This window comes from Plantactinospora sp. WMMB782 (genome assembly GCF_049179135.1).
Lineage (GTDB): Bacteria > Actinomycetota > Actinomycetes > Mycobacteriales > Micromonosporaceae > Plantactinospora.
This window is the reverse complement of sequence record NZ_JBMHMC010000007.1, coordinates 55590-113260: the sequence shown is the minus strand read 5'-3', so window position 1 is coordinate 113260 and position 57671 is coordinate 55590. Positions and strand designations below refer to the sequence as shown.

Annotated in this window: 43 protein-coding genes (2 of these 43 cut by a window edge); 22 read left to right on the top strand and 21 right to left on the bottom strand. The window is 72.6% G+C overall.

Features of this window, described 5'->3' with window-relative positions:
• Both ACN28A_RS02355 and ACN28A_RS02350 read left to right on the top strand, forming a co-directional pair.
• Nucleotides 1–19, top strand: the end of a protein-coding gene (locus ACN28A_RS02355) for a hypothetical protein (RefSeq protein WP_421391811.1). 134 nt of this gene lie to the left of the window's left edge; only the last 19 of its 153 coding nucleotides appear in the window; its start codon lies beyond the left edge, outside the window; the stop codon is at nucleotides 17–19.
• Nucleotides 20–406: 387 nt separating this feature from the next.
• Nucleotides 407–577, top strand: coding sequence for a hypothetical protein (locus ACN28A_RS02350; RefSeq protein WP_421391809.1), 171 nt, complete (start codon nucleotides 407–409; stop codon nucleotides 575–577).
• Nucleotides 578–706: 129 nt separating this feature from the next.
• Here the strand turns inward: ACN28A_RS02350 and ACN28A_RS02345 are convergent, their stop codons facing one another.
• Both ACN28A_RS02345 and ACN28A_RS02340 read right to left on the bottom strand, forming a co-directional pair.
• Nucleotides 707–2404: an amidase gene (locus tag ACN28A_RS02345; RefSeq protein ID WP_421391806.1), complete on the bottom strand. Its 1698-nt coding sequence runs from the start codon at nucleotides 2402–2404 to the stop codon at nucleotides 707–709.
• Between the two features lie 5 nt (nucleotides 2405–2409).
• Nucleotides 2410–2709 (bottom strand): hypothetical protein, encoded by a 300-nt coding sequence (locus ACN28A_RS02340; protein ID WP_421391804.1) that lies wholly within the window; start codon nucleotides 2707–2709, stop codon nucleotides 2410–2412.
• A 356-nt stretch (nucleotides 2710–3065) separates the two neighbouring features.
• Here ACN28A_RS02340 and pyk point away from each other — a divergent pair, with 356 nt between their 5' ends.
• The 4 genes from pyk to ACN28A_RS02320 all read left to right on the top strand — a co-directional run bounded on the left by pyk (nucleotide 3066) and on the right by ACN28A_RS02320 (nucleotide 7120).
• Nucleotides 3066–4514: a pyruvate kinase gene (gene pyk / locus ACN28A_RS02335; protein ID WP_421391803.1), complete on the top strand. Its 1449-nt coding sequence runs from the start codon at nucleotides 3066–3068 to the stop codon at nucleotides 4512–4514.
• A gap of 2 nt (nucleotides 4515–4516) precedes the next feature.
• Nucleotides 4517–5404, top strand: coding sequence for an acyl-CoA thioesterase (locus tag ACN28A_RS02330; protein WP_421404084.1), 888 nt, complete (start codon nucleotides 4517–4519; stop codon nucleotides 5402–5404).
• 22 nt (nucleotides 5405–5426) lie between these two features.
• Nucleotides 5427–6023, top strand: coding sequence for an RrF2 family transcriptional regulator (locus ACN28A_RS02325; protein ID WP_421391801.1), 597 nt, complete (start codon nucleotides 5427–5429; stop codon nucleotides 6021–6023).
• A 185-nt stretch (nucleotides 6024–6208) separates the two neighbouring features.
• Nucleotides 6209–7120, top strand: a complete 912-nt coding sequence (locus ACN28A_RS02320) for a MerR family transcriptional regulator (RefSeq protein WP_421391799.1) — start codon at nucleotides 6209–6211, stop codon at nucleotides 7118–7120.
• Between the two features lie 76 nt (nucleotides 7121–7196).
• Here ACN28A_RS02320 and ACN28A_RS02315 read toward each other — a convergent pair whose 3' ends face one another.
• The 4 genes from ACN28A_RS02315 to ACN28A_RS02300 all read right to left on the bottom strand — a co-directional run bounded on the left by ACN28A_RS02315 (nucleotide 7197) and on the right by ACN28A_RS02300 (nucleotide 14870).
• Nucleotides 7197–8678, bottom strand: a complete 1482-nt coding sequence (locus ACN28A_RS02315; protein WP_421391797.1) for a pyridoxal-dependent decarboxylase — start codon at nucleotides 8676–8678, stop codon at nucleotides 7197–7199.
• Nucleotides 8679–8902: 224 nt separating this feature from the next.
• Nucleotides 8903–9952: a LacI family DNA-binding transcriptional regulator gene (locus ACN28A_RS02310; protein WP_421404082.1), complete on the bottom strand. Its 1050-nt coding sequence runs from the start codon at nucleotides 9950–9952 to the stop codon at nucleotides 8903–8905.
• A gap of 74 nt (nucleotides 9953–10026) precedes the next feature.
• Nucleotides 10027–13119, bottom strand: coding sequence for a glycoside hydrolase family 3 C-terminal domain-containing protein (locus tag ACN28A_RS02305; RefSeq protein WP_421391796.1), 3093 nt, complete (start codon nucleotides 13117–13119; stop codon nucleotides 10027–10029).
• A 341-nt stretch (nucleotides 13120–13460) separates the two neighbouring features.
• Nucleotides 13461–14870: an ROK family protein gene (locus ACN28A_RS02300; protein WP_421391793.1), complete on the bottom strand. Its 1410-nt coding sequence runs from the start codon at nucleotides 14868–14870 to the stop codon at nucleotides 13461–13463.
• A gap of 273 nt (nucleotides 14871–15143) precedes the next feature.
• Here ACN28A_RS02300 and ACN28A_RS02295 point away from each other — a divergent pair, with 273 nt between their 5' ends.
• From ACN28A_RS02295 to ACN28A_RS02275, 5 genes are all read left to right on the top strand, one after another.
• Nucleotides 15144–16823: an extracellular solute-binding protein gene (locus ACN28A_RS02295; protein ID WP_421391791.1), complete on the top strand. Its 1680-nt coding sequence runs from the start codon at nucleotides 15144–15146 to the stop codon at nucleotides 16821–16823.
• Nucleotides 16820–17899 (top strand): ABC transporter permease, encoded by a 1080-nt coding sequence (locus ACN28A_RS02290; protein WP_421391789.1) that lies wholly within the window; start codon nucleotides 16820–16822, stop codon nucleotides 17897–17899. The genes ACN28A_RS02295 and ACN28A_RS02290 overlap by 4 nt, the downstream gene beginning before the upstream one ends.
• Nucleotides 17896–18828, top strand: coding sequence for a carbohydrate ABC transporter permease (locus tag ACN28A_RS02285; protein WP_421391788.1), 933 nt, complete (start codon nucleotides 17896–17898; stop codon nucleotides 18826–18828). The genes ACN28A_RS02290 and ACN28A_RS02285 overlap by 4 nt, the downstream gene beginning before the upstream one ends.
• A gap of 76 nt (nucleotides 18829–18904) precedes the next feature.
• The gene (locus ACN28A_RS02280; RefSeq protein ID WP_421391786.1) at nucleotides 18905–19393 is read left to right on the top strand and encodes a MarR family winged helix-turn-helix transcriptional regulator; all 489 of its coding nucleotides are present in this window, start codon (nucleotides 18905–18907) and stop codon (nucleotides 19391–19393) included.
• A 73-nt stretch (nucleotides 19394–19466) separates the two neighbouring features.
• Nucleotides 19467–21017, top strand: a complete 1551-nt coding sequence (locus ACN28A_RS02275; protein ID WP_421391784.1) for a DHA2 family efflux MFS transporter permease subunit — start codon at nucleotides 19467–19469, stop codon at nucleotides 21015–21017.
• A gap of 59 nt (nucleotides 21018–21076) precedes the next feature.
• Here ACN28A_RS02275 and ACN28A_RS02270 read toward each other — a convergent pair whose 3' ends face one another.
• Nucleotides 21077–23422, bottom strand: coding sequence for a TIM-barrel domain-containing protein (locus tag ACN28A_RS02270; RefSeq protein WP_421391782.1), 2346 nt, complete (start codon nucleotides 23420–23422; stop codon nucleotides 21077–21079).
• Nucleotides 23423–23644: 222 nt separating this feature from the next.
• Here ACN28A_RS02270 and ACN28A_RS02265 point away from each other — a divergent pair, with 222 nt between their 5' ends.
• On the top strand, nucleotides 23645–25714 hold the full coding sequence (locus ACN28A_RS02265; protein ID WP_421391779.1) for a beta-galactosidase: 2070 nt from the start codon (nucleotides 23645–23647) through the stop codon (nucleotides 25712–25714).
• A 6-nt stretch (nucleotides 25715–25720) separates the two neighbouring features.
• Here ACN28A_RS02265 and ACN28A_RS02260 read toward each other — a convergent pair whose 3' ends face one another.
• Nucleotides 25721–30856 carry a trypsin-like peptidase domain-containing protein gene (locus ACN28A_RS02260; protein ID WP_421391778.1) on the bottom strand — a complete coding sequence of 1712 codons (5136 nt, stop codon included), beginning with the start codon at nucleotides 30854–30856 and terminating at the stop codon, nucleotides 25721–25723.
• Between the two features lie 29 nt (nucleotides 30857–30885).
• A complete protein-coding gene (locus tag ACN28A_RS02255) occupies nucleotides 30886–31197 on the bottom strand; it encodes a trypco2 family protein (protein ID WP_421391777.1) in 312 nt (103 codons plus the stop codon).
• 329 nt (nucleotides 31198–31526) lie between these two features.
• Between ACN28A_RS02255 and ACN28A_RS02250 the strand changes: the two genes are divergently transcribed.
• Both ACN28A_RS02250 and ACN28A_RS02245 read left to right on the top strand, forming a co-directional pair.
• Complete coding sequence (locus ACN28A_RS02250) at nucleotides 31527–32000, top strand: hypothetical protein (RefSeq protein WP_421391775.1); 474 nt, start codon at nucleotides 31527–31529, stop codon at nucleotides 31998–32000.
• A 288-nt stretch (nucleotides 32001–32288) separates the two neighbouring features.
• Nucleotides 32289–33166 (top strand): IS5 family transposase gene (locus ACN28A_RS02245; protein WP_421404080.1). Its coding sequence is split into 2 segments (ribosomal slippage): nucleotides 32289–32678 and nucleotides 32681–33166, totalling 876 coding nucleotides; the frame shifts between segments, so codons are not numbered across the junction.
• Nucleotides 33167–33184: 18 nt separating this feature from the next.
• Here the strand turns inward: ACN28A_RS02245 and ACN28A_RS02240 are convergent.
• Together ACN28A_RS02240 and ACN28A_RS02235 are read right to left on the bottom strand one after the other, a co-directional pair.
• Nucleotides 33185–36643 (bottom strand): discoidin domain-containing protein, encoded by a 3459-nt coding sequence (locus tag ACN28A_RS02240; protein WP_421391773.1) that lies wholly within the window; start codon nucleotides 36641–36643, stop codon nucleotides 33185–33187.
• A 235-nt stretch (nucleotides 36644–36878) separates the two neighbouring features.
• Nucleotides 36879–38084 (bottom strand): GNAT family N-acetyltransferase, encoded by a 1206-nt coding sequence (locus ACN28A_RS02235; RefSeq protein WP_421391771.1) that lies wholly within the window; start codon nucleotides 38082–38084, stop codon nucleotides 36879–36881.
• A 325-nt stretch (nucleotides 38085–38409) separates the two neighbouring features.
• On the opposite strand from ACN28A_RS02235, the gene ACN28A_RS02230 reads away from it, so the two are divergent.
• A complete protein-coding gene (locus ACN28A_RS02230) occupies nucleotides 38410–40680 on the top strand; it encodes a cellulose binding domain-containing protein (RefSeq protein WP_421391769.1) in 2271 nt (756 codons plus the stop codon).
• 254 nt (nucleotides 40681–40934) lie between these two features.
• Here ACN28A_RS02230 and ACN28A_RS02225 read toward each other — a convergent pair whose 3' ends face one another.
• Nucleotides 40935–41945, bottom strand: a complete 1011-nt coding sequence (locus ACN28A_RS02225) for an LLM class flavin-dependent oxidoreductase (RefSeq protein ID WP_421391767.1) — start codon at nucleotides 41943–41945, stop codon at nucleotides 40935–40937.
• A 70-nt stretch (nucleotides 41946–42015) separates the two neighbouring features.
• Nucleotides 42016–42597 carry a helix-turn-helix domain-containing protein gene (locus ACN28A_RS02220; protein WP_421391765.1) on the bottom strand — a complete coding sequence of 194 codons (582 nt, stop codon included), beginning with the start codon at nucleotides 42595–42597 and terminating at the stop codon, nucleotides 42016–42018.
• Between the two features lie 75 nt (nucleotides 42598–42672).
• Between ACN28A_RS02220 and ACN28A_RS02215 the strand changes: the two genes are divergently transcribed.
• Complete coding sequence (locus ACN28A_RS02215) at nucleotides 42673–44271, top strand: FAD-dependent oxidoreductase (protein WP_421391763.1); 1599 nt, start codon at nucleotides 42673–42675, stop codon at nucleotides 44269–44271.
• A 25-nt stretch (nucleotides 44272–44296) separates the two neighbouring features.
• Here the strand turns inward: ACN28A_RS02215 and ACN28A_RS02210 are convergent, their stop codons facing one another.
• The 3 genes from ACN28A_RS02210 to ACN28A_RS02200 all read right to left on the bottom strand — a co-directional run bounded on the left by ACN28A_RS02210 (nucleotide 44297) and on the right by ACN28A_RS02200 (nucleotide 46265).
• Nucleotides 44297–45007: a DsbA family oxidoreductase gene (locus ACN28A_RS02210; RefSeq protein WP_421391760.1), complete on the bottom strand. Its 711-nt coding sequence runs from the start codon at nucleotides 45005–45007 to the stop codon at nucleotides 44297–44299.
• Entirely contained in the window at nucleotides 45004–45372 is a 369-nt protein-coding gene (locus ACN28A_RS02205; RefSeq protein WP_421391757.1) for an antibiotic biosynthesis monooxygenase, read from the bottom strand. Before ACN28A_RS02205 ends, ACN28A_RS02210 begins: the two co-directional genes overlap by 4 nt.
• Before the next feature lie 149 nt (nucleotides 45373–45521).
• Nucleotides 45522–46265 carry a GNAT family N-acetyltransferase gene (locus ACN28A_RS02200; protein ID WP_421391755.1) on the bottom strand — a complete coding sequence of 248 codons (744 nt, stop codon included), beginning with the start codon at nucleotides 46263–46265 and terminating at the stop codon, nucleotides 45522–45524.
• Nucleotides 46266–46295: 30 nt separating this feature from the next.
• On the opposite strand from ACN28A_RS02200, the gene ACN28A_RS02195 reads away from it, so the two are divergent.
• The gene (locus ACN28A_RS02195) at nucleotides 46296–46661 is read left to right on the top strand and encodes a nuclear transport factor 2 family protein (RefSeq protein WP_421391752.1); all 366 of its coding nucleotides are present in this window, start codon (nucleotides 46296–46298) and stop codon (nucleotides 46659–46661) included.
• A 118-nt stretch (nucleotides 46662–46779) separates the two neighbouring features.
• A complete protein-coding gene (locus tag ACN28A_RS02190) occupies nucleotides 46780–47379 on the top strand; it encodes a TetR/AcrR family transcriptional regulator (RefSeq protein WP_421391750.1) in 600 nt (199 codons plus the stop codon).
• Here ACN28A_RS02190 and ACN28A_RS02185 read toward each other — a convergent pair.
• Both ACN28A_RS02185 and ACN28A_RS02180 read right to left on the bottom strand, forming a co-directional pair.
• On the bottom strand, nucleotides 47368–49539 hold the full coding sequence (locus ACN28A_RS02185) for a BTAD domain-containing putative transcriptional regulator (protein WP_421391747.1): 2172 nt from the start codon (nucleotides 49537–49539) through the stop codon (nucleotides 47368–47370). The two genes, ACN28A_RS02190 and ACN28A_RS02185, sit on opposite strands and share 12 nt — an antisense overlap.
• Before the next feature lie 324 nt (nucleotides 49540–49863).
• Nucleotides 49864–50166, bottom strand: coding sequence for a cupin domain-containing protein (locus ACN28A_RS02180; protein WP_421391744.1), 303 nt, complete (start codon nucleotides 50164–50166; stop codon nucleotides 49864–49866).
• A gap of 70 nt (nucleotides 50167–50236) precedes the next feature.
• Between ACN28A_RS02180 and ACN28A_RS02175 the strand changes: the two genes are divergently transcribed.
• A complete protein-coding gene (locus ACN28A_RS02175; protein ID WP_421391742.1) occupies nucleotides 50237–51184 on the top strand; it encodes a helix-turn-helix domain-containing protein in 948 nt (315 codons plus the stop codon).
• A 66-nt stretch (nucleotides 51185–51250) separates the two neighbouring features.
• Here the strand turns inward: ACN28A_RS02175 and ACN28A_RS02170 are convergent, their stop codons facing one another.
• Both ACN28A_RS02170 and ACN28A_RS02165 read right to left on the bottom strand, forming a co-directional pair.
• Nucleotides 51251–53287 carry a glycogen debranching N-terminal domain-containing protein gene (locus ACN28A_RS02170; protein WP_421391740.1) on the bottom strand — a complete coding sequence of 679 codons (2037 nt, stop codon included), beginning with the start codon at nucleotides 53285–53287 and terminating at the stop codon, nucleotides 51251–51253.
• Nucleotides 53280–53654: an SCP2 sterol-binding domain-containing protein gene (locus ACN28A_RS02165; protein WP_421404078.1), complete on the bottom strand. Its 375-nt coding sequence runs from the start codon at nucleotides 53652–53654 to the stop codon at nucleotides 53280–53282. Before ACN28A_RS02165 ends, ACN28A_RS02170 begins: the two co-directional genes overlap by 8 nt.
• A 396-nt stretch (nucleotides 53655–54050) precedes the next feature.
• Here ACN28A_RS02165 and ACN28A_RS02160 point away from each other — a divergent pair, with 396 nt between their 5' ends.
• From ACN28A_RS02160 to ACN28A_RS02150, 3 genes are all read left to right on the top strand, one after another.
• Entirely contained in the window at nucleotides 54051–54986 is a 936-nt protein-coding gene (locus tag ACN28A_RS02160) for an alpha/beta hydrolase (RefSeq protein ID WP_421391737.1), read from the top strand.
• Between the two features lie 313 nt (nucleotides 54987–55299).
• On the top strand, nucleotides 55300–56151 hold the full coding sequence (locus tag ACN28A_RS02155) for an MBL fold metallo-hydrolase (protein WP_421391735.1): 852 nt from the start codon (nucleotides 55300–55302) through the stop codon (nucleotides 56149–56151).
• A gap of 415 nt (nucleotides 56152–56566) precedes the next feature.
• Nucleotides 56567–57079, top strand: coding sequence for an SRPBCC family protein (locus ACN28A_RS02150; protein ID WP_421391732.1), 513 nt, complete (start codon nucleotides 56567–56569; stop codon nucleotides 57077–57079).
• Between the two features lie 123 nt (nucleotides 57080–57202).
• On the opposite strand, the gene ACN28A_RS02145 is transcribed toward ACN28A_RS02150, so the two are convergent.
• Nucleotides 57203–57671 carry the 3' portion of an alpha/beta fold hydrolase gene (locus ACN28A_RS02145; protein WP_421391729.1) on the bottom strand. 314 nt of this gene lie beyond the right edge of the window, so only the last 469 of its 783 coding nucleotides appear in the window; the start codon falls outside the window, past its right edge; it ends in the stop codon at nucleotides 57203–57205.

Genomic DNA, 57671 nt, shown 5'->3' with positions numbered 1-57671 from the left:
GTCCTCGCCGCTGTGGTGACCACCGTCGCGGCCGTCGGGGCCGGGGTCGCGTTGTGGCCGTCCGGTGCGGACGACGGAGACAGCCGGATCCTCGCGATGTCCGCCGCCGAGCTGTCACCCGCCCTGCGGGACGCGGCCGAGCAGTGCCTGACCTGGAACCTCGACCAGCGGGCTCGGACCGACGTGGACGGGATCCCCCGGGCTGCGGAGGTCACGCTGGACAACCTGGCCGTGGCCACCCAGCACAGGCATCGCTCGGCCATGTTGTTCCTGACCGACGCCGGCTACTTCACCTGCGGAGCACGGTGCGGGGCGCACCACCACGGCCGGCATCGAGGGCGGGGCGTTCGGGCTGATAAGTACCGGCGGTGCGGTCCAGCAGGACGCGCGGCTGGTCGGTTACGACGTGGACGGCAACGAGCTCGGCCGGCTGCCGCTGTTCGAGGCCGCGGACCGGACCAGCGGCTGCTATGTCGACCCGGCCGGAAAGGTCGTCTACTCGCCGTCCCCCGGCGGAAGGGGATCGTCCGTGGTGGACCCGGCCGAATGCGTCCCTGCCGAACCCTGGGGGCGCTGACCGGACGGCGGTCCGGGTCGACCCTACCGTCGACCCGGACCGCCACATCCCTCGCCGTACCGATGACCCCAGGACCGTTTCAGCTCGGCCGTGGTCGTGACGGGATCGCCGGAAGATGTTGCCGGAGGTTCACTGGGTCAGTTCGGCCACCTGCTCGGCGGTCAGCCGGCCCCGCGACCCGTCCGGCTCGGGCGCCGTCAGGGTGCCCCGGGCGGCCCGGGGGTCCACCGCCACGGCCGGCGGGTCGGTCGGCCGGCGCCAGTGCCAGTCGGTCACCTCCTGGTACGCGGCCACCACCGACAACAGCCGTTCCTCCCCGTACGGCAGGCCGCCGAGGATGGTGCCGATCGGCACCCCGGCCGGGCTGAACCCGATCGGGAAGCCGATCTCCGGCAGGCCGAGGATGTCGAACGGCACCGGTCCGGTCTGCACCACCACGTCACAGACGTCGAAGATCTGGTCGAGTACCCGTTCCAGGAAGAGCAGCTTGGCCCGCTGCCCGGTGAGGAACTCGGTGCCGCCGAGCAGCGCCCCCTGCAACCAGCTGGTCACCGAGACCCCGAAGCCGCGCAGGTCGGTGCGGAGGTACGGCATGAAGGGCTCGCTGCGCTCCGGCAGCCGGATGTTGTTGAAGCTGCCGCCGGAGAGCAGGTTCCAGTCCGCCGGCAGCGGCACGTCGACAACTGTCGCGCCGGGAAGTTTCGCCAGCTCGGCCAGGAACGCCTGCCGGGCCAGCGCGGTCGCCGAGGTGCCGGAGGCGTAGCCGGGGGGTACCCCGATCCTCGTCTTCCAGCGCAGCTTGACCCGCCGGCCGGCGTACACCGGGGTGGCCGCCTCGATCAGCCGGGGGACCGGTGGCAGGCCCTGGCTGCGCGGGTCGGCAGGGTCCTCGCCGGCCATCGCGGTGAGCATGATCGCGGCGTCCCGGGCGTCCCGGGCCAGCGGTCCGGGATGGTCCCGGGTGTAGCTGAGCGGGATGATCCCGGTCAGCGGGACCCGGCCCATCGTCGGCTTGAGCCCGGTCAGGTTCTGCGCGTTCGACGGCGCGGTGATCGAGCCGCCGGTCTGGGTGCCGGTGCCGGCGGTGGCCAGCCGGCCGGCGACCGCCGTCGCGGTACCGGTGGACGACCCGCCGGGGTCGGTGCCCGGGTCGGTCGGCGTCCAGGCGTTGACCGTGGTGACGATCCCGGCCGGGGTGGTGGCCCGGGTGGTGGCCAGCGGGCCCATCTGGGTCTTGCCGAGCACGATCGCCCCGTTCGCCCGGAGCCGGGCCACCGCCGTGGCGTCGGACGGCGGCACGAAGTCCCGGAAGAGGTAGGAGTTGGCGGTCGTCGGTACCCCGGCGGTGTAGTAGTTGTCCTTGATCGCCAGCGGGATGCCGTGCAGCGCACCGCAGTGCCGTTCCCGTCCGGCGGCCCGGGCGGCGGCCAGCGCGGCGTCCGCGAGCACCAGGTTGAACGCCTGGTACGTCTCCTCGTACGCCCCGATCCGCGCCAGGTACGCCTCGACCAGTTCGGCCGGGCTGAGCCGGCGGGCCCGGATCAGCCAGGCCGCCTCGGCGACGGTCAGCTCGGTCGGGTCGGCCAGTGCCTCGGGCCGGGGCCGCCGGTACGCCTCCGGCCGGTCCAGCGCCGGATTCGGCCGGCCGGGGCCGCCGCCGTGCCCGGCCGGCCCGGTGCTGCCGGGGGCCAGGGTCCGCGGGGTCTGCGCGGTAGCCACCGCGGGCAGTGCGACGGTGCCGCCGGCCGCTCCGGCGGCGGCCAGCGCGGCGGCCCGGGCCAGGAAGGTCCGGCGGTCGACGGTCCGGTCCTGGGGTACGGAGTCCATCGTCCTCACCGCCGCCACTGCGTGCTGATCGAGGGGTAGAGCATCGGCGCGGCCTGCTGGGAGAGCGCCCTGGCCAGCTCCGGGTCGGTACCGGCCGGGGCCGGCAGCTGGTATGCGGCCAGCTCGGCCACGGTGCCCCGGACGAACGAGCGCAGCGAGGCGAGCACCGAGTCCTGGCCGGGGGAGCCGGTCTCCGGGTCGGCGGCGGCGCCCGGGGGCAGCTGGTCGAGGTCGATGCCCAGGCTGGCCAGCCGGGCCCGGATCATGGTGTTGAGTTCGGCGTCGGTGGGCGGGGTCGGTGCCATGGCGCTCCTCGCGACGGTCGGATCCACGGGATCTTGATCAACTGCACTGCGCCCTGACTGTCCGGCCGGACGGTGTCGGCGGAATAACGACAAGATCACGCCACGGTGAACTGGCGACCGGCGGCGTAGACTTCTCCTCTGGGCGCCGCTGGCCGCCCGCGTACGGACCCGGACCCACCCCGGCCGGGAGCACGACGCTGGCGCGGCGGGAGTAGGCTCGGCGCCGCGCGGTCGCTGACGCCCGCCACGACGTCCCGGTGTGACGACCCGCCGGTCACCCTGTAGCCGCGTGACGTTGGTCAAGACTTCGGCATCCCGAGGGTCCGGCGGGCCGATCCGAGAGAGAGACTAGCCTGATGGCCGTGACACGCCGCGCGAAGATCGTCTGCACCCTTGGTCCCGCGACCGCCTCACCGGAGCGCATCCGCGGACTCGTCGAGGCGGGCATGGACGTAGCCCGGCTCAACTTCAGCCACGGCAGCCATGCCGACCACGAGCAGGTCTACCACCTGGTCCGGGAGGCCGCCCGGACCACCGGTCGGGCAGTCGCCGTCCTCGCCGACCTCCAGGGTCCCAAGATCCGGCTCGGCCGGTTCGCCGACGGGCCGCACGAGTGGCGCACCGGCGACTCGGTCGTGATCACCGGAGACGCGGTCGTCGGTACCCGGGAGCGGGTCTCCTGCACCTACGACAAGCTGCCCTACGAGGTGAAGCCGGGCGACCGGCTGCTGATCGACGACGGCCGGGTCGCGGTCGAGGTCAGCGAGGTGGACGGCAACGACATCCGGGTGCTCGTCACCGAGGGCGGCGCCGTCTCCAACAACAAGGGCGTCTCGCTGCCCAACGTCGCGGTGAGCGTGCCGGCGATGTCGGACAAGGACACCGAGGACCTGCGCTTCGCGCTCGGGCTCGGCGTCGACATGGTGGCGATGTCCTTCGTCCGTTCGCCCGAGGACATCAAGCTGGCGCACCACATCATGCACGAGGTCGGGGTGCACCGGCCGGTGATGGCGAAGGTGGAGAAGCCCGAGGCGGTGACCCACCTGGAGTCGATCGTCAATGCCTTCGACGGGATCATGGTGGCCCGTGGTGACCTCGGCGTCGAGCTGCCGCTCGACCAGGTGCCGCTGGTGCAGAAGCGGGCCGTGCAGCTCTGCCGGGAGAACGCCAAGCCGGTCATCGTGGCCACCCAGATGCTCGACTCCATGATCGAGAACTCCCGGCCGACCCGCGCCGAGGCGTCCGACGTGGCGAACGCGGTGCTGGACGGCGCGGACGCGGTGATGCTCTCCGGCGAGACGAGCGTCGGAAAATATCCGGTGCTCACGGTCAGCACGATGGCCAAGATCGTCACGACCACCGAGTCCGGTTCGATCGGGGTGCCCCGGCTCCAGCACGACCCGCGTACCCACGGCGGGGCGCTCACCGTCGCCGCCTCGCAGATCGCCAAGGCGATCGGCGCCAAGGCGCTCGTCGCGTTCTCGCAGACCGGCGACACCGTGCGCCGACTCTCCCGGCTGCACTGCGACCTGCCGCTGCTCGCCTTCACCCCGGTCCCGGAGGTGCGCGACCAGCTCGCCCTCTCCTGGGGTGTGCAGACCTTCCTGATGCCCTTCGTGCAGCACACCGACGACATGTTCCGGCAGGTCGACCAGGCGCTGATCGGGCTCAGCCACGCCAACCCGGGCGACTACGTGGTGATCGTCGCCGGTACCCCGTCCGGTACCCCCGGCTCCACGAACACGCTGCGGGTGCACCAGCTCGGCTCGCTCGTCGACCCGGCGGTCGGCCGGTCGGGACAGTGAGCCTGGATCCTCCCGCCGAGACGGTCGTCGGGCAGGCGGCGGTCGACCTCCTGCTGGAGGTACTCGACCTCCGCCAGCTCGACGAGCACACCTTCCGGGGGATGAGCCCGCCGGTCGGCCCGCAACGGGTGTACGGCGGCCAGGTCGCCGGTCAGGCCCTGGTCGCCGCCGGCCGGACGGTCGACCCGGCCCGGTTCGTGCACTCCCTGCACGGCTACTTCGTCCGGCCCGGCGACCCGGCCGAGCCGATCGAATACCAGGTGGAGAACGTCCGGGACGGCCGCTCCTTCTCGGTACGCCGGTCCGTCGCGCTCCAGCACGACAAGCCGATCTTCTTCATGTCGGCCTCCTTCCACCGCGAGGAGGAGGGGCTCGACCACCACGCCCCGGTGCCGGCCGACGTGCCGCCGCCGGAGACCCTGCCGACCATGTCCGACCGGCTGGCCCGCTACCCGGAACGGCTCGGCATCTGGGCGATGATCCCGCGCCCGATCGACGTCCGGTACGTCGGCGAACCCGGCTGGGTACGCCCCGGCGACCGGCCCGCCGACCCGCACCAGCGGGTCTGGATGCGGATCGACGGCAAGTTGCCCGACGACCCGCTGCTGCACGCCTGCGCCCTCACCTTCGCCTCCGACATGACCCTGCTCGACTCGGTCCTCTCGGTGCACGGCGAGGTGTGGGGGCCCGGTGGCCTGGTCGGGGCCAGCCTCGACCACGCGCTCTGGTTCCACCGCCGGTTCCGGGCCGACGAGTGGTTCCTCTACGACTGCTGGAGCCCGTCCGCGTCGGGCGGGCGGGGGCTGGCCACCGGCCGGATGTTCACCGTCGACGGCCGGCAGATCGCCAGCGCGGTGCAGGAAGGGCTGCTCCGCCGGGTCGGGGCCTGACCGGGCCGGATAACCTTCCGGTATGCGTCTCTCCGCCCGGGTCGACTACGCGCTGCGTGCCGTTGCCGAGATCGCCGCACGCGCGGAGCAGGGCGGGCCCGACCCGCGGTCGGGTGCCGCCGGCCGGGGAGACACCGGTGGCCGGGGCCGATCCGCCGGCCAGGGCGCGGACGGCGAGGCTGCCGCGCCGGGCCGGCGTCCGGGGTCGCCGACCGGCGGGCCGAGCCGACGCCCGGTGCCGCTGACCGCCGAACAGATCGCCCGGACCCAGGACATCCCGCCGAAGTTCCTGGAGAGCATCCTGTTGCAACTGCGCCGGGGCGGGATCGTGCATGCCCAGCGTGGCCCCGAGGGCGGTTACTGGCTGGCCCGCCCGGCTACCGAGATCTCGCTGGCCGAGGTGATCCGGGTGATCGACGGCCCGCTGGCCAACATCCGGGGACAGCGCCCGGAGGAGCTCGGCTACTCCGGCGCGGCCCGCGCCCTCCAAGAGGTCTGGATCGCGCTGCGGGCCAGCGAGCGGGAGATCCTGGAGCTGGTCACCGTCGCCGACGTGGCCAACGGCAAGCTGCCGGACCGGGTCCGCGAACTCGTCGCCGATCCGGCCGCCTGGACCTGAGCCTCACGCCGGGCACCCGGCATCCGCCGCTCACTGGCGGGCATCCGGCATTCGGCGGTCACCGGCGGGCATCCGCTTGCCGGCGGCGGGCATCCGGCCGCCGTGGGGCATCCGACGGCCGGCGACCACCGGCGCGGAGATAATGGATTTGAGTCTCCAGCGGCTGGAAGGTTGATGCTCGTTCCGTGAACGACCGCACCGAGCTGTTCACGATCGGACAGCTCGCCCGACGTACCGGCCTGTCGGTCCGGACCATCCGGTTCTGGTCCGACGCCGACGTGATTCCGCCGACCGGCCGGTCCAGCGGCGGCTACCGCCTCTACGACACCGAGGCGGTGGCCCGGCTGGACCTGGTCCGGACACTGCGGGAACTCGGCCTGGACCTCGGGACGGTGCAGCGGATCCTGGCCCGGCAGAGCACGTTGGCCGAGGTGGCCCGGGCGCACGTACTCGCCCTGGACACCGAGATCCGCGCGCTCCAGTTGCGCCGGGCCGTGCTGCGGTCGGTCGCCCGACGGAACAGCACGACCGAGGAGATGAGAGTGATGAACAAGCTGGCCCGGCTCTCCGCGCAGGAACGGCAGCGGATGATCGACGACTTCGTGGACCGTACCTTTGCCGGGATCGAGCCGTACGAGCCCGGGGCGAGGATCGCCGAGGCGATGCGGCAGATGCCGGCCGAACTGCCCGACGACCCGAGCCCGGAACAGGTGGACGCCTGGCTGGAACTCGCCGAGCTGGTCGCCGACCCGGACTTCGGGCAGCGGGCCCGGCAGATGGCGGTGGCCGGCGGGCAGCCGACCGGCGAGCGGGGCGGGCCGTCGGCGTACGACCCGACGGCCGTGGTCGAGCAGGTCGGCCGGGCGATGGCGGACGGGATCGCCCCGGACTCGGCGCAGGGTCGGGCGGTGTTGGACCGGATCGTGGACCCGGGACTCTCCACCGAGGAGCGCGCCCGGCTCGCCGACGAGGTGGCGACCTTCACCGACCGCCGGGTCGAGCGGTACTGGGAACTGCTCGGCCTGCTCAACGGCCGCCCGCCGTTCCCGCCCCAGGTGCCGAAGTTCGAGTGGTTCATCGCCGCCCTGCGCGCCTGACGGATCCCGCAGGCCCCCGCCCGTCGCGTCGGTCGCGGCGGGGGCCCTGCCCGGCCTGGTCGGCTGCCCGGGTCGGTCAACGGCCCGGCCCGGTCGGGCGAGAGCGGTCCGGTGGACCGAGGGTGGCCGCGACCTCGGTGATCAGCTGCCAGGTCTGCGCCACGTGCTCCTGCCGGGTGTACGGCGACCCCGGCACCAGCCGCAGCGTGTAACGGCCGCCGACCCGGGTGTGCGTCAGGTACGCCCGGCCGGTCCCGTTCACCCGGGCCAGCAGTTCGGCGTTCGCCTCGTCGTCGGCGGCCCCGTCGCCGGTGCCGGCCAGCCGGAAGCAGACCAGCGCGAACGGGCCCGGCGCGACCACTTCGAAGCGCGGGTCGGCCCGGACCCGCTCGGCGAACCATCCGGCCAGCGCGATCGTCTCCCGGATGTGCGCGCGCAGCCCCTCGGCGCCGTACCAGCGGAGCACGAACCAGAGTTTCAGCGCCCGGAACCGCCGGCCGAGCGGTACCTGCCAGTCCCGGTAGTCGAGCACCGCCCCAGACTCGGTCGCCGCGTTGCGCAGGTACTCCGGCAGCACCGTCAGCGCCTCGACCAGCTCCGCCCGGTCCGCCACCCAGAACGCGTCGCAGTCGAAACCGGTGAGCAGCCACTTGTGCGGGTCGAAGCAGTACGAGTCGGCGTACTCCAGCCCGGCGTGGGTGTGCCGCAGTTCCGGGCAGACCGCGGCCGCCCCGGCGTACGCGGCGTCGACGTGCAACCACAGCCCGTACTCCCGGCACAGTTCGCCGATCGCCGGGATCGGGTCGACCGCGTTCGTGGAGGTGGTGCCGATCGTCGCCACCACCGCCGCGGGCACCAGCCCGGCCGCCAGGTCCGCCTCGACGGCCTGCCGCAGCGCCACCGGGTCCAGCGCCAGGTTCTGCGGGTCGACCCCGACGGTACGCAGTCCCGCGTCGCCGAGCCCGGCGATCCGGACCGCCTTCTCGATCGCCGAATGCCCCTGGGTCGACGTGTAGACCCGGTACGCCCGCCGCACCCCGTGCCCCCGCCACCGGCCGTCGCCGGCCCGGTGCAGCGCGGCCAGTACGGCGATCAGGATCGCCGAGGAGGCCGAGTCCTGGATCACCCCGCCGCCGGTGCCGGCCGACCGGAACCGGGCCGGCAGGTCGAGCAGTTCCGCCAGCCAGTCCAGCACCACCGTCTCGACCTCGGTGCAGGCCGGGCCGGTGGACCAGAGCATGCCCTGCACGCCGAGGCCGGCACAGACCAGGTCGCCGAGCACGCTCGGCCCGGAGGTGTTCGCCGGGAAGTAGCCGAAGAACCGCGGATGCTGCCAGTGGGTGAGGCCGGGCGCGATAACCGTGTCCAGGTCGGCGAGGAGCCGGTCGAACGGCTCGCCCCGCTCGGGAGGGCCGGCTGGCAGCCGGCCGGCGACGGTGCCGGGCGGGTCGGTGGCGGCGACCGGGCGCCGGTCGAGCGTGGCCCAGTAGTCGGCGATCCAGTCGACCAGCTGGTGACCGTGGCGACGGAACTCGTCCGGGGTCATGTGTCGGGCCATGGCCCTGAGTGGACCAGCCCGGCCGCCGCCGATCAAGAACCCGGGCGGCGGAGCCGGTGCGCTCGGCGGATCGGGCGGTGGCCGGGCGAGCGGGCGGCGGGGCCGGCGCGCGCGACGGGTCGGGTGGTCGGCCAGCGTGGTGCCGGCGTCCGGGGTGGTCAGCCGGGGGAGTGGCGGCGTCCGGCCGGGCTGCCGTGGGGTGGTGCCGGGTCGACGACCGGTGGTCAGCCGGCCGGGGCGGCGGTCGGTACGTTCGGCGAGCCGACCGCCGGCCGCGCCGCCGCGGTACTGGCCCGGACGGTGAGCCGGGGCGGCAGCAGGGTGCCCTCCGGGACGGGCTCCCGCTCCAGCTTCGCCATCAGCAGCGACACCGCCTGCCGGCCGACCTCCTCGGCCGGGATCAGCACCGAGGTCAGCGCCGGACTGGCCCGTTCGGCGACCTCGTCGGGGCAGATCGCCACCACCGAGACGTCCTGCGGGACCCGCCGGCCGAGCGCCGGCAGCGCCGCGAGCACCTGACCGACCGCCGCCTCGTTGTGCACCACCAGCGCCGACAGTTCCGGCTGGCGCTCCAGCAGCCCGGCAAGCTCCTGGGCGACCGCCTCGAGGTTCTCCTCGCAGGGCTGGGCGACCGCCGCGATCCCGTGCCGCCGCGCCGTCTCGGCGAAGCCGGCCCGGGTGCGGTGGGCGAAACCGGTGTCCCGGTCGTAGACCACCGCCGGGGCGCCGAGCAGCGCCACCGAGCGGTGGCCGAGCCCGGCCAGGTGCTCGACGCAGACCGCCCCGGCCCGATGGAAATCCAGGTCGACGCAGGTCAGCCCGGTGGGGTCGGCGGGGAATCCGATGAGCACACTGGGCCGTTCCAGGTCGCGCAGCACCGGTACCCGGTCGTCGTGCATCTCCACGTCCATCAGCACGATGCCGTCGACCATCGCGCTGGCGGCGATCCGGCGCAGCCCGGCCGGCCCCTCGTCGGCGGTCATCAGCAGCACGTCGTGGTCGAACTGCCGGGCGGTGGTCACCACGGCGGTGGCGAACTGCATGAGTACCGGCAGGTGCATGCCGGAGCGCAGCGGCAGCACCAGGGCGATCACGTTGGCCCGCCTGCTGGCCAGGGCCCGCGCCCCGGCGTTCGGGTGGTAGCCGAGGCTGCGCACGCTGGCCATCACCCGTTCCCGGGTCGAGGCCGAGATGGCACGCTTGCCGCTGAGCACGTACGACACGGTGCTGACCGCGACCCCGGCGTGCCGGGCCACGTCGGCGATGGTCACCATGTCCGCCCGCTTCGCGGGACCACCGGTGGACTGCCGGTGCGACTGTCGCGAGGTGGGGCCCGACGATTCGGACACTAGGCGCCTCCAGCTTCCACACCGGTGCGGTCCCCGTCGACTCCTGCCGTGAAGGTCAACCAACTCAGCGTAGCGCCGGGGGTGTCGAACAGCAGATACAGATCCCGTACCCCGGTCGCCTCGCCGTGCCACCGGCCGGTTGCGGTGGCGGTAGCCGGATCGACGTCGCCGGTGCCGGTCCCGCTCCCGGGGGTAGGGGCGTTGTCGACGGTGGGTGGGACGGGGATCGTGCCGGCGATCGGGCCCCGGACCGGGTCGTCGAACCGGAGCACCAGCTCGGCGCCGTGTGGCAGCGGGCGGTGGCCGCCGACCCGGGCCGCGACCCCGCGTACCCCGGTGCCGAAGTCCACCCGGGAGAACCGGATCCAGCCGCCGGCCTCCCGGGCCAGCACCGCCGCACCGTCCGGGCCGTCCGGCAGCGGCTCGATGCCGGCGTACTCGTCGTGGTCGGCCGCGCAGAGTGGACCGGCCAGCGCCGCGCGGGGGCGTACCGGCTCGCCGTGCACCGCCAGGGTGGCGGTCAGCAGCAGGTCGGCGCTGGACCGGCCGACCGCGACGGTGTGCCGGGCGTCCTCCACCACGTACCGGCCCCGGGCCACGTCCCAGTGCGCGAGCTCGGTCGCCCGCAGCCGGAGGCGTACCGTCGTCGAGGCGCCCGGCGCCAGGCTCACCCGGGTGAAGCCGCGAAGCTGGCGCAGCGGCTGCTTGACCCGGGAGCGCCGCTGCCGGGTGTAGAGCTGGACCACCTCGTCGCCCGGTCGGGAACCGACGTTGGTCACCCGCACGCTGACCTCGATCTCTCCGGCCGCGTCCACCTCGTCCGCGCTGAGCCGGAGGTCAGAGTAGGCGAATTCGGCGTAGCTCAGCCCGTGGCCGAACGGGTAGAGCGGGGTGCCCCGATGGTAGAGGTACGTGGTGTCGGTGGCTATCACGTCGTAGTCGAACAGGTCGGGCAGCTCCGCCGCGTCGCGGTACCAGGTCTGGGTCAACCGGCCACCCGGGTCGGCGTCCCCGGCGAGTACGGCGGCCAGCGCGGCACCGTACTCCTGGCCGCCGTGCGCCGACCAGACGATCGCCGGGAGGTGCTCGTCGGCCCAGTTCACCGCGTACGGATAACTGCTGCTGAGCACCAGCACGGTACGCGGGTTGGCCGCGTACACCGCCCGGAGCAGCGCCTCCTGTCCGGCCGGCAGGGCGAGGTCGGCGCGGTCCTCGGTCTCCCGGCCGCAGACCATCGGGTGGTTGCCGAGCACCACCACGGCGACGTCGGCCTCCCGGGCCAGCGCAGCCGCCTCGGCCGCACCGTCGGAGACCAGTTCGACGGTGAACCCGGTGGCCCCGGCCGGCTCCACCGCGTCGGCCCGGAGCATGCCGTCCGGGCCGACCCGGACGTACCGCCCGGTGGCCAGGTGGTGCAGTACCCGGTCGCCGCCCGGCCGGTCGACCAGCCGGAACGTCTCCCGGACGATCCAGCCACCGGGTCCGGGCCGGTCGTTGACCAGCAGTCCCTCGTCGTCGGCGCCGACGTGCCGGCCGTTCGCCAGGCTGCGCAGCGCGACGATGTCCTGTCCCCAGTCGAAGACCTCGAACCACCCGTCCGCCGGAACCGGCCCGGCCGCCCCGCCGACGCCCGTCCCGCCGACGCCCGTCCCGCCGACGCCCGTCCCGACGGTGGCGGTCCCGGCGACGTCGGTCCCGGCGGTGGTCGTGTCGTCGGAGGTGGCCGGGGCGTCGGCCACCGGGGCTGCCGGGCAGGTCCGGTCGAGCCGGAGCGCGGCGCCCTGCGGATCGTGGGCGGCCCGGACGTAGCCGTCGGCGGTGCGCAGCGCGATCAGGTCGGCGCCACAGTGGTAGGCCGTGCTGGCCGGGGCGAAGCGGGCGGCCAGGCCGTCCCGGGCGGTGATCGCGTACGGCAGGGTCCCGCTGTACCAGTCCTCGTGGAGCGTGTCGGCAAGCGGCCCGAGTACGGCCAGTCGGCCGGTCCGGCCCGGGTCGAGCGGCAACAGGGCCCCGGTGCCGGGCCGGGCGACGTTGCGCAGCAGCACCAGCGACTGCCGGGCGGCCTCCCGGGCCAGCTCCTGGTGCGCCGAGCAGTTGATCACGTCTGCGGTGATCGCCGTGTACGGGTTCCGCTCCGGCGGGTCGAAGTCGCCGAGCCGGAACCGGATGGTGAGGATCCGCCGTACCGCCGTGTCCAGGTCGGACTCGTCGAGCAGCCCGCGCCGGAGCGCCTCGGTCAGCCGCTCGATCGTCGGCCCGGAGTCCTCGCTGTCCTCGGTGAAGCTGTCGACGCCGGCCCGCAGCGCGGCGGCGTACCCGCTGGGGTGGTCGGGCAGGTAGCCCTGGGCGCCGGCGATGTTGGAGACCGCACTGGCGTCGCTGACCACCAGGATCTCGTCGCTGGTCCACCGGCGCAGCTCGGCCCCGATCAGCGGGCTCAGGTGCGCCGGCCGCCCGTTGACCAGGTTGTACGACGCCATCACCGCCACCGCCGAGCCGGTGGCGATCGGTGCCCGGAAGGCGGGCAGCTCGTACTCGTAGAGCACCCGGGGTGGCAGGTTGCTGGAGGTGGTGCACCTGTCGGTCTCGTTGTTGTAGCCGAGGAAGTGCTTCAGCGTCGGGGCGGTCTTCAGGTAGTCGGGGTGGTCACCGCGCAGGCCCCGGGCGTAGGCGGTGCCGAGCCAACTGGTCAGCCAGGGGTCCTCGGCGTAGCCCTCCTCGTTGCGTCCCCACCTGGGGTCGCGCAGCGGGTTCACCACCGGCGCCCAGACGTTCAGCCCGACCCGGGTCGGGTCCTTGTGGTGCAGCCCCCGGACCTCGTCGCCGACCGCCGCGCCGACCGCCCGGATCAGCTCCGGGTTCCAGGTGCTGCCGAGCCCGAGCGCCTGCGGAAAGACGGTCGCCGGGCCGAGCCAGGCGAGCCCGTGCAACGCCTCGGTGCCGGTACGGAACGCCGGCATTCCGAGCCGGGGCACCGGGGCCTGGTGCTGGTGCAGCAGCGCGACCTTCTCCGCCGGGGTGAGCCGGCCGAGCAGGTCGGCGACCCGTACGTCGAGCGGCTGGTCGGGGTCGCGGAACGTCGTGTCGGTCACGGTCGATCACCTTCCATGATTTTCGACCTGCGCTGCGGCGGTGCGACCGGTGGTGGTGGCGACTCAGTCGAAGCGCTTCGAAACAGGCGGGGGGGCGGGATGGCGCGGCGGGTGTCCCCGACCGACAGCCCGGGAAGCTCGAAGCGCTTCGACGGCCGAGGAAGAAACACTCCACCGTGGATAGCGGTTTCCCGCTGGTCACGAGGGAGCATTTCGAGGCTTCCACCAGTGGCCGTACCGGTCAAGGGGTTGCGTCGAACCGATTGGTCGGCATCTGTTTCCTCGGGCCCGCGAACCCGGTCGCGCGCGGCCGGCCGGCGCTCGGTGGCCTGTCCGGCCGGTCAGCTTCGGGTGGCCGGCTGACGGGTCGGGTCGGCGGACCCGGGTGCGGCGGATGTCGCCGCGTCGGCGGCGGCCGGCGCGGTGCCCGGCGCCGGTTCCGGATCGCCCGGTGTGGTGCTCGATCGGGTGGGGGTCTTTCCGGAGATCCGGGCGGCGGAGCCGGGGTCCCGGCCGGTGCTCCGGTCCGGGTCGCGCAGCGGCAACCGGCCGGCGTCGACGGTCTCCAGGGTCCGGGCCGCCCCGCCGGACGCCGCCGCCCCGGTGCCGAGAGCCGAGGCGAGCAGCCGGGCCCCACCGGCCTCCGGCGCCAGCGTGTTGGCGTGCAGTTCGGCCTCGGCAGCGGGAAGCAGCCACGGTGCCAGCGTCGAGTAGTAGCCGCCGAGCAGCACGACCTCGGGGTTTACCAGGTTGGCCAGCAGCGCGACCCCCCGGCCCAGGTGCCGGCCGATCTCGGCGAGCGCGTCGAGGGTGGGGCGGTCGCCCCGGCGGGCCCTGCTGCGGATCCGGTCCACCTCCGGCGCGAAGTCGGTGACCGGACCGTCCTCGGCCGCGTCCGGCAGCGCCCGGCGGATCAGCGCCGGGACGCCGGCCACCGCCTCCAGGCAGCCGCGCCGGCCGCAGGGACAGCCGGGACCGTCCGGGACCACGGGTACGTGACCCAGTTCGCCGGCGAAGCCGCGTCCGCCGCGCAGCAGCCGTCCGTCGGCCACCACACCCGCGCCGAGCCCGGCGCCGCCGGTCAGGTGCACCAGGTTGGCGGTCCCGGCGTACGGACCGTGCCGGTATTCGGCCAGCGCGGCGAGGTTGGCGTCGTTCTCCACCACCACCTCGTAGCCCGGACCGCGCAGCGCCCGGCGCAGGTCGGCGCCGAGCGGGAGATCGCGCCAGCCGAGCGTGCTGGCGAGCCGGACGGTGCCGCTGCCGTCCACCAGGCCGGGTACCGCGACGGTGAGGCCGAGCACCTCCCGTCCCTGCTGGCCGACCCGGTTGACGGCACGGTTCGCCAGCGCGGCGATGGCGCTGACGGCCCGGCCGGGGGAGGCGGACGAGCCGTCGAAGGCACGCCGCCAGGAGAGGAGTTCGGTGCCGGCGAGGTCGACGGCGACCACCGTCAGCTCGTCGATGCTCACCTCGATGCCGATCGCCGCGTACGGCGCGCCGTCGACCACCAGCATGGTCGCGGGGCGGCCGATCCGGTTCTCGGCCAGTCCGGTCTCCCGGACCAGGCGCCGGTCGAGCAACTCGGCGACCAGGCTGGAGACGGTCGCCTTGTTCAGCCCGGTCGAGGCGGCGATGTCGGCCCGGGAACAGGGCGCGTGTGCCCGGACGAAGCGCAGGACGACGGCGAGGTTGGTGGCCCGTACGTCGGCGAGATCGGCCGGTTGTGGCCCGGTCTGCGTCGTGAACAAGATAAGCCCCGCTCCCCGCGTCGGTCTCCGGGCCCGGTGTCGCGCCGGTTGCCGGCGGTGCGCCAATCATGCCGCACCGCCACGCGCCGGGTCACGTCCGCCCGTCGCGCCGTGGTTCCGGTGCTTGTGGCACCGGTCACCGTCGATTACTTTTGTTTAGTCAAACGACTAACTAACTCTACCCCATACCCGCCCAGCAACCGAACGGGTTGTTCTCCCGCGCGCCGCGCGGGTCACCGGCCCGTTGCGGCGATATCGAAGGGAGCGCACCCCGTGGAACCATCCGGCCCGGGCAGCGCCACCAACCGTCGGAACTTCCTGAGCCTGGTGGGCCTCTCGGCGGCGGCGACCGTCGGCAGTGGGCTGCTCGCCGGCTGCGGCGGCGAGGCGGCCTCCACCAGCGACGCGCAGAACCTCGACAAGCTCGCCGGCCTGCTGCCGAAGCAGAAGGAGCTGCCGGGCCTACCCAAGCCGGACGTGGTGGGCACCCGCCCGGTGCCCGACGGGTACACGCAGTTCCCGGCGGAGCTGTTCGACGCGGTCGCCGAGAAGCCCGGCCGCAGCGGCCAGCGGATCAACGGGATGACCCCGGCCTGGGGGCCGGCGCCGCCCAGCCTGGGCCAGAGCCAGTACCTGGCGGCGGTGAACGCCGAACTCGGCATCGACGTCAACTTCAGCGTCCAGGACGGCCTCAAGTACGCCGACAAGCTGAACGCGCTGCTCGGCGCCAGGGACGTGCCGGACCTGCTCTGCGTACCGGAGTGGGAGGTCGCCAAGCTGCCGCGCTTCGCCGACGCGGTGGCCGCGCTCTTCGAGGACCTCACCGACTATCTCTCCGGGGACCGGGTCGACGCGTACCCGATGCTTGCCACCTTCCCGGCCGGGGCCTGGCGGCAGGCGTTCTGGAACGAGCGGCTGATGTCCATCCCGAACCCGACCGACGGACCGTTCCCGTGGGCGCTCTTCGGCCGCAAGGACCTCATCGACGCGGCGGGGCTGGCCTATCCGAAGACGATGGACGAGCTGTTCGAGGTCGGCAAGCAGGTGACCGACCCGAACAAGGGCGTCTGGGCCTTCGACGACATCTTCTCGATGGTGCAGATGTTCTACAAGGTGCCCGGCACCGACGACGGTTGGCGGCTCAAGCCGGACGGCACCCCGGAGTTCAAGTACGAGACGCCGGAGTTCCGGCAGGCCGTCGAGTTCATGGCAAAGGTCTACCAGGCCGGGCTGGTCCACCCGGACCTGGTGGCGAGCAAGGGCGAAGACGCCAAGCAGTTGCTGCAGAGCGGCAAGATCCTGTTCAAGCAGGACGGGCCCGGCATGTGGCAGCCGATGCAGGCCGAGCAGCAGAAGGTGACCCCGGGCTTCAACCTCCAGCCGGTGCCGGTCTTCTCGGCCGGCGGCGGCGATCCGCTGGTCTGGGGCGACGACAAGCCGATCTCGTACACCTTCGTCAAGAAGGGGCTCGGCAAGGAGCGGGTGGAGGAACTCCTCCGGGTGATCAACTGGTGTTCCGCGCCGTTCGGCACCACGGAGTTCAACCTGCGCGAGTACGGCGTCGAGGGCAAGCACCACACCCGGACCACCGCGGGGCCGACCAAGACCGATCTCGGCTTCAAGGAGATCGCCAACCAGTACTTCTTCGTCAGCGGGCGCAGCCCGGTGATCCAGCCCTACCCGCAGACCCCGAACTACGTCCGGGACTATCTGAGCTACTCCAACGAGATGGTGAAGTTCCTGGAGAAGGACCCGTGGAACGGGCTCAAGCTGGAGATGCCGGCCAGGTACAAGGCGAGTCTGGTGCCGACCGAGGACAAGATCACGGACATCCTGCGCGGGCGCCGGCCGCTCACCGACCTGGACGCGGTGATCCAGGAGTGGCGGGGCAGCGGCGGTGGTGACGAGGCCCGGGAGTTCAGGGCCAAGGCCCTGGCCGACGCCGGGCGATGAGTACCCGGGAGGCGGCCCGGCCGGAGGGTCGGGCCGAGCCGGCCGGGTCGGAGCGGGCGGTGCCGGAGCGCTCCGACGGCTCCGGCCCGAGCGGCGGCGACCGCCCGCCCCGGCGGGGCCGGGGACGGCGGTCGGACCGGGGCCGCCGGCCGCCGCTGCGGGCCCGGCTGCGTCGGGACTGGCCGCTGCTGGTCATGGTCGCACCGGGGGCGCTGCTGCTGCTGGTCTTCCACTACGTGCCGACCCTGGGCAACGTGGTGGCGTTCCAGGACTACAACCCGTACGCCGGGGACAGTCCGCTGGACGCCTTCCTGTCCAGCACCTGGATCGGGTTCGGCAACTTCGAGGCGCTCTTCGGCGACCCGGCGTTCTGGGACGCGTTCTGGAACACCCTGTCGATCACCGGTTTCCAGCTGGTCTTCTACTTCCCGCTGCCGATCGTGCTGGCGATCACGCTGCACAGCATCCTCTCCAGCCGGCTGCGGGCGTTCGTGCAGAGCGTGGTCTACCTGCCGCACTTCTTCAGCTGGGTGCTGGTCGTCACGTTCTTCGTGCAGATGCTCGGCGGGGCCGGGCTGCTCGCCCAGCAGCTGCGTGACGTGGGCCTGCAACCCTGGGACATCATGTCCAATCCGGACACCTTCATCGTGCTGGTCACTGCCGAGGCGGTCTGGAAGGACGTCGGCTGGGGCACGATCGTCTTCCTCGCCGCGCTGGCCACGATCGACCCGCAGCTCTACGAGGCGTCCGCGGTGGACGGCGCGGGCCGGTGGCGCCGGCTCTGGCACGTCACCCTGCCCGGGCTGCGGCCGGTGATCGTGCTGCTGCTCATCCTCCGGCTCGGCGACGCGCTCTCGGTCGGCTTCGAGCAGTTCCTGCTGCAACGGGACGCGGTCGGTCGGCAGGCCGCCGAGGTGCTGGACACCTTCGTCTACCACCAGGGCATCACGACGGGTAACTACGGCTTCGGCGCCGCCGCCGGGCTGTTCAAGGCGGCGGTGGGGCTGGTGCTGATCCTGGCGGCCAACCGGTTCGCCCACGCCATCGGCGAGCGGGGGGTGTACTCGCGGACATGACGGTGACCGAACGCGTGGCCAGGCAGGTCCGGCAGGGCCGTCGTGGTGGCCGGCCGGCCTGGGAGGAACCGCCGAGCGTGGCCGGCCAGGCCGGCAAGGGTGTGGTACTCACCGCCGTGGTGCTGGCGGTGCTGATCCCGCTCTGGGTGGTGCTGGTGACCAGCCTCTCCTCCCGGGAGACCATAAACGCCGCCGGTGGGCTGGTGGTGGTGCCGAGAGGGATCGACTTCTCGGCGTACGTGACGATCTTCTCCGGCGGCCAGGTCACCCAGGCGCTCTGGGTCAGCGCCCTGGTGACCGTCGGAGGTACGGCGGTGAGCCTGGTGCTCACCGTGCTGGCCGCGTACGGGCTCTCCCGGCCGGGCTCGGTCGGCCACCGCTTCCTGCTGCTCTACTTCCTGGTGACCTTCCTGATCTATCCGGGGATGGTGCCGAGCTATCTGGTGGTGACCGGTCTCGGCCTCAAGGACAGCCTCTGGGCGTTGATCCTGCCGACCGCGATAAGCGTCTTCAACCTGGTGGTGCTGCGGGCGTTCTTCCAGAACATCCCGGGCGAGGTGCTGGACAGTGCCCGGATGGACGGTGCGGGGGAGTTCCGGATCCTGCTGCGGATCATGCTGCCGCTGTCCCGGGCGGTGATCGCGGTGGTCGGGCTCTTCTACGCCGTCGGCTACTGGAACGTCTGGTTCACCGCGCTGCTCTACATCGACGACAACACGAAGTTCCCGAGCCAGCGGGTGTTGCAGAGTTTCATCCTGGCCGGCCAGACCCCGCAGACCTCGGGTACCGCCGTCGGGGTCTCGATGCCGCCGACGCTGGCGATCAAGATGGCCGTGGTGGTGGTGACGATGGCTCCGATCATCGCGGTCTACCCGTTCCTGCAACGGCACTTCGTGAAGGGCGTGATCATCGGCGCGGTGAAGGGCTGAACCCGCAGGTGGTGGCCGGTCGGCCGGGACCGGAAACAGATGATCCGTTACGGATCGGCTGGGTAGCCTGGTCGGCATGACCGCGATGGCTCCGACCCGTACCGTTCCGGACGTCTCGTTCCTGCTGGACCGGACCAGCCACGTGCTGCGTACCCGGATGGCGGCGGCGCTGGCCGAGATCGGGCTCACCGCCCGGATGCACTGTGTCCTGGTGCACGCCGTCGCGGAGGAGCGCACCCAGGCCCAGCTCGCCGAGATCGGTGACATGGACAAGACCACCATGGTGGTCACGGTGGACGCGCTGGAGGCGGCCGGACTGGCGCACCGGCGGCCGTCGGGTACCGACCGGCGGGCCCGGGTGGTCGCGGTGACCGCCGAGGGTGCCCGGGTGGCCCGGCAGAGCCAGGCGATCGTGGACCGGGTGCACGCCGAGGTGCTGGCCAGCCTCGGCGAGCGGGATCGGCAGGTCTTCCTGCGGGTGATGGAGGCCCTGGTCACCGGTCACCTGGCCGAGCCGGTCGAGACCCCCGGGCCGGTACGCCGAGCGCGGCAGCGCGAGAGCTAGATCCCAAACAAATAGTCTGCAACAAAACTATCTGCTACGGTCCTTCCGTCGATGTCACCGACGGGAGGACGACATGTCCGAGCTATCCGAGCTATCCGAGCTGTCCAGTACCGCCGCACCGGCCACCTCCCGCGCCGCACCGGGCACCACCGGCGCCGCGTCGGCCGACCGGGCGCCCGGTGATGCTGCGGAGCGGCCGCCGGCCCAGCCGACCGGCGGCGGCGGTCCCGGATACCGGCGCCGGTGGGTGGCGCTCGGGGTGATCGCCTCGGGCACGTTGATGACCATCCTCGACGGCAGCATCGTGACCGTCGCGATGCCGGCCATCCAGCGGGACCTGGGCTTCTCCGCCGCCGGGCTGAGCTGGGTGGTGAACGCCTACCTGCTCGCCTTCGGCAGCCTGCTGCTGCTCGCCGGCCGGCTCGGTGACCTGTTCGGCCGCCGGCGGATGTTCCTGGCCGGCACCGCCGTCTTCACCGGCGCGTCGGTACTCGCCGGGCTGGCCGGCTCGCCCGGGATGCTGATCACCGCCCGCTTCCTCCAGGGGGTCGGCAGCGCGGCGGCCACCGCCGTCGCGCTGGGCATCCTGGTCACGCTCTTCACCGAGCCCGGCGAGCGGGGCAGGGCGATCGCCCTGTTCAGCTTCACCGGCGCCGCCGGTGCGACGCTCGGCCAGGTGCTCGGCGGGATACTCACCGACCTGCTCGGCTGGCACTGGATCTTCTTCATCAACCTGCCGATCGGAGTCGCGGCGCTGGCGGTCGCCCGCTCCGCGCTGCCGGCGGACCGGGGACTCGGCCGGGCGGCCGGGGCCGACGTGCTCGGCGCCCTGCTGGTCACCGCCGGGCTGGGACTGGGACTGCACACCGTGGTGAACGTCGGTGCACGCGGCTGGACCTCGCCGGCCACGCTCGGCTGGGGCGGCCTCGCCGTACTGCTGCTGGCCGCCTTCGTCGCCCGGCAGGCCACCGCCGCCAGCCCGCTCTTCCCGCTGCGGATCCTGCGCTCCCGCAACGTCGCCGGGGCCAACCTGGTGCAGGTGCTGATGGTCGCCGCACTCTTCGCCTTCCAGGTGCTTGTCGCGCTCTACCTCCAGCAGGTACTCGACTACGGCGCCGCCGCGACCGGGCTGGCGATGCTGCCGGCGGCGGTGACCATCGGTGCGGTCTCGCTCGGCGTCTCCGCCCGGCTCGCCGCCCGGTTCGGCGAGCGGAACGTGCTGCTGGCCGGCCTGGTGCTGCTGGTCGGGGTGCTCGGGCTGCTGACCCGGGTGCCGGTCCGGGCCGACTACCCCACCGACCTGCTGCCGGTGATGCTGCTGACCGCCGGCTTCGGCCTCGCCCTGCCGGCCCTGACCAGCCTCGGCATGTCCGGGGCGCGCTCCGACGACGCCGGGCTGGCCTCCGGGCTGTTCAACACCACCCAGCAGCTCGGCATGGCGGTCGGGATCGCGGTGCTCGCCACGCTCGCCGCCGGGCGTACCGAGGAACTGCTGGCCGCCGGCGCGAGCCAGCCGGCCGCGCTCACCGGCGGATTCCGGCTGGCCTTCGCGGTCGCCGTCGGGCTGCTCGTCGCCGCCTTCGCCGTGGCGGCCACGGTACTGCGCCAGCCCGCCCGGCAGTGATCCCCCGCTCGTCCGAAGAAGGGCGGGGCGCCCCCCACCTGGGCACCCCGCCCCGGCCTTCAACCCCGCACGGCGGGTAGTCCGGAAAGCGGTACCGCGCTGGTCGCGGCGCCGCCGAGCAGCAGCCGCCCGGGTGGCCGGGCGCCCTCGACCGGGGCGAGGGCCAGGCCGCTGACCGGCAGCGGTCCGTCCACCTCGACCCGGAACTCGTCGCCCGCCCGGCTGGCCCGGATCGTGGTGTCGCCGTCGACGTCGTGCACCACCGTTCCGGCGTCGACGGCACCGAAGCTCAACACGGTGACGTCGGCGAACGGGCCGTCGGCGATCCGGTCCACCGGCGGCAGCACCGGGATCAGCGCGCCGTACCGGACGAAGAGCGGGATCTGCTCCAGTGGCCGGTGCACCGCCAGGTGCCGGCCACCGGCGTGCACCTGACCGGTCCAGAAGTCCACCCAGTCGCCGGCCGGCAGGTAGAGGTGCCGGCGGTTGTCCGGGCCGAGCATCGGCGCCACCAGCAGGTCCGGGCCGAGCCGGTACTCCAGCTCCGCCGTCCAGGCGGCCGGGTCGTCGGGGGAGTCCACCAGCAGGGCCCGCATCATCGGCGTACCGGTCCGGGCCGAGGTCACCGCCGCCGAGAAGAGGTACGGCATCAGCCGGTAGCGCAGCCGCAGCGCCTCGACCGCCAGCCGTTCCGCCTCGGCCGGAAAGTCCCAGGGCAGCCGGCTGGTGGTGCCGTGGAACCGGACCAGCGGGGAGAACGCCCCGAACTGCGCCCAGCGTACGTAGAGGTCCGGGGTCGGGGTGCCGTGGAACCCGCCGCTGTCGTGGCTCCAGAACGGCACCCCGGACAGCCCGTGGCTCAGCCCGCCGCGCAGCGTACTGGCCAGTGCCGGGTATGTGGCGTTCACGTCGCCGCTCCACTGCGCCGCGTGCCGCTGCCCGCCCAGGTACGACGACCGGGCCCAGACCGTGGAGTGCCCGGCCACCTCCCGGGTCACCTTCACCACCACGTCGTTGAAGAGCAGCGAGTAGACGTTGTGCAGCTCGACCCCGGTCATCCCGTTGTGTGCCACCGCGTCGGACGGAACTCCCTCGGCGAAGTCCGTCTTGAAGACGCTGACGCCCTGTTCGAGCAGTGGCCGGAGCAGCCCGGTGAACCAGTCGACCGCGGCCGGGTTGGTGAAGTCGACGATCCCGCCGGCCGGGTGGCTGCCGTGCCAGGTGTCGGCGACGTAGACCGAGCCGTCGGCGCGGTGCAGGAAGTAGCCGGCCTCGGCGGCCTCGGCGTAGCGCGGGCTGCCGGTCATCACGTACGGGTTCATCCAGAGGCTGACCCGGAAGCCCTGCTCGGCCAGGGTGGCCAGCATGCCGGCCGGGTCCGGGAACTGCTCGGCGTCCCAGCACAGGTCCGACCAGGCCCCGGCGACCTGCCAGTAGCAGTCCAGGTGCAGCACGTCGCAGGGGATGCCGCCGTCCCGGATCCGCCGGGCCCGCTCCAACACCCGCTGCTGGCTGTCCCGGAAGAAGCCGGACGACATCCAGGCGCCGAACGCCCACTTCGGCGGCAGCGCCGGCCGGCTGGTCAGCCGGTCGTACCGGTCCAGGATCTCTGCCGGGGTCGGGCCGGCGATCAGGTAGTAGTCGATCAGGTCGTCCGGCACCAGGATCTGCACGCAGCTGTGCGTGGACTGGCACATGTCGAACTCGACGGGCATGCCGCTGTCGACCAGCACCCCGTAGCCGCGGTTCGACAGGTAGAGCGGGACGTTCTTGTGCGAGCGGTCGGACTCGCTGCCGAAGGCGTCGAAGTTCCACATCAGGGCGCGCTGGCCGCGCTTGTCCAGCGGGGTGAACTTCTCGCCGAGCCCGACGAACCGCTCGTCTCCGGGGGTCACGAAGCTCTCGTGGTAGGCCGCGACCGCGCCGTCCACAAGCGACCGACCGAACGGGAGGGTGCGCAGCCGTCCGCTGATGTCCTGCTCGCCCCGGCTCTGGCTGACCAGTTCCGCGCCGGTCGGGTCGACGAAGCGCAGGTGCCACGGGTCGAGGGTCAGCTCGGCGACGACCGCGCCGGCGTCGACGCGTACCCGGTCGCCGTCGACGTGCACGCCGGCCTGGTGGGGCTGCGGGTGCACCAGCCGCAGGGCGCGGCTGGCCCGCCCCTTCGCCAGCGGGTCCTCGCTGAGGCGTACCCGGATGACGCCCTCGGCGGCGGCGGTGATCCGCACCGCGAGCGAACCGCCGTCCGTGGTGGCCGCCTTGAGGGTGACGCCCTGGCCGTCCGTGCCCAGCACCTCGGCCCTGGCCAGCGCGGAGAGCCCGTGCTCGCCCGGGGCCCGGACCGGCAGTTCGGGCGGGTCGGCGACGAACGTCTCGTGCGGCACCAGGGGCGGGCGGTACGGCATGCGGTCTCCTCGGCTCCCGGAACGCGGAATCCGGCGCGTTGCCGACGCTGCCGGCCCGGCGCGGTGTACTCCGATTAGTTTCTTTGGTAACCCAACAAACTGTCAACGGCCGGCTGTGCGGTGGCTGCGTTGACACCGGAGATCCCGGCCGCCTACTTTGACGGCAGCCCAAACAAAGGTCGGCGGTGACGGCAGCGGTGACGCCGGGGAAGGCGGGGGCGGGTGCGCTGGCCGAAGGGGTTGACCGGGCTCTGCTACGGCGGCGACTACAACCCCGAGCAGTGGCCGGCCGAGGTCTGGAGAACCGACGTCGAGCTGATGCGCCGGGCCCGGGTCAACCTGGTCACCGTCGGCGTCTTCGCCTGGTCCCGACTCGAGCCGCAGCCCGGCAGGTACGACTTCGACTGGCTGGACCGGGTGCTCGACCTGCTGCACGACGGCGGCATCCGGGTGGCGCTGGCCACCCCGACCGCCTCCCCGCCGCCGTGGTTCTCGCTGCGGCACCCGGACGCGCTGCCGGTCACCGCCGACGGGGTACGCCTCGGCCACGGCAGCCGGGACACCTACTGCGCCAGCGCCCCGGCGTACCGGACGGCGGCCCGCCGGATCGCCGCCGCGCTCGCCGACCGCTACCGGGACCATCCGGCGCTGGCGCTCTGGCACGTGCACAACGAGTACGGCACCAGCTGCTACTGCGAGCACGTCGCGGTCGCGTTCCGGGCCTGGCTGCGGGCCCGGCACGGCGACCTCGACCGGCTGAACGAGGCGTGGACCGGCAGCTTCTGGAGCCAGCACTACTCGGACTGGGCACAGGTGTGCCCGCCCCGGGCCACCCAGTACCTCGGCAACCCGAGCCAGCTGCTCGACTTCCGCCGGTTCGTCTCCGACGAACTGCTGGCCGCGTACGTCGAGCAGCGGGACCTGCTCCGGGCGGCCACCCCGGACGTACCGGTGACCACCAACTACGTCCTCGGCGGCTGGGTACCGGTCGACCACGCCCGCTGGTCCGCCGAGGTGGACCTGGTGGCGGTCGACCACTACCCGACGGAGGCTGGGCCGGGCGCCGAGGAGCAGACCGCGTTCGCCGCCGACCTGGCCCGCTGCTGGGCCCGCCGCACCGCTCGGTCCGGTGCAAGGAAGGGCCCCTTCCTATCGGATTCTGTAGCAGCGGGCGCCCTTCCTAACATGCCGGGCGGGCCGGCCTGGCTGCTGATGGAGAGCGCGCCGAACCTGCTCCTCACCCCGGGCCGGATGCACGCCAAGGAGCCGGGCCGGATGACCCGGCACAGCCTGGCACACGTCGCCCGGGGCTCCCGGGGGGCGATGTTCTTCCAGTGGCGGGCGTCCCGGGGCGGCGCCGAGGTCTTCGGATCCGCTCTGGTCCCGCACGCCGGCCCGGACAGCCGGGCGTTCCGCGAGGCCGTCTCGCTCGGCGCCGCGCTGGACCGGCTCTCCGAAGTGGACGCCGGGACCGTGCGGGCACCGGTGGCGGTCGCCTGGGACGCCGAGTCGTGGTGGGCGACGCAGGCCACCGTGCTGCCCTCGGCACGGATCGATTACGCCGCCGAGGTGTCGGCCGCACACCGGGCGTTGTTCCGGGCCGGCCACACCTGCGACCTCGTCGTCGACGGCGACGACCTCTCCGGGTACGCCCTGCTGGTGCTGCCGGCCCACTACCTGCTCTCCGACCGGTACGCCGCCCGGATCCGGAACTACCTGGCGGCCGGCGGTCACCTGCTGGTCGGCTACCTCAGCGGGATCGCCGACGAACACGCCAGGGTCCGGGTCGGTGGCTATCCGGGAGCGCTGCGCGACCTGCTCGGTGTGCGGGTGGAGGAGTTCCACCCGCTCGACCCGGCGACCCGGCTGCCGCTCTCGGACGGCAACACCGGCCGGGACTGGGCCGAGACGGTACGCCTCACCGGCGCCACCCCGGCGGTCACGTACACCGGCGGGCTCCTCGACGGCCAGCCGGCGCTGACCCGGCACCGGTACGGCGACGGCCTGGCCTGGTACCTCTCCACCCGGCTCGACGACGACCCGTACCGCGACCTGCTGGCCGGGCTGGCGGCGGCGGCCGGCGCGACACCGACCTGCCCGGCGGCACCGGCCGGGGTGGAGGCGGTCCGCCGGTCCACCGCCGGGACGAGCTGGCTGTTCCTGCTCAACCACACCGACGCGACGCAGACCGTACCGGTCTCCGGAGAGAACCTGCTCACCGGCGAGTACGCCGACCCGGTGGTCCTGCCGGCCGGCGGCTGCGCGGTACTCCGGGAGACCGCTGCCGGGTGACGGCGGCTAGCTCGCTCCGGGCCCGCCCGCCGGGAGGTACGTCGACGCCACCTTCGTGGCCAGTTCGGCGATCGCGACCAGGGCGGTCGGATCGGTCTCGACCAGCACCCGCAGCGGTGCGGCCCAGCTACCCACGCTGAGGGCGAGCGCGAGCAGCCGCCGTCCGGTGTCCACGGCGTGCGGATCGGATCCGGACCGGGCCAGTGCCGCCCTGGCCAGGTCGGTGAGGGCCTCCGCGCGTTGCCCTCGATCCGTGATGTCGTGGGCCAGCGCCTCCGCCTGGGCCTGCACCTTGGACGCCTCGGTGGGCTCGTCGACGGCGTGCAGCGCCCGAGCCAACTCGCCGAGGTACATCGACCGGAGGTTCGCGCCCACGTGCTCCGGGCACACCGCGTCCGCGCTCCGGACGAGTCGGCCGGCCCACTCCGTCCGACCCTGCTGGGCGGCGGCCCGAGCCACCCGGAGCAGTGCGGTCGCCCGCCTGGTGGGGTCGATGATGCCGGCCACGGTCTCCCGGGCCCGTTCGTCGTCGCCGAGCGCCACCTGTCGGAGGGCGAACCGGGCCCGCACGATTGCCTGCCAGTGCTCGTCGCGGATGCCGGACGTGACCTCCGCGGCCCGTTCCAGCTCGTCCGCGGCGACCAACGCCTTTGCCAGCTGGGCCCGGTCCACCCACCCGAACTCGCCCGACTCGGCAGTGCCGATCAGCCGGTCCGCCTTGGCGAAGAGTGCGTCGGCCCGCGGCCTGTCCCGCCGGTCGAGAGCTGCCGAGGCCAGACCGGCCAGGGCCCGCAACCGCAGGCCCGGCGCGCCGATGTCGTCGGCGATCCGCTCCGCCCGGTCGGGAGCGTGGTCCGCGACGCCCAGCGCGAGGTCGTGCAGGGCCTGGTGCTGCGACGGCTCGTCGCGGATCGTCCGGGCGAGATCCTCTGCCAGCTCGTGGTCCGGGCCGCGGGCGAGGACCGCGACCACCTCCGCGATCACCTGTGGCTGCCGCACCGGATCGGCGACCTGTCGCGCCGCCGAGACGGCGACGTCGGCCCGGCCCGCCCGGGCCAGGGCGAGAGCGATCCTGGACAGCAGAGTCGACTGCGTCTGTAGGTCGGTGGGCCCCCGGCTGACCGCCTCGGCGGTGCCGACAAGCGCCGACGCCGTGTCGAGCTGGCCCGCTTCGGCGAGGGCGTCGGCGAGGTCGAGCAGGGTGATCGCCTGCCGGTGCGGGTCGTAGAGGTTGCGGGCGGACTCTTCCGCGGCGTTGGCCAGCCGACTCGCCCGCTCGTGCTCACCGGTGTCGGCCAACGCCCGAGCCACCCCGGTCAGTCTGCCGGCCCGCTCCCGGCGATCCGCTATGCCGCTCGCGATCCGCTCCGCACTCGCGAAAAGCTCGGCCCCGTCCCCGGCCCCCCGGCTGGCCGTCACCGCCCCGGCCAGCTCCGCGAGGATCGCGGCGCGTCGCCCCGGATCGTCGACGCACCAGGTGAGCGTCTCCGCCCGAGCCGTCTCCCCGACGGCGATCATCGCCCCGGCCAGGTCGTCGAGCATCGGCGTCTGTCTCAGCGCGAAATAGGTTTCCCTGGCGATCCCGAGTGCCCGGGTGTGGTCGCCGGTCCCGGCCGCCACCCGGGCCAGCCGGGCCACCATCGCGGCCTGGGTGGGCACGTCCCGCTCCCGCCGGGCGAGGACGAGCGCCGCGTCGATGCTCTGCCACACTGCGGCGTGGTTGCCCGCGACGACCTGCGCCCGGGCCACCTCGGCCAGTGCCGACGAGCGGCCGGCCGGGTCGGCTATCCGTTCCGCGAGTGCGGTGGCCCGGTCGAGGTCACCGGCATCCGCCGCCGCCCGGACCAGTGCCACAGGGCCTTCCGACACGGTGTCCGGGACAGTCACCGGCGTCTCCGTACCCGCTGCCGGCGGCTGTGCCGGCGCCGCCGGCCGGTCCCCGGCCGGCGGCCCGGTCCGGTCGCCGGCCTCGACGAGCCGGCGCGCCCGGTCCAGGTCCGCGAACACGAACTCCCGGGTACGGGAGTCGGCCGTCGCGCGTACCGTCGCTTCCGCCCGGTCCGCGAGCACCCCTGACCAGGCGCTGTCGCCGGCCCGGGCGGCGGCCAGGGCAAGTTTGGCCAGCGTCACCGCCCGGCGCCTCGGTTCGCCGACCCGGTCGGCGATCTCGTCGGCGGCGGCGTAGTCGCCCCGGGTGGCGAACGCGAGACCGAGCCGGGCGAACGCCATGCTCCGCCAGATGTCGCCGTCGATCGCGTTCGCCACCAGCTCGGCCCGAGCGCGCTGCCCGACCGCTGCCAGGGCGAGGGCCAGGTCGCCGAGCACCTCCCACGGGACGAGCCAGGGACGCCGCTCCGCGATCCCGCCGGCGCGCTCCAGCAACTCCCTGGCCCGGGTCGGGTGCGCCGCCGCCACGGCGCGGGACACGGCCAGCCGGGCCCGCACCTGGTCGGCCGGATCGGTGAGGCTCTCCAGGATCGCCTCGGTCCACGCGTAGTCCGTGTCGGCCGCCTCGACCGCCATCTCGGTCAACCTCGGCGGCGACGACAGCGCGTTGCTGCGAGCCGCGCTCTCGGCGTCCACGACGAGCGCCCGCGCCCGCTGCCGGTCACCGGTCAGCGCCGCCGCACGGCCGAGCTGGGCCAGGGCCTGCACCCGGAGATCGGGATCGGCGATCCGTCCGGCCGCGACGCCCGCCTGGTCGATCGCGTCCACCACCCCGGACCGGTCGCCGCCCTGCGCCCGAGCGTGGGCCAGTCGGCACAGCATCAGCGCACGGCGGTCGCCGGAGGCGATCTGCCCGGTGGTGGCCGAGGCGATGTCGGCGCAGCCATCCGCCTCCGCCGGGCGGCCACCGGCGTACCAGACGGTGGCCAGTTCGACGGCGGTGCCGGCGCGGAGGTCGGGATCGCCGACCGTCCGCAGCGCCGCCGCCGCCCGGGTCGCGTCGCCGACCGCCGCGAAGGCCCGGGCGGCGTGGGCGGTCGCCAGCTCCTGCTGGCGCGGATCGGCGATCGTCTCGGCGATCGTCTGCACAGCGTCGGTCAGCGCGGCGGCGCGGTCCAGGTCGCCCTGACCGGCCAGCGTCACCGCCAGCTCTGAGAGTGCTTCGACCTGCCGATCCGCCTGGTCGATGCCGTAGGCGAGTGCCTCGGCCCTGGCCGGCTGTCCCAGGGCGGCCCAGAGCGCGGGCAGCTGGACGGGGAGGTCGGCGTTGCGTGCGAGCAGGTCCTCGCGGCGCATGGCCAACCGCGCCATCGCGGTCAGGTCGAGCCGGGACTGCGCCAACGTCAGGTCCTGGGCGGTCTTGATCTCGGCGAGCGCGGCGGCGTCGCCACCGGTCAGGTCGAGCATCCGGTCGTGCCGGTCCGGGTCGACGGCGAGCGCGAGCAGCCGGGGCCAGTCGGCCGTCTCGTGCACCAACCGCGGATAACCACGCAACAGGTAGGGCGGCGTCTCCGGCGGCCAGCCCAGGGACTGGTAGCGCTCCGCCCACCGGTGGATGCGGTCACGGTACCCGCCGAGCCGCTGCGGACCGATCCGGTCCAGCGCCTTTGTCCGGAGCGTCTCGTGCGCGAACAGGAAGGCCCGTTTCGGTTCCAGAGTGGTGTGGTCCAGGCGTGCCGCGATCGTCCGGCCGAAGACGCCGCTGAGCATCCCCTCGATCACGTACCGGGGCTGGTCGCAGAGCTCCTCCAGCTCGGGCAGGCTCAGCCCGCCTCCGCTGGCGGCGACCAGGCCGATGACGTCGCGATGGGTCTGCCCGCCGTTGAGCAACTCGTCGAGCTCGCGCTGGGCGAGCCGGGCCGTCTCGGTGGCGTACGGCGAGACCTCCAGCATCCGACGGGCGCAGGACCGCAGCGGATGGTCGGCCGGTACGTCCGACGGGATCTCCGGGCTGGGCCTGCTGGAGACGACGACCCGTAACCCGTCCTCGACGAACTTCGGCAGCAGCGACGCGATGCTGGCCAGTCCCGATCCGGGTACGCTGCCCCGGTCCTCGTCCAGCCCGTCGACCACGAGTACCAGTCGCCGGCCTGCCGCCGCGCAGCGGGCGGCCGCCTCTCGCAGCAGCGCCCGGCGGTGCGCGTCCCGGGCGCTCAGCGTCGTCATCGCGGCTGGCAGGGCCTCACCCAGCAGCGCGGACAGCTGGTCGAGGACCGCGTCGACGAAGGCGGAGCTGTCCGACTGGGCGGCCAGGCGTGCGGTGACGAAGAAGGAGACGACGTCCACTCCGGCCGGCGGGTCGAGCACGAAGGTGGACATCAGCGCTGTCTTGCCCGCCCAGGGCCCCGCCTGCCAGTGCACGTACGCGTCGTCGCCGGCACAGAACGCCGCGAGCTCCGCGAGTTCCGCGGTCCGCTCGTAGAGCCCGGCCACCGGTGCGATGTCCCGGACCTGGTCCAGATAGCCGGACCGGGCACGCCAGCCGGCCGGTGCCGGTGTGACGTCGGCCAGGTCGAGCGGGTCGGCGATGCCGAGCAGCCGGCAGAGTTCGTCCCGCCGGGTGCCGTCGGCCCGACCGAGGCACCTGTCGAGGCGTGTCGCGGTGAGCCGGCCCGCGCCCTCGGGCAGGTGGTGCTCGACCACGACGCCGACCAGATGCCTGCCGGCCCAGACGGCGGCCCCGGACATGCCCTGCCAGGGTGACGACGCGCGGTCGGCCGGCTCGGCGGGTGGCGCGACGGTGATCTCCGCAGTGCCGTCCCGACGGTTGGAGAGCACCGCCAGTCGGCCGACCGCGTCGTGCAAATCGCGGTAGCGGGTACCGGATCGACCGGTCCGGCGCTTCCAGAGCGGGAACCCGGCGGTGTGTACGTCCACGACGGCGCTGGTGTCCCGGACGAACCCACCGTAGCTGACCGTAGCCGTGCCCGGGGCCTCCTCGGGCGGGGTGAAGCGGAGTATCGCGACGTCCGACTCCGGATCGCACCAGGCGGGCTCGGCGTCGGCCGTCCACTGGGTCTGCTGGCCGGCGTCGAAGCGGAGGACGATCCGGTGCGCGTCCGCGACGGCGTGCGCGGCGGTCAACAATGCCGTCGCCGTCACCCGGTAGCCGGAAGCGCGCCATTGGCCGCCGTCGGCCCGGGTGACGATCACCTCTGCGATAGCGGCCGGATCGCAGCCCTGCCCGGCGACCATGAAATCCCCGCCAATCGTCGACGGATCCGCTAGTCCTCACCCGGCAGCGACCGGCCGGTGACGATGGCGGGCTGGTCGGGCGCGTCCGGGTGCACCGGTTGCAGGCGCAGCGTCAGCCGTTGTGTCGCGGTGTGTGCCCGCTGCCGACCGGCGGCGACGTCGAGCACGAAGAACCTGATCCCGACCCGGGGGTCGGTGGACCTCTCGACGCCCACGGTCAGTTCCAACTCGACGGACTCGGCCCGGAAGCGAAGATCGGAATGTTCCCCGGACCACATCGCCCTACTCAGTTCCGAGCGGAGTTGGAAGATCATGTCGGCCAATTCGATCTGGCTGTCCACCCGCCCGGTCCTCCTCTTGCCCTCGCGTCACCGCATCCATCATCCCCGAAGGGTGCAATGGGCAATATGGCCGAACAGGCATGTCCCGGCCGGAGCTTCGTGGCCGGCGGCGGACGACCTGCGCTCCGCAAGGGACATCCAGGTCGCGACACCGACCGGCGGACCGAGGCACCGGTACGCCTCGGGGCCGGCCGGTCCGGCGCGGGCCGAGGGTACGGGGTGTCCGACGGGCCGGCGCGGGTCGATGCCAGTGGCCCGAACCGGGTGGCCGGTCCGGCGCGGGGCCGCCCGGGGCGGGAGTGCCGGGCGGGCTGTGCCACGATGCGTCGATGGCATACCCCTCGGTCCCACCCCCGGGCATGGCGCTGGCCGCCTGTCCGCACCCGGTTCCGCTGCCACCGGGCTGGGGCGCACTCGTCGTCTCGGCCAACCGGGGTCCCTACCTGGTGCCGGCGCCCACCACCTGCAAACTGAAGATCGACGGGCGCGAGGTCTCCGGCATGGCCGAGGGCACCTTCCACATCGCGGTGCCGGCCGGCGAGCACGACGTGCGGTTCACCGACCTGTTCGGCATCCCGGTGATGACCACGCGGGTGATGGTGCAGCCGGGGGCCGGGCACCAGTTGTCCTTCCGGTTCGGCGGCTGGCGCAACCGGGTGCACGACGGCCGGGGCACGGACGTGACGAAGTTCGGCATGTGGTCGAACTACAGCGTCCTGCTGATCACGCTCGTGGTGGTCGGCGTGATCTGCTGCGGCGGGCTGGCGCTGATCCCGCTGCTGACCGGCTCCGGCGCCAACTGAACCGACGCCCCGCGCGCCGCCCGGTTCCGCCGAGCTGCCCGGTTTCGCCGGGCCGGGCGGCTGGTGCACCGCCCGGCCCGGCGGGCCGGACCACGATCTCCGGATCCGGCGGTTTCCACGACGTCCGTGGACAGGACCACTAGGGCCTGTGTCGAAGTCGGTGCCAGGGCTTGAGCTGTTGGGTGAGGATCTTCGCGTGTTGGTGTTCGAGGTGTAGCGAGGTCTCCGGTATCTGGTTCAGCGACCAAGCAGAACCCGAAGACCGGAGACCTCGTGGACACCCTAGCGGTGGCGAGGCGGCACGACCTGACCGACGCAGAGTGGGTGGCGCTGGAGCCGCTGCTGCCTGCGGGGCGTAGGCCAGGTCGGCCGTCGAAATGGACGAAACGGCAGCTCATTGATGGGATCAGGTGGCGGACACGGGTCGGTGCTCCGTGGCGGGATGTTCCGGAGTGCTACGGATCCTGGGCCGCGGCGTACGGGCTGTTCCGGCGTTGGCAGCGTGATGGGACCTGGGCGAAGATCTTGACCGTGTTGCAGTCCCTTGCTGACTCGGCCGGACGTGTGGTCTGGGACGTGTCGGTGGACTCGACGGTCGCCCGGGCGCATCAGCACGCTGCCGGGGCGCGTAAAAGGGGGATCTGCAGGCCGAGCCGCCGGGCGGGGTCATGGTCGAGCCGACCGATCACGCGCTCGGCCGGTCGCGGGGCGGGCTGACCACGAAGCTGCACTTGGCCTGTGAGCAGGGGCAGAAGCCGTTGTCGATCGTGTTGACCGCCGGGCAGCGCGGTGACAGCCCGCAGTTCATCGCGGTGCTCGACGGGATCCGAGTGCCCCGTCTCGGCGCCGGCCGACCCCGGACCCGCCCGGACCGGGTCCTGGCCGACAAGGCGTACACGTCGAAGGCCAACCGCCGCTACCTGCGCCGACGCGGCATCGCCGCGACTATCCCCTCGAAAGCCGACCAGGACGCCAACCGGCGCAAGCTGGGGTCCAAGGGCGGCCGACCCCCGGCCTTCGACCCCGAACGGTACAAGCAGCGTCATGCCGTGGAGTGCGGCATCAACCGGCTCAAGGGCAACCGGGCCGTCGCCACCCGCTTCGACAAACTCGCCGTCCGCTACGAAGCCACCGTGCACATCGCCGCGATCAACGAGTGGCTGTAACCGACTTCGACACAGGCCCTAACCGAGCGGCTCGACCCAGATGTTCCGGTAGTAGAGGTTGGGGCCCGGGTCGCCGTGGTCCTGGAGACGGATCGGGCCCACCGATGGTCCCTCCGCCGCCCCGCCGCCGGTCGGCCCGGTGATCTCGGCATTGTCGTGCACGGTGACGCCGTTCCAGACGACCGTGACGCGGGCGTTCTCCGTCTTGGCCCCCGAGGCGTCGAACCGGGCGGCCCGGAACGTCACGTCGTACGTCTGCCAGGTCTGCGGCGCGGTCGCCGCGTTCACCCTCGGGGCCAGCTTCTCGTAGATGGCGCCGCACTCGTTGCTGGCCGGGGTGGTGTCGCCGTACGAGTCGAGCACCTGTAGCTCGTACCGGTCCTGGAGGTAGATTCCGCTGTTCGCCCGGGCCTGCCCGGTCACGTCGGCCGGCAGGTTCGGCAGCCAGAACTCGACGTGCAGCCTGAAGTCGCCGAAGCTCTGCCGGCTGCGGATGTCGCCGCCGAGCACCTCCACCCCGCCGTTGCCCAGCGGCCAGGTCGGGTTGGCCCCGTTGGGCTGCTGGAAGTTGTCCATGTTGGTTCCGTCGAAGAGTGTGATCCGGCCGGGGGCGACGGCGGGTCCGTACACCTCGAACTCGTAGATCCGGGCCGCGTTGTCGGTGTTGCCGGTCGGCGCGCTGACGGCCAGCCGCACGTACCTGGCCTGGGTGGCCGTGATGTCGTGGGTGGTGACGTTGGCGGTGTTGCCGGTGACGGTGGCGGCGGTGCTCCAGGCGGTGCCGTTGGTGCTGACCTGGATGGTGAAGTCCCGGGTGTTCCAGGCGGTGTTCTCGCCGCCGGCACCGGCGTGCCGGACCACGAACCGGTGCACGCTGCGGACGGCGCCGAGATCGACCTGCAACCACTTGGTGGCGCCGAGCGAGCACCACTTGTCGCTGTTGCCGCCGGTCACGCTGCCGTTCACCGCCTGCGCCGGCCCCTCGGTGCCGGAGCAGGAGCTGTCCGCGGTCGCCGGGCGGCCGAGGGCGAGGTTGGCCGTCGCCGGGGCGGTACCGCCGTAGACCTCGAACTCGTAGATCCGGGCCGCGTTGTCGCCGTTGCCGCTCGGTGTGCTGACGGCGAGGCGGAGGTATCTGGCCTGGGTGGCCGCGAAGGTGTGCGTGGTGGTGTTGGCGGTGTTGCCGGTGACGGTGGCGACCGTGCTCCAGGCGGTGCCGTTGCCGCTGGCCTGGATGGTGAAGTCCCGGGTGTTCCAGGCGGTGTTCTCGCCGCCGGCACCGGCGTGTGCGACGACGACCCGGTTGACGCTCTGCGTCGAGCCGAGGTCGACCTGCAACCAGCGGTTGGTGCCGGTCGAGCACCACTTGTCCAGGTTGCCGGATGTGGTGGTGCCGTTGACGGCCTTTGCCGGGTTCTCGGTCGCGGAGCAGGAGCTGTCGGCGGTGGCCGGTCTGCCCAGCGCGAGGTTGACCGGCGGCACCTGGCCGGGGATCGCGTTGAGGGTGTACCAGACCTCGGTGCTCCACAGTGGCTGGCCGTCGGTCGCGCTGAACGGCCGGGGTGAGCGGACGTGCACCACCCGCCCGGCCTTGAGCCCGTTGACGACCAGGGTGACCTTCTTTCCGTCGGCCGAGAGCGTCGCCGAGGAGACCGACAGCGTCTCCTCGTCCACCTTCGGCCCGCCGTAGGCGGCGGTCGGCACGTACCGCCACTGCTTCACCCGGTACTTCGAGGCCAGCGCCGTCGCGGTCGCCGTCGAGAGCGGCTTGGTGTACTCGATCTCGAAGCCGTTCGACCGGGCCCGCATCGCCAGCATGTCGAAGTTGGTGCTGCCGTTCGTGGCGATCTTCTGTAGGCCGTGGCTGAGCTTCCCCTCCTGGCCCCAGTTCCCGCCGCCGTGCAGGCCGCCGGTGTAGAGGGCGCCGTCCGGGCCGACGCTGACCTCGGAGACACCGGCTTCGAGTCCCTGGGTCATCCGGAACAGCGCGCCCTGGTACTCCCCGTTGACCTTCTCCAGGTACGCCCGCTGGAGGCCGCCGTAGGTGACGTCGCCGATCGCCATCTGCCCGGCGAAGACACCCTGGGTGATCATCACCGGGGTACTCGGCGAGTTGCCGATCTCGTTCTGCGGGAACCAGAGGACCGGCTGGCTGACCGGCCTGTTGTCGAACGGCCCGGCCGGGTTGAGGTAGTGGTTGAAGAACCGGTCCTGCTTGATGTGCAGCAGCTTGGACGCCGGCTGGTAGCCGCCCTGGTTGTCGGTGACGAAGAGCCCGCCCTCCGGTCCCCAGCCGATGCCGTGCGGGGTACGCAGCCCGCCGGCGAGGTAGGAGACCGCGCCGGTGGACCGGTTGACCCTGATGGTGGTGCCGCGGTTGCCCGCCGGCTGCGGGTCGGTGGTGGCACCGCCGTAGTTGATCGACACCGAGAGGTTCAGGTAGAAGAACCCGTCGGCGTAGAGGAGCCCGAAGGCGAACTCGTGGAAGTTCTGGCCGAACGGCCAGGTGGCCACGGTGCGGTAGTTGTCGGTGACCCCGTCGCCGTTGGTGTCGTTCAGTTCCGTCAGGCGGTGCTTCTCCGAGACGTACAGCTTGCCGTCGACCACCTTGATGCCCATCGGCTCCCGGAGCCCGCTGGCGATCCGGGTCCGGGTCACCTGGGCCGGGCTGGTGCTGCCGGTGACGTTGCCGAGCAGCCAGACCTCGCCGGCGGTGTTCAGCGAACCGCCCCAGGTGAGCACCGCGAGGCGCCCGTCCGGAAGCCAGTCGAAGCCGGTGACCGCCGGCTCGAACCCGCTGGGCCGCAGGTTGCTGAGCGTGTAGTCGGGATGTACGGCGGTAAGCGGCAGCCCGTCACCGGGCGAGTCACCGCTGGCCTCGCACTCCTTCCTGCCCGGTGCGGTCACCCGGACGACACCGGCGTCGGTGCTCAGCACCGAGTTGGGCACGGTCACGAACGACGTCGAGCCGGGAGTGCGCCACTGCAACGTCAACTGTTGGCCGCCGTCGCGTTCGAAGTGGTCGATCCGCAGCGGGTGGTAGCCGGTCGTGAGTTCGACCGTGCCGTCCTTGGGGTCCGGCCCGTGCAGCCCGTCGTGGTCGACGACGACGGCGTCGTCGATCAGGAGTCGGGAGCCGTCGTCGCTGATCAGCCGGAAGGTGTAGCTGCCGGCCTGGGAGATGTTGATGTTGCCCAGGGCCTGTGCGAGGAAGTAGTTCTCGAAACCGAAGTCGGCCGCGCTCGTCCAGTCGACCACCGGCATCAGCTTGTCCACGTTGGGCGTCTGCGCGGCCTTGAGGGTGCAGAGGCTGTTCAGTGGCACCTGGAGGTCGAAGACCCGCAGTGTCACACCGGGTTCCTGTGGCGGGGGTGCGGCGGTGGCGCCGCCGGCCGGCAGCTGCACGGCCGTGAGGGCCAGCGCGGTGGCGACCGCGCCGAGGATCGGCGTACGCGCTCGTCGGGATGGTCGGAACACGTTTCCTCCCAGGGGGTGAGCGGACCGACATCGCACCGTCACGGGCGCGGCGGACAACTCGGCGACGCGCCGTGGCGACCGACGGGACGACGTCGTTACGTCCGGTGGGTGGCCCGGCACGCCGCTGCCTGGCAAGGCAGACCCTACGATTGTTACGTTTGAATGTCTAGATGTTTCGTCGTGGAAGCACGAACTTTTGACTTCCTCAGCAAAAGGAAGATGTCCTGTCGACGGATCAGAAGTAGTCGAGCAGGTCGGCCCGGCCACCGGCGGCCAGCAGGTCGAGTCCGTCCGGGTCGGTGCCGGCGGGGCAGTGCAGCAGTCCGGCCTCGGCCACCGCGGGTCCGTCGGCGGCGCCGGTGTAGAGCAGGGCGAAGCCGCGTACCGAGAGCTTCGGGGCCGGGGCGTCGTCCGGCAGCCGGTGCAGTTCGGCACCGCCGCCGTCGACCTCCAGCCGCCAGGTGCCGGAGTTCCACGGTGCCAGCTCGTCGGCCAGGGCGAAGTCGACCTGGCCGCGTACGTGCGCCGGCCAGCCCCGGTCGGTGACCGCCCGGACCACGTCGACCGGCCGGTGCATCCAGAGCCGCTCCTCGTGCAACCGTGCCTGTTCCAGCGGCAGTTGGGCGGCGACCGCGTCGTGGGCCAGTGGCCAGAGCCGGATCGTCGGCGTCACGCTCTGCCAACTGGCGAGCACCCCGACCAGCTCCCGGGCCGCCTCGGCGGTCTCGGCCAGTGCGTCCCGCACGGTGAGCACGGCGTGCTTGTCGTAGCCGCGACCGCGCTGCCAGCTGGCGTACCCGACCAGCCGGCCGTCCCGCTCGACCAGGGTGAGCCCGTCCACCCCGTCCGGCAGCGCCGTCGGCGGCCGGTGCCAGTCGAAGACGCCGCCCCGGCGGGTGAGCAGGCCGCGGCGGTGCCGGGCGAGCCGCTGGTAGAGGTCGGTCGTCGCGTCGAGGTCGGCGGGACCGCCGGGCCGGACCGTCAACCCGGGTGCCGGCCGGTGCCGGGGCAGCGACACGGCCGGCAGGTCGACCGCGCGCAGGGCGCCGGCCACCTCCCAGCCGGCCCGCCGGTACGGGCCGGTGACCGTCGGGTAGAGGGCGCTGATCGCGGCACCCCGCTCCCTGGCCCCGGCCAGCAGGTCGCGCAGCAGCGCCAGGGCGACGCCCCGGCCGCGCGCCTCGGGCAGCACCGCGACCCCGGCGACGTCGGCCGCCGCCACCCGACGACCGGTCCACCACTGCTCGTGGTGCAGGTCGACCGCCTTGCCGACGAGCCGGCCCTCGGGGTCGAACGCGCCGTACCCGGTGACGCCCGGGCGGGGATCCCGGGACGGCGGCGTGCTGGACGGTGGCGAGCCGAAGGCGAGTCGGCTCAGTTCGTAGGCCCCGGCCAGGTCGTCGGCGTCGAGGCGGCGGATCAGCGGGACCGTCGGTCGCATCCAGCGGAGCCTAGTCAGCGGGCCGCCGGCCTGACCAGTTCGACGGGTCCGCCGGCGGGTCGAAAGGGGATGGTGGGGAAGGTCGAGGAAACCATCTGCTGCGGCTTCCGCGATGTTGTGGACCGGAAAGCGCTTGCCCTAGCATTCAGGTGCGCAGGAGTCGTACCCCATTGTCGGGCTGCCGGTTGAACTGTTCCGAGCCGGCCGCCCACCCGCGAACCGGATCCACGCCTACCCGCCGGGCAGGGTCGGCACGGCACCTCCGGTCCTTCGGGCCGGCGGACGCCGATCCGGTGTTCGCGCCCCGCCTCCAATGGAGTTGATCATGCGCAGTGCACGACGACGCCACACCCTGCTCGCCGGCACCGCTGCCGCCGCGCTCGCCGCCACCGTCACCTGCACGGTGGTCGCCTCGGCCGCCGCCGCCGGTTGTCGGGTCGACTACCAGGTGACGAACGAGTGGCAGGGCGGCTTCGGCGCCAGCGTCAGTCTCACCAACCTCGGCGACCCGGTCACCGGCTGGAACCTGACCTGGTCGTACGGCGCCGGGCAGCAGGTCACCCAGGCCTGGAACGCCACGGTCAGCCAGAGCGGCGGCCAGGTCACCGCCAGCAACGTCAGCTACAACGGGGCCCTGGCCACCGGCGCCAGCGCCAGCTTCGGCTTCAACGGCTCGTGGACCGGCAGCAACCCGGTGCCGGCGAGCTTCGCGATGAACGGCACCACCTGCACCGGTTCGGTGGCACCGACCACGACCACCCCGGGCGGGCCACCGACCGGCACCCCGCCGGCGACGACCCCACCGGTCACCCCGCCGGTGACCACCTCGCCGCCGACCAACCCGCCGGCCGGGGCCAAGCAGGTGGAGAACCTGGACCGGGGGCTGGTAAGCGTCCGGTCCGGCAGCGGCAACCTGGTCTCCTGGCGGCTGCTCGGCACCGAGACATCCGGAGTGTCGTTCAACCTCTACCGCGGCTCCACCCGGGTCAACCCGACCCCGATCACCGGCGCCACCAACTACCTCGACCCGGGCGCCGCCGCCGGGACGGCGTACACGGTGCGGGCGGTGGTGAACGGGACCGAACAGGGCGACTCGGCGCCGGCCCTCCAGTTCGGCAACGGCTATCTGGACGTACGACTCCAGGTGCCGCCCGGCGGCACGACACCGGCCGGCGAGTCGTACAGCTACGCGGCGAACGACGCCTCGGTCGGCGACCTGGACGGCGACGGCCGGTACGAGATCGTCCTCAAGTGGGACCCGAGCAACGCCAAGGACAACTCGCAGTCCGGCTACACCGGCAACGTCTACGTCGACGCGTACACCCTGACCGGCACCCGGCTCTGGCGCATCGACCTCGGTCGCAACATCCGGGCCGGCGCGCACTACACCCAGTTCCAGGTCTACGACTACGACGGCGACGGCCGTGCCGAGGTGGCGATGAAGACCGCCGACGGCAGCCGCTCCGGCACCGGCCAGGTGATCGGCTCCGCTTCGGCGGACCACCGCAACTCCAGCGGCTACGTGCTCGCCGGACCGGAATACCTGACCATGTTCGACGGACGGACCGGCGCGGTCCGCTCGACCGTCAACTACGAGCCGGCCCGGGGCAATGTCTCGTCCTGGGGCGACAACTACGGCAACCGGGTGGACCGGTTCCTCGCCGGCACGGCGTACCTGGACGGGCAGCGGCCCTCGCTGATCATGGCGCGCGGCTACTACACCCGCAGCGTCATCGTCGCCTGGGACTTCCGCAACGGCTCGCTGACCCGGCGCTGGACCTTCGACTCCAACTCGGCCGGCTCGCAGTACGCCGGCCAGGGCAACCACGCGCTCACCGTCGGCGACGTCGACGCCGACGGCCGGGACGAGATCCTCTACGGGGCGATGGCGGTGAACGACAACGGCTCCCCGCTGTGGAACACCGGGCACGGGCACGGCGACGCCGCCCACCTCGGCGACCTCGACCCGAGCCGCTCCGGGCTGGAGTACTTCAAGGTCAGCGAGGACTCGTCGAAACCGTCGTCCTGGTTCGCCAACGCGCGTACCGGGCAGGTCTACTGGTCGACGGCGCCCGGCGGGGACAACGGCCGGGGGGTGGCCGGGGACATCCACGCCGGCAGCGCCGGTGCGGAGTCCTGGTCGGCGGCGGTCGACGGGCTGCGCAGCCCGAGCGGCGCGAACGTCGGCCGCAAGCCCTCCTCGTCGAACTTCCTGGTCTGGTGGGACGGCGACCCGGTCCGGGAACTGCTCGACCAGACCTGGATCGACAAGTACGGCACCGGCTCGGACACCCGGCTGCTCACCGGTAGCGGGGTGGCGTCGAACAACGGCACCAAGGCCACCCCGGCGCTCTCGGCGGACATCCTCGGCGACTGGCGCGAGGAGGTGGTCTGGCGGACCAGCGACAACAGCGCGCTGCGGATCTACAGCACCCCGACCCAGACCGGCACCCGGATACACACCCTGATGCACGACCCGATGTACCGGGTGGCGATCGCCTGGCAGAACACCGCCTACAACCAGCCGCCGCACCCGAGCTTCTTCATCGGCAACGGGATGTCGACCCCGCCGACCCCGTCGGTCTACCTCCGGTAGGGGCCGACGGCCGGCAGGCGCCGGAAACGCGAAGCCGCACCGGCCCGCGGGGTCGCTCATCTCCCCGCGCGCCGGTGCGGCACACACCGCGACATCACGCGACCCGTCCCGATCGCGCTTGTCGAACCACCACCGGTAAGAACATTAGGCGGCTTCCGGTGCGCGTCGATGACAGCACGGTGAAGAGTGTGTTTCGCGACATCCGGAGGGCGTGACGCCGGTCACCACCACCGTGGCGGCTCAGCCCTGGCGGCTCAACCCTGGCGGCGCAGTCCGCCGGCGACCTTCTCCGCGATCAGCTCGTACGAGCGCACCCGGTCGGCGATGTCGTAGACCAGGGTGGTGAGCATCAGCTCGTCGGCCTCGGTCCGGGCCAGCAGGTCGGTGAGCTGCCGCCGCACCGTCTCGGGGGAGCCGAGCGCCTGCCCCTCCCGCCGTTGCAGCACGAACTGCCGCTCCGGCTCGGTGTACGGGTACGCCGCCGCCTCGTCCGGGGTGGCCAGCGGGGCGGGCCGGCCGGTACGCAGCCGCAGGAAGGAGAGCGCGGCCGGGCCGGAGAGCCACTCCGCCCGCTCGTCGTCCTCGGCGCAGACCGCGTTCACCGCCACCATCGCGTACGGCCGGTCCAGCCAGCGCGACGGCCGGAAGCTCTGCCGGTAGAGCGCCAGCGCCGGCAGGGTGTTCGCCGCGCTGAAGTGGTGCGCGAAGCTGAACGGCAGGCCGAGCAGCCCGGCGAGCTGGGCGCTGAACCCGCTGGAGCCGAGCAGCCAGATCGCCGGCCGGTCCCCGTGGCCCGGGGTGGCGGTGATCGGCCCCGGCCGCTCCCCGGTGAAGTAGTTGACCAGGTCGTCCAGTTCCTCCGGGAAGTTCTCCGCCGACAGCCCGGCCATGGTGCGGCGCAGGGCCAGCGCGGTCGGCTGGTCGGTGCCGGGCGCCCGCCCGATGCCCAGGTCGATCCGGCCCGGGTGCAACGCCTCCAGCGTGCCGAACTGCTCGGCCACCACCAGCGGCGCGTGGTTGGGCAGCATCACCCCGCCGGAACCGACCCGGATGGTCGAGGTGGCCGCCGCCACGTGGGCGATCAGCACCGCCGGAGCGGAGCTGGCGATGGCTGGCATGTTGTGGTGCTCGGCCACCCAGAACCGGTGGTAACCCAGCTCCTCGGTGCGCCGGGCGAGTTCGGTGGTGTGCCGCAGGGCCGCGCCGGCGGTGGTGCCGGCGGCGACCGGTGCGAGGTCGAGGACAGACAGCGGTACGTCGATCACACAACCCGGCAACCGGCGGCGGCCCCGATTTCTTCCGGGAATCCGCTCCGCGCGTCGTGATTCCGGCCGGTCAGCGCTGCTTCGGCCGGGCCCGGACGTGCAGCCGCTCGCCCTGCGGCCCGAAGAGGGAGAGCACCTCGGTGGGTCCGGGGCCCGGGTTGGAGATGAGGTGCGGAACCCGGGTGTCGAACTCGGCGACCTCGCCGGGGGCGAGCATCAGGTCGTGCTCGCCGAGCCGCAGCCGCAGCCGTCCGGAGAGCACGTAGAGCCACTCGTACCCCTCGTGGGTCTGCTGTTCCGGCTCGCCCTTCGGGAAGCCCGGCGGAAGGATCTGCTTGAACGCCTGTAGACCGCCCGGCCGGCGGGTGAGCGGGAGGAACGTGATGCCGTGCCGGACGATCGGCCGGGGGTGCACCCGGGGGTCCGCCGTGGCGGGCGCGTCGACCAGCTCGTCGAGCGAGACCTGGAAGGCCCGGGCGAGCGGCAGCAACAGCTCCAGGGTCGGCTTGCGGCCGCCTGACTCCAGCCGGGAGAGGGTACTCACCGAGATGCCGGTGACCTCGGCGAGCTGGGTGAGGGTGCTGCCGCGTTGCTGGCGTAGCTCCCGCAGCCGGGGACCGACCGAGGTCAACGCGAACTCCTCGTTTGCCATAGTGGCAAGGATACTTGCCGACCTCTCGGATCGGGCGCACCGTGTACGGGTATCTGGCGACAAGGAGAGTGCGGCGTGCTGGAGACGGGCTTGGACATGACATACGACGTGGTGGTGGTCGGCGGCGGGGCCGCCGGGCTGGCCGGAGCATCGGCACTGGCCCGGGCCCGGCGCTCGGTGCTGGTGGTGGACGCCGGCGAGCCGCGCAACGCACCGGCCGACGGGGTGCACAACTACCTCGGCCGGGAGGGGACGCCGCCGGCCGAGCTGATGGCCGACGGGCGGGCCGAGCTGGCCCGGTACGGCGGCGAGGTCCGCACCGGCCGGGTCGGGTCGGTGCTGCGGGACGGCGGCGGGTTCCGGCTCGCCCTGGACGACGGGACCGAGCTGCGGTCCCGCCGGCTGCTGGTGGCGACCGGGCTGGTCGACGAGTTGCCCGAGCTGCCCGGGCTGGCGCAGCGGTGGGGTCGGGACGTGCTGCACTGCCCGTACTGCCACGGCTGGGAGGTGCGCGACCGGCGGATCGGCGTACTGGCCGGCGGGTCGACCGCGATGGCGGTGCACCAGGTGAACCTGTGGCGGCAGTGGAGCCCGCAGGTGGTGCTGCTGGCACACCGGAACCTGGCGCTGGAGCCGGCCGAGGCCGAACAGCTCGCGGCGCGCGGCATCCCGGTCGTCCTCGGCGAGGTGGCCGGGCTGGAGGTCGCCGACGACGCGCTGACCGGGGTACGCCTGGCCTCCGGCGAGGTCGTCGCGCTCGACGCGGTGGTGGTCGCGCCCCGGTTCACCGCCCGGGCCGGCGTGCTGGAGTCGCTCGGCGTCAAGCCGGTCGACGTGGAGATGGGCGGGCACGTCGTCGGCAGTCAGCTCCCGGCCGACCCGACCGGGCAGGTGGTACCCGGGGTCTGGGCGGCCGGCAACGCGGCGGACGTACGCGCCCAGGTGATCGCGGCGGCCGCCTCCGGCCTGCTCGCCGGGGCGGCGATAAACGCCGACCTGGTGGCCGAGGAGACCCGCACGGCCGTGGAGTCGTACCGGCACCAGGTGCGCGACGCGTTCGAGCAGGAGGGCTGGGAGGAGCGTTACGGCGCCAAGCCGGCTATCTGGAGCGGGCGCCCGAACGTGCAACTCGTCGCCGAGGCGGCCGGGCTGGCACCGGGCCGGGCCCTCGACGTCGGCAGCGGCGAGGGCGCCGACGCGATCTGGCTGGCCGAGCGGGGTTGGCAGGTCACCGGGGTCGACATCTCGACCACCGCGCTCCGCCGGGCCGCCGCGCACGCCGAGGCGGCCGGTGCACAGGTGGCGGGCCGGATCGAGTGGCTGCACGCGGACCTGCGGGAACGGCCATTGGACGAGGGCCGGTACGACCTGGTCTCCGCGCAGTACATGCACCTGCCCGGACAGGTGCGGCGGGAGCTGTTCGCCCGGCTGGCCGCCGCGGTCGCACCGGGTGGCACGCTGCTGCTGGTCGGCCACCACCCGTCGGACATGCACACCTCGGCGCACCGGATGCACTTCCCCGACATGATGTTCACCGCCGAGGAGGTCGCCGCCGCCCTCGACCCGGCCGAGTGGACGGTGCAGGCCGTCGAGACCCGGCCCCGACGGCGGGTGGACCCCGAAGGGAACGAGGTCAACATCTCCGACGCCGTCATGGTGGCCCGCCGCCGGTAGTCGACCGTCCGGGCCGGTCGGCGTCCTACCCGGCCCGGACGGCCTGGTCCGGTCCGCCCTGGTCTGCGCCGGCTCGGACTGCGCCGCCCTGGTCTGCGCCGGCTCGGCCGGCCGGGGTCAGCAGTCGGGCCAGCTCCGCGGCCGGCTGGACCGCCGACACCGGCGGGGCGTCGCCGACCACCACCGACGGCACCCCACGTACCCCGTGCCGGGCCGCCCGCCGCCGGTCGGCCCGGACCGTCTCGGCGTACCCGTCGCCGGCCAGTACCCCGGCCAGCTCGGCGGCAGGCAGGCCGCTGGCGACGCCGACACGCTCCAGCAGCCGCCGGTCCGCGAGATCGGCACCCTCGGTGTGGTACGCCCGCAGCAGCGCCTCCAGCGTCGGTTCGGCCCGCCCCCGGGCGGCGGCGAACTGGAGCAGCCGGTGCGCGTCGAAGGTGTTGACCGGCCGGGCCCGGTGCAGGTCGAGGGGGAGGCCGTCGGCGGCGCCGAGCGCCTGGATCCGGGCCACCCGGGCCGGTGCGTCCGCTCCCCACCAGCGGGTCATCGCCTCGGCCGCGACCTCGCCGGGGGTGCGGGACGAACGTGGGTCGAGTTCCAGCGAACGCCAGACGATCGTCGGCCGATCCCGCTCGGGGAGCAGTGCCAGCGCGGCGGTCAGCCGGCGCAGGCCGATGTAGCACCACGGGCAGACGATGTCGACGTACACCTGAGCGGTGTTCGGGTTGCCGGTCATACCGGCGGCTCTCCGGGACCCACCTCGCGGGCCAGCCGGTAGTGCGGGGCGCCGGTCATCCGCGGTTCGGCCGTGCCGGTGAGGCCGGCCAGCGCGGACGCGATCGCGGCCAGCCTGCCGTCGGTGTCGGAGGTCGACTCGAAGGCGCGGTAGTCCGCCTCGGTGGCCCAGTGCACGAGGTTGTAGACCCGGGTGCCGTCCAGACTGACGAGGAACCGGGCGGAGACGTACCCGGGATGGAACCGCACCCAGCGGTCCTGGATCTCGGCGAAGGCCGCCACCAGTTCCTCCTGGGTGGCCGGCCCGTCCACCGTGTAATCGATTATCGAATAGAAGTCCGGCCCTGCCGGTGGTGTCGTCGTCACCGGCGTAGCATCTGAACTCAAGTTCGCTTGAGGGCAAGAGTTGTTCGCCTCGGGTGAGCGGGGTCACCCGGCGGCGCCGCTCCGCGACCACCTCACCGCGGACCCGGCGCCGATGTGCGGACCTCGTGGCCGGCGCACCGGCACCCGCGCTAGCCGCGCCACTCCTCGGCGAGCAGCCCGTAGACCACGGTGTCCGTCCACTCGCCCTTCGTCCAGTGGTCGCGGCGCAGGAATCCCTCCCTGACCATGCCCACCCGCTCGCAGAGCCGGGTCGACGCCTTGTTCCGGCCGTCGACCTGGGCGATGACCCGGTGCATGCCGCACGGTCCGAACGCCGTGTCGATGAGGGCCCGTACCGCCTCGGTGGCGAATCCGCGCCCCCACACCGTGGGGTGGAACGCCCAGCCCATCTCGCCCCGGGACAGGGTCTCGTCGGCGGGCCACAGCACGACGTCCCCGATGACCTCGCCCTCGTACTCGGCGACCAGCGCCAACCGGGAGTCCCGGGCGGTGATCCCCGTACCGGGTATCCGCCTGTCGATCATCGTCGCCGCGAACTCGGCCGACCACGGCTGCCACGGGATGTAGCGGGCCACGACGGGATCGCCGTAGTAGGAGACCAGGGCGTCCACGTCGTCGATCCGGTGTTGGCGCAGACACAGTCGCTCGGTCCGGATGGGCAGTGTCAGCTCGGAAATGGGGCACCTCGTCAGGCTCCGCTCGGTCGGTGGCCGAGCATGTGCACGGTCCGACAGGCCGTGCGGGGTTAACGGACGACATCGCGGGGACAGGGAGTGTGGCTGCCCCTGCCTGCCACCCGGAGCAGCCGGGGGACGTGCGATGTACCATATGGTACACCCCCGGCGTCCGGCTCCGGCGCGGCCGGCGGGCACCGGCAGAAGAGCCAGGCGGAGGAGGTACGGGTGGACGACGAATCGGAACTGACGGCCCTGGAGAAGGACGGGTGGCGCGCGTTGGCCTCGGATCCGCCGAGCGCCACCCGGTTCTACGACGAGGTCCTCGACGACCAGGTCCGGATGCTGTTGCCCGGCGGCATGATCCTGGACGAACGACGGGCGATCGTCGAGTCGATGGGGGGCACGCCCTGGGCCAGTTACCGGATCGACCAGGAGCGCGTGCTGCGTCCCGTCCCCGACACCGCCGTGGTCACCTACCGGGTGGTCGCCAGCCGCCCCGACTCGCCCGCCTACGAGGCCCTGATCTGCAGCACCTACGTTCGTCGCGGGTCCGGTTGGAAGATGGTCTTCCATCAACAGACCCCGGTCTGAAACAGTCCCGGACCGCCATCTCCGGGGCCGACGAGCCCTGCCCGCAGGCAGCGCCAATGCCGGACAGGCCGTCGAACCACGGCCGGGACCTTCGGCTGGACTACGTACCATACGGTGCGTGACGGAGGGCCGGAGCTCGTCGACAGCTCGGGAAGAGTTGTTGCAGGCGTTGATCGAGCATCTCGCCGACCATGGCGTGCGGGACCAGAGCCTGCGGACGCTGGCGATGGCGGTGGGTACCAGCCATCGAATGCTCCTCTACCACTTCGGCTCCCGTGCGGGACTGCTCGCCGCCGTCGTCGACGCGGTGGAACGGCGACAGCGACGGGTGCTCGAACGCCTCGTGGGGACCTCCCGGGGCACCCCCCGGGAGGTGGCGCTGGAGTTCTGGTCACTCCTCAGGGAACCCGCACTCCGCTACGGTCCGCTGTTCTTCGAGCTGTCGGCACACGCAATGCAGGAACAGCCGCACGCGGTCGTGCTCCGCGACGCGCTCGTCGAACCGTGGCTCACCCGGCTGACCGAGTTGATGACCAGAGCCGGACACCGGCCAGCGGCGGCGCGGGTGCGGGCCCGTCTCGGCCTCGCCGTCGCCCGCGGCCTGCTCTACGACGTCCTGCTCACCGGTGACACGGCAAGCGCCGACGCCGCGATGACGTTCTTCGTCGACCTGGTCGATCCGGAGGCGCCGGATCGGGTGCCCGGGTCACCGGTGTGAGCCGGAGTGGCTACCGGACAGCCGTTCCGCCGTCGCCGGCCGGCCGGCGACGACGACCGGGACCTGCGCCGCGGCGAGTAGCTGTGTCGGACCGGACCGGCCGGACCGGGCGTCCACGAACCGGGCCACGGCCGTCGCCAGCAGATCCGCGTCACCGGAACGACCGACCAGAGCGGCGGTGTGGATCACCATCCGGATCGCCGGGTACTCCGTCTCCAGCCAGCTGCCCGGATCGACCTGCCAGCCCCGGCGGTCGGCGCACACCCCCGGTCGGCAGGCGTCGGGGTGCAACAGGCGCAGCCAGTGGGCGGTGACCAGTGCGACGAGTACGCCCGCGGCTCCCGGCGGCGCCTCCGCCTCGGCCCGCTCCCGGGCGTAGAGACGGAGCAGCGGTGGCAGCCAGTACCGGATCTGCCCGGTGGGCTCGTAGCGGACCACCTCCGCCAACTGGAGGTCGACGAGCTGCTCGACGAGTTGCTCGCTGCGCCGGGACGGAAGCTTCAGCGCCCCGGCGACGGTGGCCGGGGTGAACTCGGCGATCCGGAGCAGACCCAGACTCTGGAAGAGGACCCGGGCCGACGGGCTGAGTTGGCGGTAGCTCGGTTCCAGCCGGGTACGTAGGTCGTCCTCGTCGGTGTGCAACTCGTCGAGGCGTCTGCGTTCGTCGGCGAGCCGGCTGGCGAACAGGTGCAGGGGCCAGCGGGGGCGACGGGCCAGCCGGTCCGCGACGACGCGCAGGGCGACCGGAAGGCCCTCGCAGTGCCGCGCGATGCTGCGCGCGGCAGCCGGCTGCGCCGCCATCCGCTCCGCACCGATGACGGCGGCCAGCAGTCGACGCGACTCGTCGTCGTCGAGGGGACCCAGCTCGATGAGCCGGGCGCCGGCGATCCCGGTGAGCCGGCGGCGCGAGGTGACGATGACCACCGAGGCCGGGCCGGCTGGCAGGAGCGGACGCACCTGGTGTTCGTCGTGCGCGTCGTCCAGAACCACGACCATCCGCCGCCGGGCGGTCAGGTTCCGGTAACGCATGACGGCCTCGGCGAAGGTTTGCGGCAGTGCGGTCACCGGGACGCCCAGGTCCCGAAGGAAACTGTTGATGACGATGTGTGGCCGGGCGGGCGTGCTGGTGTTCCCGTCCAGTTTCGCGTAGAGCTGACCGTCCGGGTACCCAGGCGAGATCGACTGTGCCACCTGCGCGGCGAAGGCCGACTTGCCGACCCCCGCCCGGCCGGTGACCACCCGCACGGTGCGTCGCTCCGGAGCGGTCGACAGGTCGCCGGTCAGCGCACGGATCTCCCGTTCGCGGCCGGTGAAGTCATCCGGTACCGGCGGGAGTTGGTGCGGCGTGACGCCTCGCCGGGGATCGCCGCCCGTGGCCGACCCGGGAGCGGGTGCCCAGCCGTCCACGTCACGGGCAGGGACTGGCGTCACCTCCTGTAACACCGCCTGGTGCACCGCCTGCAGCCAGGGCCCCGGCTCCAGCCCGAGCTCCTCGACGAGCGCGTCCCGGCCTCTCCGGTAGACATCGAGCGCCTCCGAACGGCGTCCCAGCGCGGCCAGCGCTGTCATCAGCTGGCCCCGGAACCGTTCCCGGAACGGGTACCGCACTACCAGGTCGGTCAGCTCCGCGGTGACCTCGTCCCACGCGTTCAGGGCCATGTCCGCGGCGATCCGGTCCTCCAGCCCGGCCAGCCTGAGCTCCTCCAGGCGCGCGGCTTCGCCGGCCAACCAGCCCGATCCGATCCCCTCCAGTGCCGGTCCCCGCCACTGGCTGAGCGCGGACCGTAGGATCTGGGCCGCCTCGTTCCACCGGCCGTCGGTCATCGCCTGGCGTCCCGTCGCCACTCGGCGGAGAAACTCGTCCCGGTCCAGCGTCCCGTCGACCCGGATCAGGTAGCCGGGAGCCCGGGTCTGGATCACGCCCTGGGCGTCGACGGCCACGAGGGCGTTACGCAGCGTCGAGACGTAGGTGTGCAGCAGGGGCCGCGCGCGACGGGGTGTGTCGGAGCCCCAGACCGCGTCGGCCAGCGAGGCGACGGCCACCACCCGGCCGTGGTTCAACAGCAACGCGGCCAGCAGTCGCCTCGGCTTGCTGCCGCCGAGGGCAGCGGCACCTCCGGCACCGACGGCCTCGATCGGCCCGAGGACGCGATATTCCACCCCAACTCCCATCGAGATCCGGACTACTGCCGCGAAGCCGGGTGCGCCGCGGCTGCCCACGGATGGCCGCCGGCCTGAACCTGCCGGCGGGTCCTCGACGGGGATGCCGCGACAGGAAGCGGCCGTGGCCGGCTGCCGACCGCCGCGTCTGCCGGACCGTCCGACACCCCCGGCACACAAACCGAACGTGTGCCCGCCGGCGGGCGGCGGTCCCGCTGATCGATCTGTACCATCTGGTACATGCTCGCACAGGGGGTCGGGAGCACGGTGCTGGGTCGGCGCGGCAGTCCCGCGGGTGCCTCGTCGTCGTCCGTCCGGCAGAGGTCAGGGGCCGAACACCAGGATGCGGGCGCCGCTTTCCGTCCCTGGCCGGTGACTGGAGCCGGGGCGGTAGTGGAGGTACGAACCGGCCGGGTAACGCCGGCCCCCGTCGATCAGTTCTCCGCTGGCGACGTAGATGTTCTCGTCGCTGGTGTGGTGGTCCGTCTCCGGCCACACCGAGCCGGGAAGGAAGTCGAAGACCCGGGCGCCGCCCGGTAGGGCGCGACGGACGATGCCCGGGGCGACTTCGGTGGTGTCCATGTCGTCGACGAGGACGGACACGAGAAGATCAACATGCTCGGTCATGCCCCCTTTCTAGTGCCCCCGACGGACCTTTCGAAGTGGCAGAACTGTCATCTCTGGATAAGATCGCGCCATGTCGCTCCACCGGGTGGTCGCGTTCGTGCATCCGCCGCAGGCGGTGTTCGAACTCGCCTCCGCCGCCGAGGTCTTCGGACTGTCCCGTCCCGGCCTGCCGGCCCGGTACGAGTTCCGGGTCTGCTCCCTGACCGCAGGTCCGATCCGCACGCTGGACGGATACGACATCCTGGTCACCGACGGCATAGCGGCACTGGAACGGGCGGAGACGATAGTCCTGCCGGGCTGGCAGGCCGGCGCGGTGCCGGCGGCACTCAGCGCGGCGCTGCTGGCGGCGCACAGCCGGGGGGTGCGCGTGATCGCCATCTGTGCCGGCGCCTTCGTCCTCGCCGAGCTGGGCCTGCTCGCGGGGCGTGCCGCGACGACGCACTGGCGTCTCGCGGACGAGTTCCGGCGACGCTTCCCCGACGTGCGGTTCGAGCCGAACGTGCTCTACGTCGACCACGGCGACGTCGCGACCAGCGCGGGTACGGCGGCCGGCATCGACCTGTGCCTACAGGTGGTCCGCCGGGACCACGGCGCGGCGTACGCGGCGAAGATCGCCCGGCAGATGGTCATGCCCCCGCGCAGGGAGGGCGGCCAGGCGCAGTACCAGGCGTCGGACCGGACCAGGGTCGAGGGGAGGTTGGCCCCGGTGCTCGACTGGGCCGTCCGGCACCTCGACCGGCGACTCACCGTGGACGACCTGGCGTGCCGGGCCCACCTGTCCCAGCGAACCTTCGTCCGCAGGTTCGCCGCGGAGGTCGGCGTCAGCCCGGGGCAGTGGCTGCTCACCCAGCGCTTCGACGCGGCCCGTCAACTGCTGGAGGAGAGCGACCTGACGGTGGACGCGGTCGCCGTCCGGGTAGGGCTCTCCTCCGCGTTCAACCTCCGGCGGCACTTCCTCGCCCGGCTGGGCACCACACCCGCCGCCTACCGGCGTACCTTCGGCCGTTCCGGACAGTGAACGGCACTTCGCGGTCCGGCTGACCGCAACCGCGGGCTGCGCCCGGTGCGGGAACGCCGCGGCGGTTCAGGTGGCCGAACCCGCACTGCTGACGTCCGACCGGCCCCAGCGGCCGGGCACGCCGAGCAGGCTCACCGGCGCCATTCCGTCCGGAAGCGCCGGATCGACGGAGAGCCGGTCCCCGTCCGGCTCCAGACCGAGTACGACCCGCAACAGCAGCAGGGGAGCGCCCGCCGACCACGCCTGCGGGCTGCACGCGGTGGGGTAGAGCACGGGGACCTCGGTGAGGTCGCGTTCGTATCCGGCGAAGGCCTCCGGAAGCCGTCCCTGGAAGCACTCGGCCGCGTCGAGAATGGCCTTGGCGACGAGGCCGGCTTCCGTCCGGAAGCCGTAGCGCCACAGCCCCCAGGCGATGAACGAGTTGTCGAACGGCCACACGGTGCCGACGTGGTACCCGACGGGGTTGTACCGGCGGTCCCCGGTCGCCAGGGTACGGACGCCCCAGCCGGAGAAGAGCCGGGAGCCGAGGAGGTGTCCGGCGATCGTGGCCGCCCGGGTCTCCTCGACGATCCCGCTCCACAGCAGGTGCCCGATGTTCGACGTCAGCGAGTCGACCCGCTCTCCACCGGAATCCAGGGCTACGGCGTAGAACCGCCCGTCCTGGACCCAGAAGTCGTCGTTGAACCGCCGCTTGAGCGCGGACGCGTCCCGCTCGAGTCGATCCGCGAACTCCGGGTCCTGCCAGATTTCCCGGGCCAGCCGCGCCGCCCGGACCCGGGCATCGTGGGCGTAACCCTGCAGTTCGCAGGTTGCGCGCGGAAAACGCGGCAGCCGGCCGTCGCGGTAGGAGATGCCGTCCCAGGAATCCTTCCAGCACTGGTTGTCCAGGCCGGTCGACTCGTTGCGTCGCTGGTACCAGGTGTATCCGTTACCGAGCAGGTCGCCGTAACTGTCGAGCCAGGCGAGTGCTGCCCGGGCCTCCGGTTCGAGGGTTTTCACCAGCGCGTCGTCCCCGCTCCACCGGTGGTACTCGTCGAGCAGTACGACGAAGAGCGCCGTGGCGTCGGCGGTACCGTAGTACGGCGAGTGCGGCTGCTCCTCGAACGCCGCCGTCTCACCCCGGCGGATCTCGTGCATGATCTTCCCCGGCTCCTCCTCCCGGAAGTCGTCCAGTTTTCCCCCCTGCAAGCTGGCGAGGGAGCGCAGCGTCGTCGCGGCCAGCTCCGGAACGAACGGCAGGGTCTGCAGGCTGGTGAGGATGCTGTCCCGCCCGAAGAGCGTCATGAACCAGGGCAGCCCGGCCGCGGGCAGGCTGACCTCCTGGCGCGACAGCGGCGGGAAACGCAGCGCGGCCAGGTCGACGAGGCTCCGCCGGTAGGTTCGGCGGAGTTCCTCACTCTCGGTGCGCAGTTCGGGGGCGTTCGTCAACCACTCGTCGAGGTCGCGCCGCAGCACATGTTCGGACCGGGGCGGGGCGTTGAGGCGGCTGCGGAGGTCCCGGCCGTCCGGACCCAGTGCTCTCGCCCGCACCCGGAGTTCGGTGGACCACGCCCCGCCGGGTTCGATCCGCACCGGGAAGGTCAGGCCGGCGGCGTCGATCTGCGGCTGCCCGCTGGGCACGATGTGCGTCTCGCGGCGGAACGTGCTCCGGCGGTAGCCGAGGTGCAGCGCCCCGTCGACGCACCTGCGGTAGTACTCGCCCTTCTTCTGCTGGACGTCCTTGATCTCGAACAGGTCGGCGAAGTCACTGTCGGCCTCGACCCGGAGCACCAGGTCGACCGGCTCGGTCTGGTGGTTGAGTACGGTGATCTGTTCCGTCAGTTCCTCGGCGATCCGCTGGCGGCGGATCACCGACAGCTTGGCGTCCACGTAGTGGGTCGGTGCACCGGGGACGAGGAAGAACCTCGCCTCGAAGTAGCTGTGCTCGTCCACCGACAGGGCGGTCAGGCGCTCGCCGTCGATCGTCAGCTGCCAGCTCGACAGGTGACGGGTGTCGAGGGCGAACATCCCGGTGGGCATGGCCGGAGTGGCGTCGATGTCACCTCGGCCGTCGCTGACCATGAAGGTCTGCCCGTCGAGGATGCGCACCAGGCCGTCATTCACGCGCGGCCGCCTTCTGCGCGACGAACACCCGCGGGTCGCGGGCGTCGGGCGGCCCCGGCAGGCTGCGTTCGAAGAGCCGGAGCAGCGCCAGGTCGCCCTCCACCGTCAGGTCGCCGCGCAACCGGGCCGTCAACGGGTTGGCTTCGCCGGTCACGATCCGCTCGAACAACTCGCCGGTCGTGCGTACGACGCAGGTGGCGGGACCGGCCGACCGGGTGACGTCGATCCGGCCCCCCTCGATGACGAGCAGCCAGTGGTCGGGGGAGTGGCCGTCGAGGTCGAATCGGAGCCTGCCCGTGACCCGGCGCAGCATCGGCTCGTGTGCGGTCTCGCCGAGCCTGGCGAAGAACGCCTCGATCCGGTCCATCACCACCGTCCGTCCTCGTCCTGCCCGGCCGCCGGGTGGCGGCCGGTGCCCCGCAGGGTCACCCGGCGGTGGTCACCCCTGCGGTGACAGCGTCGCCCCGGCCGTCGTCACCGCACCTCACCCGGACCGGGTGATTTTGGCCGGTCCGGTGCTGACCAGCGGCCCACCGCCGGCCCACCGCCGGCCTGCCGAGCGGGGAATTCCCGGTGACGCCGACGACTGTCTCTAAAAAGTCTCAAAATCTGCTGGAGGCGGGCTGTCTTGTGTTCACCGCCTGTCAACTCGCCCTATTTATAGTTGTTTCACGTCACCGGTTGGCCGGGTACGAACTGACCGTCGGTAAGTGGCTCCTGCTACTCTCGGGCCAGATCACGAGTGGCGAGGGAGGCCCGGCAGATGCAGATCACAGGTACGGAGATCACCTTCCGGTCCGCGGGAGTGACCTGCGCGGGCCGCCTCTACCGGCGCCCGGACGGCCCGACGCCGATGCCGGGCGTCGTGCTGGTGCACGGCGTCAGCGGGGTGATGGACCGGCTCGACGTCCAGGCGGCCGGGCTGGCCTCGTACGGCATGGCCGCCCTCGTCTTCGACTACCGCGGATTCGGCCGCAGCGCCGGCGAGCCGCGACAGGTGTTGGACCTGCCGGCCCAACGGGCGGACCTCCGGGCAGCAGTGGACTGGCTGCGAGCCCACGACGACGTCGATCCAGGCCGGGTGGCACTGTGGGGCAACTCGCTCGGCGGCGCGTACGCGATATCGGAGGCGGCCGACGACCCTGCCATCGCGGCCGTCGTCAGTCAGATCCCCTTCAACGGCTTCCCACGCCGGGTCGAGGGGCGGTCGACAGGTGACTCGCTCCGGCTGCTCGGCGCGATCCTCGAGGACGTGTTGCGGGGGCGCCTCGGACGCCGACCCGCGTACATCCCGATGATCGGCAGGCCCGGCCAGGTCGCCGTGGTGGCCACCGGGGACGCCCGACGGCACCTCCGCACACTGACCGGTCAGGCCGACATCGGCGATGCCGGCCAGCGGGTCGGGACGTGGCGAAACGAGATCGCCCCGCGAGGGCTGCTGCAGATGATGAGGTATCGGCCGGAGGAGGACGCGGCCCGGCTCCGCGTACCACTGCTGGTGTGCGTGGCCGCCGACGACCGGGAGGCGCCGCCGGAGGCCGGCGTGCGACTCGCCGAACGCGCGCCGTACGGTCAGGTGCTCCGTTATCCGGGGCGGCACTTCGACTTCTACGCCGATCCGGACACCCAGCGCCGGGTCGCCGCCGACCAGGGCATGTTCCTGCGTACCCAGCTGGCGTCGAAGTCCGACGCCGGCTGAGTACCGCGGGCCTGGGGCGGCAACCGGAGAACCTGCCCTTTCTCGGCGCTTTCCCACAGTCGAGGACAGCGCAACGCCGAATCGACGCGGCACCGGCCAGGGTGCCGCTGGCCGGTGCCGCGTCACGCCCTCGGAGCGGGCCGACGCGGACCCGGACGAGGCCGGCGCCTCCGCTCCGACCCCACCGCGGGTCCGCGACGGGAAGCGGGTATCGGCACCGCCTGCCGTGGTAATCCGTGTCCGAGGGACCGGGCCCGCCCTCGCCGACGCGGACGGGCCCGGTCGACCGGCCGGACTGCCGAGGAGGTCTGCCGTGCGAATCCACCACCTCAACTGCGGAACCCTGCGTCCGCCGAGCAGACGACTCGTCAACGGCACCGGTGGGCTGGGCGAGCCGGCGACCCAGGTCTGCCACTGCCTGCTCGTGGAGACCGGGCAGGACCTCGTCCTGGTCGACTCGGGGATCGGCTTGGCCGACATCCGCGACCCCTCGGTTTCGCCCGGTGACCGCTTCGTCCGGCGCGCCCGCCCGGTGCTCGACCCCGACGAGACGGCCGTCCGTCGCATCGCCGCCCTGGGGTTCGACCCCCACGACGTTCGGCACATCCTGGTCACTCATCTCGATCCGGATCATGCCGGCGGCGTCGCGGACTTTCCCTGGGCGACCGTGCATCTGCTGGCGAGGGAGCACCAGGCGGGGCTGCGGCCCACCAGCCGGGCGGAACGGCGCCGTTACCGCACCGGCCGGCTGCGCACCCACCAGCACTGGCAGGTCTACCCCGACCCCACCGGAACGGGCTGGTTCGACCTGCCGGCCGTCCGGGACCTCGTCGGGCTCCCCCCGGAGATCGTGCTGGTGCCACTGCCCGGTCACACGCACGGTCATTGCGGCGTCGCCGTCCAGCACGGCACCGGCTGGGTACTGCACGCCGGTGACGCGTACTTCGACCGCCGCGAGCTGGCGCCGGGGTACTCCCGACCGCCACTCGGAATCCTCCTCACCGGAGCTCTCACCCAGGCGGACCGGAGACTTCGGCTGGACAGCCGACGCCAGCTCCGCGATCTCCACGCCACCAGGTCCGCCGAGGTCGACATGTTCTGCGCACACGATCCGGTCGACTGGCAGCGCTTCGTCGGGACGACGAGCCCGGCACCCGACCGCTGATCCCGGCCCGGTCCGAAGCGTGCGTCCGCGACGGCGGTGCGCAGGTGGTGGGGTGGCCCGGCCCGGGAGGATATGGGGACGCAGCCGGGCCACCTGCTCAGGGTGTCTGCTGAGGGGTGTCCCACGACAGACGTGTGTATTACGGCGATGGGGTCGGAAACTATGATTCACCTCCCTTCTCTATCAACGCTTCGACCGACCTTGAAAGAACTTTGCAGCAATATTGGAGGGGCTGCCTTGACCTTAGTTGCGCTGCTGTGCGCCAATAATGTCGGCGCGGCAGGAGCGTGCGAATCGGAAAGTCATCTCCGGTCGAAATCCGATCGTCAACGGAAGGCGACGCGCCGCCGCACGCCCGAGTGGCCGGCGATCCAGATATTTGGCCCCGGATGTTTCGACGGAGAGAGAGTTTGGCGTGAAAATTCGTACCGAGGCTCTGGTTGACGCCGGGCCAGATGTGCTGTGGAAAGTGATGTCGAACCCCACGCAGTGGCCGTCGTTGACCGATTCGATCACCGCGGTGGAGATGTCCGACGAATCGTTGCGGATCGGTACGCAGGTGCGGATCGAGCAGCCGCGCCTGCGGCCGATGGTGTGGACCGTGACGGAGCTGACGCCGGGTTCCTCGTTCGGCTGGACGGCCAGCGCGGGTGGCGTGACCACCGTGGGCACCCATGCGATCACCCCGGTCGGTTCCGGGGAGACCAGCCGACTCGTGCTCGGGCTGGAGCAGACCGGCGTGTTGGCGCCGTTGATCGGCTTGCTGGCCGGCGGGCGAATCCGTCGGTACGTCGAGTTGGAGACCGCCGGGCTGAAGGCCGGGGCGGAGGCCATGGCAGGTTCCGCCGAGCTGCCCCGCCGGCATCGCGATCCGAGTTCCAGGCTGGGGCGGCTCGACGACAACAAGCGGTCGTCCGACCTGTTGTAGCGCGGCCGGCGCCGGTCGCCGTCGGCGCCACCGCCGGTTGAACCGCCGGAACCGGTCCGCGAGCACCTCCTGGTCGCGGACCGGTTCCGGCAGCACGGGACGGGCCCGTCCCCGAGCCAGGTGTCAAGCGCGGTGAACGAAGTCCCGGACCAGGGCGGCGAACTCCGCGGGCCGCTCGAAGAGGACCACGTGGCCGGAGTCGATCTCGCGGTACTGGCTGCCGGAGATGGCGGCATGCAGTTCCCGGGCATGACCGACAGGCACGGTCGCGTCGCGGGTGCAGCCGATGACCAGCGTCTCGGCCCTGATCGCGGTGAGCAGCGGCCGGATGTCCGCGGTCAGGTTCACGTCGATCTGGCGGAGTGCCCCGGTCGTCGGGCGGCTGCTCTGGCAGATGGCGTCCACCTGCTGCTGTCCCATCGCCGCGAGGAACGGCGGCGAGAAGGCGGCCAGGGTGCCGAACCGCCCGAAGGCGACCGGATCCAGCCGCCCGAGGTCGTACCAGGTCCGCATGAAGGTGGCCAGATAGGGATCGTCAGGTCGGGTCCATCCGGCGGTCAGGACGAGGCGCCGTACCAGCTCGGGCCGGGTG

Excerpts from the sequence above, each read along its gene's own strand:
- ACN28A_RS02315 (WP_421391797.1), bottom strand. The coding sequence starts at position 8,678 with ATGGCCCGACACATGACCCCGGACGAGTTCCGTCGCCACGGTCACCAG.
- ACN28A_RS02340 (WP_421391804.1), bottom strand. The coding sequence starts at position 2,709 with ATGGCACCGACCCCGCCCACCGACGCCGAACTCAACACCATGATCCGG.
- ACN28A_RS02285 (WP_421391788.1), top strand. The coding sequence starts at position 17,896 with ATGACGGTGACCGAACGCGTGGCCAGGCAGGTCCGGCAGGGCCGTCGT.
- ACN28A_RS02270 (WP_421391782.1), bottom strand. The coding sequence starts at position 23,422 with ATGCCGTACCGCCCGCCCCTGGTGCCGCACGAGACGTTCGTCGCCGAC.
- ACN28A_RS02180 (WP_421391744.1), bottom strand. The coding sequence starts at position 50,166 with ATGACCGAGCATGTTGATCTTCTCGTGTCCGTCCTCGTCGACGACATG.
- ACN28A_RS02230 (WP_421391769.1), top strand. The coding sequence starts at position 38,410 with ATGCGCAGTGCACGACGACGCCACACCCTGCTCGCCGGCACCGCTGCC.
- ACN28A_RS02220 (WP_421391765.1), bottom strand. The coding sequence starts at position 42,597 with ATGGCAAACGAGGAGTTCGCGTTGACCTCGGTCGGTCCCCGGCTGCGG.
- ACN28A_RS02210 (WP_421391760.1), bottom strand. The coding sequence starts at position 45,007 with ATGACCGGCAACCCGAACACCGCTCAGGTGTACGTCGACATCGTCTGC.
- ACN28A_RS02260 (WP_421391778.1), bottom strand. The coding sequence starts at position 30,856 with ATGGTCGCCGGGCAGGGCTGCGATCCGGCCGCTATCGCAGAGGTGATC.
- ACN28A_RS02290 (WP_421391789.1), top strand. The coding sequence starts at position 16,820 with ATGAGTACCCGGGAGGCGGCCCGGCCGGAGGGTCGGGCCGAGCCGGCC.
- ACN28A_RS02160 (WP_421391737.1), top strand. The coding sequence starts at position 54,051 with ATGCAGATCACAGGTACGGAGATCACCTTCCGGTCCGCGGGAGTGACC.
- ACN28A_RS02250 (WP_421391775.1), top strand. The coding sequence starts at position 31,527 with ATGGCATACCCCTCGGTCCCACCCCCGGGCATGGCGCTGGCCGCCTGT.
- ACN28A_RS02325 (WP_421391801.1), top strand. The coding sequence starts at position 5,427 with ATGCGTCTCTCCGCCCGGGTCGACTACGCGCTGCGTGCCGTTGCCGAG.
- pyk (WP_421391803.1), top strand. The coding sequence starts at position 3,066 with ATGGCCGTGACACGCCGCGCGAAGATCGTCTGCACCCTTGGTCCCGCG.
- ACN28A_RS02310 (WP_421404082.1), bottom strand. The coding sequence starts at position 9,952 with ATGGTGACCATCGCCGACGTGGCCCGGCACGCCGGGGTCGCGGTCAGC.
- ACN28A_RS02235 (WP_421391771.1), bottom strand. The coding sequence starts at position 38,084 with ATGCGACCGACGGTCCCGCTGATCCGCCGCCTCGACGCCGACGACCTG.
- ACN28A_RS02345 (WP_421391806.1), bottom strand. The coding sequence starts at position 2,404 with ATGGACTCCGTACCCCAGGACCGGACCGTCGACCGCCGGACCTTCCTG.
- ACN28A_RS02280 (WP_421391786.1), top strand. The coding sequence starts at position 18,905 with ATGACCGCGATGGCTCCGACCCGTACCGTTCCGGACGTCTCGTTCCTG.
- ACN28A_RS02165 (WP_421404078.1), bottom strand. The coding sequence starts at position 53,654 with ATGGACCGGATCGAGGCGTTCTTCGCCAGGCTCGGCGAGACCGCACAC.
- ACN28A_RS02275 (WP_421391784.1), top strand. The coding sequence starts at position 19,467 with ATGTCCGAGCTATCCGAGCTATCCGAGCTGTCCAGTACCGCCGCACCG.
- ACN28A_RS02175 (WP_421391742.1), top strand. The coding sequence starts at position 50,237 with ATGTCGCTCCACCGGGTGGTCGCGTTCGTGCATCCGCCGCAGGCGGTG.